We start from the raw sequence: 56,530 nt of genomic DNA, 5'->3' as shown, positions 1-56,530 counted from the left end.
ACTGCTCGGTGAGCGTCTGGCCCTGGCTCTGGTTCTCGAAGTCTCCGGAGAAGGCGCCCTCCTGGGCCTCCTTGTCCCACCCGAGCAGGTTGACGTCCGTGCCGTTGTCCTCGTTGAACTTGTCGACGCCGTCGGCGAAGCCGTCCATGAAGACCGAGACCGAGGGGATCTGCAGCCCGCCGAAGGTGGCGACGGTGCCGGACTCGGACATGCCCGCCGCGAGGTAGCCGGCGAGGTAGCTGGCCTCCGCGGTGTTGAAGAGGATCGGCTTGGCGTTGTCCAGCTCGACCGGGTTGAAGTCCGCGTCGCTGAAGGCCGAGTCGATGAGGGCGAAGTTGGTGTCGGGGTTCTCCTCGGCGGCCGCCTGGATGGCGTCCTCGAGCAGGAAGCCGACCCCGATGGTGATGTTGCAGCCCTGGGAGACGAGGTTGGAGACGTTGGTGGCGTAGTCGGTGTCCGCCTGGGACTCGACCTCGACCGGCTCGATACCCAGCTCCTCCGCGGCGGCGTCGAGGCCCTCCTTGCCGGACTGGTTGAACGACTGGTCGTCGAACCCGCCGGAGTCGGAGACCATGCAGGCCTTGAAGTCACCGGCGTCGCCGCCGGCGGCCTCGCCGTCCTCACTGCTCTCGGCGTTCTCGCCGCCACCGGCAGTGGTCTCTTCTTCGGAGGGGGCCTCACCGCACGCGGCAAGGACGAGGGTGGCCGCCGCACCGGCGGTGGCGAGCTTCAGGACCCGACGCACGGGATACTCCTTTGTCCTGTGGGTATGACGCGTCGATGGTAACCCTGGTGACTCACCGGTAGGTGCCTCGCCTCACGGGCGCGCGGCAAGACGTGACGAACTCGTGACCTGGGTCGTCACACCCGTCACACGCGTCCCCGCCCGGGTCCCCCGGACCGGGCCGGACCGGTCAGGGGTGCATCTCCCCCAGCGCGGTGAAGACCGCACCGGCCAGCAGCTTGGCGCCCACGAGCACCGAACGCTCGTCGACGACGAGGTCACCCTGGTGCAGCTCGTAGGTCGGACCGCCGGGTGCCCGGGTCCCGAGCCGGGCCATCGCCCCGGGCACCTGCTGGAGGTACCACCCGAGGTCCTCTCCCCCCATGGACTGCTTGGTGGCCTGCACCGACCCTGCCCCGAGCAGCATCATGCCGGCCTTGGAGAGCGCGACCACCGAGGCGTTCTCGTTGTCCACCGGGGGCACGCCCTTGGTGTACTCGACGGTCGCGGTCACGCCGTAGGGCGCCACCACCGCCTGGACGGTCTCGGTGAAGATGGGCTCGACGACGTCCCACAGCTCGGCGTCGAGCATGCGCAGCGTGCCGAGGGCCTCGCCACGCGCCGGGATGACGTTGGCCGCGGCCCCCGCACGCACCACGCCCCAGACGAGGATCGCGGCCGCCCGCGGGTCCAGCCGGCGGGTCAGCGCCGCGGGCACCTCGGTGACGACCTTGGCCAGGGCGTAGGTGATGTCCTGGGTCAGGTGGGGGCGGGAGGTGTGCCCGCCGCGACCGGTGATGACGACGCGGACCTCGTCCGACGCCGCGGTGATCGGCCCGACGCGCAGCCCGATGCGCCCGACGTCGACGGAGGGGTCGCAGTGGACCGCCAGCATCCGGTCGACGCCCTCGAGCCCGCCCTGTTCCATGACCTTGAGCGCGCCCCCGGGGTGGGTCTCCTCGGCCGGCTGGAAGACCAGCCGGACGGCCGCCTGCCGCGCCACCAGCTCCTCGGACAGCTCGTGCAGGGCCAACCCCGCCCCGACGAGCCCGACCGTGTGCACGTCGTGACCGCACGCGTGGCAGACGCCGGCGGTGGACGAGGCGAAGGGCAGACCGGTCACCTCGTCGATGGGCAGGGCGTCGAGGTCCGCGCGCAGGGCGATGCGGGTGCGCGGCTCGGGGTGCCCGATGTCGACCAGGGCGCCGGTGCCCGGCAGGGTGCGGACCTGCGCACCCGCCTGCGACAGCACGCCCGCGACGAGCTCGGTGGTCCGGTGCTCGGTCCAGCACACCTCCGGCTGCTGGTGGATCTGGCGCCGCCAGGCCAGCAGCTCCTCAGACCGGCCCTCGACGACGGCCTCGATCCGTCGCATCACCTCGGCGAGGGGGCGGGGGCCGCCACGCTCCCCCGAGCCGGGGTCGGGGGCGGCGGTCTCGCGCTGGGTGCGGGCGTCGGTGGTCAACGGCTCTCTCCGGACGGGGCTGGGGGTCAGCCTCGAGCATACGCGCGGCTCCCCCGCCATCCAGGACCCCCACCGGGCGCCGTGAATGGTTCCCCTCACCCCCACCGGACGCCGTGAATGGTTCCCCTCACCCCCACCGGGCGCCGTCCGGGCTCGTCGCGGCCACGGCGTCGGCGACGAGGGCGGGCCCGGCATACACGAGGCCGGTGTAGAGCTGGACGAGGTCGGCACCCGCGTCGACCAGCGCGGCGGCGTCCGCGCCGGTCAGGACGCCGCCCACGCCGATGACCGGCAGGTCGGTCAACCGGCGCACCCGGCCGACGACCTCCCTCGCCCGCAGCGTCAGCGGCGCCCCGGACAGCCCGCCGCTCTCGGCCGCCGCGCGGGCCGCGTCGACGTGTGCGACCCCCTCCCGGGAGAGGGTCGTGTTGGTGGCGATGAACCCCCGCGCACCGGCGTCCACGGCCACGCCGACCGCCTGCTCCAGCGCCGGCGCCGTGAGGTCGGGCGCCACCTTGACGAGCACCGGCACGTCGGCCGCCCGCACCACCGCGGTCAGCAATTCCGCGAGCGGGCCCGCGTCCTGCAGCGAGCGCAGGCCCGGGGTGTTGGGCGAGGACACGTTGACCGCGAGGTAGTCGGCGAGCCCGGTGAGCGCCCGCACCGAGGCGAGGTAGTCCTCCACCGCCTCCTCCACCGGCGTGACCTTGCTCTTGCCGATGCTCACCCCGACGGGCAGCCGTACGGACCCGGCCTCCCGCGCGGCACGGAGGCGGGCGGCGAGCGCCTCGACCCCCTCGTTGTTGAACCCCATCCGGTTGATGACGGCTCGGCTGGCCGGCAGCCGCACCAGGCGTGGACGGGGGTTGCCCGGTTGCGGCCGGGCGGTGACGGTGCCCAGCTCGACGTGCCCGAACCCGAGGGCCCCCCAGCCCGGCACGGCACGGCCGTCCTTGTCCATCCCGGCGGCCAGACCGACCCGGTGGGCGAAGCGCAGCCCCAGCACCTCCACCCCCGGACCTCGGGGGACCGTTGCGCCGCCCGCGGCGAGCAGCCCCCGGGTGAGCGGGCTCCGGCCCAGCGCGTCCACGCCGCGGACGGTGAGGTGGTGGGCCCGCTCGGCCTCCAGCCGCCACGCCACCGGCCGCAGCACCCCCCGGTAGCCGAGGCGCTGGGCCGCACCGAGGACCCGGCGCGGGGCACCGGCGGACGGCAGGGACGCTGGCATGGGAGCAACCCTAGACTGGCAGGGGTGAGCACCTCTCGCCGCGCCGCCGGCACCGCGGACGACGCCGTCGCCGACCTCACGGCCGTCGTCCCGGCCGGGGGCTCGGGCACCCGGCTCTGGCCGCTGTCGCGCAGCGCCGCCCCGAAGTTCCTCCAGGACCTCACCGGTTCGGGCCGCTCGATGCTCCAGGAGACGGTCGACCGGGTCGGTCGCCTGGTCGGCGGACGGGTGCTCGTCGTCACCGGTCAGGCCCACGCGGCGGCCGTGCGGCAGCAGCTGGATGGGCTGCCCGGGGACCGTCTGCTGCTCGAGCCCTCGCCGCGGGACTCGATGCCGGCGATCGGGTGGGCCGCGGCGGTGCTCGAGCGCAGCGACCCGGACGCGGTGCTCGGCTCGTTCGCGGCGGACCACGTCATCGACGACGAGGAGGCCTTCGCGGACTGCGTGCGCCAGGCGGTGGTCGCCGCCCGGTCCGGGTCCCTGGTCACCCTGGGCATCCAGCCCCGCTACCCCGCCACCGGGTTCGGCTACGTCGAGGTGGGTGAGCGACGGACCTACCCCGCCGCCCCGGACGTCCACCGGGTCGTCTCCTTCGTGGAGAAGCCGGACCGCGGCGTCGCCGAGCACTACCTCGAGGACGGACGGCACCTGTGGAACGCCGGCATCTTCGTCGTGCGGGCCGGTGTCCTCCTGGACCTCCTGGCCGTCCAGCACCCGGAGATGGTGCACCTCCTGAGGCTGCTCGCCCGGGACCCAGGACGGCTCGACGAGGTATGGAGCTCGCTGCCGGCGGTGGCCATCGACCGGGCCGTCGCCGAGCCGGCAGCTCGTGCCGGGATGGTGGAGGTCGTCCCCGCCGACCTGGGCTGGGACGACGTCGGCGACTTCGCCTCCCTCGCCACGCTGCTGCAGGAGCACCCTCGTCACCCCGGCGTGCGGGTGCTGGGCAGCCCCGATGACGTCCTCGCGCAGGACTCCACCGGGCTGGTCGCCGCCCGCGGAGGACGGACCGTGGTGACCCTGGGCGTGGAGGGGGTCGTCGTCGTCGACACCCCCGACGCCGTGCTCGTCACCACCCGCGAGCGCTGCCAGGACGTCCGCGCGCTGGTGGCCACCCTGCAGCAGCTCGGGCGGGAGGACCTGACGTGACGACGCGCCCGGGCACCCTGCGCTCTCCCCGACGCGCCCTGCGCGACGGCATCGGGCACCATCTGGTCACCCGCCGGCCACCCGACACACCCCCAGGGTCCGCCGACGACATACCCGACGCGCCGAGGATGGACCACGTGCGCGTCGCCATCGTCACCGAGTCCTTCCTCCCCGCCCTCAACGGCGTCACCACGAGCGTCTGCAAGGTGCTGGAGTGCCTGCGCGAGCAGGGGCACGAGGCGCTGGTCATCGCCCCCGGCACCAGCCCCTGGAGCCCGGTCATGACCCCGGAGCACTACGCCGGCTTCCCGGTCCACACCGTCACCAGCCTGCCCGTGCGCAAGTTCCGGGTCGGCCTGCCCTCCTACGAGCTCGAGACCGTCCTGCACCGCTTCCGGCCCGACGTGGTCCACGTCGCCTCGCCCTTCGTGCTCGGCGTCCGCGGCCTCGTCGCCGCGCGTGCGCTGGGGATCCCGTCGGTGGCGATCTACCAGACCGACATGCCCTCCTACATCCGCCAGCACGCCGGCCCCGCGGGCGACCTGACCGCGCGGGCCACCTGGCGCTGGATCCGGCGCATCCACGAGCAGGCCGACCTCACCCTGGCCCCCTCCACCTCCGCCCTGACCGACCTCGCCGCCCACCACGTCCCCCGGGTCGCGCTCTGGGGCCGCGGCGTCGACAGCGACCTGTTCCACCCCGACCACCGCCACGACCCCGCCGCGGACGCGCTGCACGCCACGCTGGCACCGCGCGGGGAGACCGTCCTGGGGTATGTCGGACGGCTCGCCCCGGAGAAGGAGCTGCACCGGCTGACCGAGCTCGCCTCGCTCCCGGGCACCCGGCTCGTCCTCGTGGGTGAGGGACCCAGCCGGGAGGTCCTGCAGGCCCAGCTGCCCGAGGCGGTCTTCCTGGGCCGTCGCGAGGGGGCCGACCTGGCGCGCGCCTACGCCGCCTTCGACGTCTTCGTGCACACGGGAACCCGCGAGACCTTCGGCCAGACGTTGCAGGAGGCGTCGGCCGCCGGGCTGCCGGTCGTCGCACCGGCCAGGGGCGGCCCCGTAGACCTCATCGAGCCCGGGGTGACCGGTGCGCTGTTCGACCCCGACGTGCGGGGTGCGCTGCGGGAGGCGGTCCTGCCGCTGGTCGGCGCCGGAGCGCAGGAGCAGGAGCTGCGCCGGCGGCTGGGCGCGGCAGGGCGCCGGCGGGTGGAGGAGCGGTCGTGGCCGGCGCTGGTGGACCAGCTGGTCGGGCACTACTCGCGGGTCGTGCACAAGGCCGCCTTCTCGGTGGCCTGAACGCCTCACGAGGGGGGACGGGCGGTGCCGAGTAGGGTGGGCCGATGACCATCGGCACCTCGTCCGACCCCGTGGTCGACCCGGCCGTGGTCGGCGTGGCCATCCCTGTCCCGGAGCCGTGGGGAGACCACCTCCAGCGCCTGCGGATCGGCTACGGCGAGGAGCGGGCGGCGCGGATCCCCACCCACATCACCCTGCTGCCGCCGACCGAGGTCGCGCCGGGCGTGGCCGACGACCTCGACGCGCACCTGAGCCGGGTGGCCGACTCGCACGCGGCCTTCGAGGTCCTGCTACGCGGCACCGGGACGTTCCGCCCCGTGTCCGACGTCGTCTTCGTCCAGGTGGCCAAGGGGGTCGCCTCCTGCGAGCTGCTCGAGCAGGAGGTGAGGTCGGGGCCGGTGCAGCGCCGGGTCGACTTCCCCTACCACCCGCACGTCACGCTGGCGCACGACCTTCCTGGCCCCGCCATGGACCGTGCGTTCAACGACCTCGCGGCGTTCAGCTGCACCTTCACCGCGGACGTCGTCCGGCTCTACGCCCACGACGGGGACGGGATGTGGCGCACGCGCACCGACCATCCGCTGACCGGCGGGTGACCCCGCCCGGGTCCTCGGTCAGCCCGCGTCGCGGGGCAGTCGGAAGACCTGGCCCGCGAAGATCAGCTCCGGGTCCGGGATGCCGTTGAGGCGGACGATGCCGTCCTCGTCGACGCCGTGCCGGGCCGCGAGGTCGGCCAAGGTGTCGCCGGGCTGCACCGTGGCCGTGGGATGACGTCCGGCGGAGTGCGCCGCCCCGTCCGGCTCGGCCGCGGGTGCGGCGTGCCGGTGGGTGGCCGCCGGGGCGGCGTCGTCGGGGGTGGCCGCCGGGTGCTGGCGCTCGGGCTCGGCCTCACGGCCTGCGACGGCGCCGGACGCGCCGGGGCGCCGGCCGCGCAACGCCCCTCTGATCCGGTCGATGAGTCCCATGGTCCACTCCGTTCCTGCGGCCGGGCGGGGAGGGCGCCCCGCACGCGACGGCCGTCGTGCCCGCGCACCGTAGCCCACGACCGCTGCGCCCGGCCACTCGGACGCGGTGGCCTGCGCGCAGGGTGCTAGCGTCGCTCGCATCAGCCGTTCGGCGGCTCGGCGCTGCCCGGCACCGTGCGTGCACGGCGCCAGTCCATCTGCACCCGAAGGAAGGTCCCCGCTCGTGAACACTCCCGTCAAGGTCGCCGTCACCGGAGCTGCCGGTCAGATCGGCTACAGCCTGCTCTTCCGCATCGCCTCCGGCGAGCTGCTGGGCCCGGACACCCCCGTCGAGCTGCGGCTGCTCGAGATCACCCCGGCGCTGGGTGCCCTGGAGGGCGTCGTCATGGAGCTGGACGACTGCGCCTTCCCGCTGCTCACCGACGTCCAGACCGGTGACGACGCCGACGTCGTCTTCGACGGCGTCAACGTGGCGCTGCTCGTCGGCGCCCGCCCTCGCACCAAGGGGATGGAGCGCGGCGACCTGCTCGAGGCCAACGGCGCCATCTTCACCGCCCAGGGCAAGGCCCTCAACAGCCACGCCGCCGACGACGTGCGGATCACGGTCACCGGCAACCCGGCCAACACCAACGCCCTCATCGCGATGAGCAACGCCCCCGACATCCCGACCGAGCGCTTCTCCGCCCTGACCCGGCTGGACCACAACCGGGCGATCGCCCAGCTCGCGGCCAAGGTCGGCGCCCCCGTCACCGACGTCTCGCACATGACGATCTGGGGCAACCACAGCGCCACCCAGTACCCCGATCTCTTCCACGCCCAGGTCGGCGGCCGCAACGCCGCCGAGGCCGTGGGCGACCAGCAGTGGATCGAGGACACCTTCATCCCCACCGTCGCCAAGCGTGGCGCGGCCATCATCGAGGCCCGCGGCTCCTCCTCGGCCGCCTCCGCGGCGTCGGCCACCATCGACCACGCCCGGGACTGGCTGCGCGGCTCGCCGGAGGGCGACTGGGTGTCGATGGCCGTGCGCTCCGACGGCTCGTACGGCGTCGAGGAGGGTCTCATCAGCTCCTTCCCCGTGACGACCCGCGACGGGTCCTACGAAATCGTCCAGGGCCTGGACATCGACGAGTTCTCCCGGGGCCGCATCGACGCCACGGTGGCCGAGCTGTCCGAGGAGAAGGCTGCGGTCACCCAGCTCGGCCTCGTCTAGTCCTCACCGGCCCGGGCGCCACGGCATACCGGTATGCCGTGGCCGGAGCAGAGAACGGGACGCCGGCGGCCGTGGCTCAGCCCAGGCGCAGGGTCGCGGCGACGGTCACCGTCGCCGTGCCCAGCAGGAGCAGTGTCGCGACGTCGGTGAGCCGGCTGCGCACCTCCAGGCCGCCCGCCCGGCCGGGCGGCAGGAACGCCCGCAGCAGGGCGAGCACGCCCAGGGTGGCACCGAGGGCGTAGCCGTAGGCGCGCAGGTTCGACGAGGTCAGCAGCACGCCGGAGACCACCAGGCCGAGCACCCCGACCCACCAGGCACCCAGCGGCTGCGTCGCGGCGCCGGACTCCCGCCGCAGCTCCTCCCCCGGCGCGCTGCCCATCACGCCGCGTCGAGGGTGCGTTCCGCGGCCTCCACGACATTGCTCAGCAGCATCGCCCGCGTCATGGGGCCCACGCCGCCGGGGTTCGGGGTCAACCAGCCGGCCACCTCCGCGACGTCCCGGTGCACGTCGCCGGCGATCTTGCCGTCCCGACGGGCGACGCCCACGTCCATCACGGCCGCACCCGGCTTGACCATGTCCGGGGTGATCATGTCGGGCACGCCGGCCGCCGAGATGACGATGTCGGCCCTCCGCGTGTGTGCGGCGAGGTCCCGCGTGCCGGTATGGCATAGGGTCACCGTCGCGTTCTCGCTGCGCCGCGTGAGGATGAGGCCCAGGGGCCGTCCGACGGTGAGGCCACGCCCCACCACGACGACCTCGGCACCGGCGATCGGCACGTCGAAGCGACGCAGCAGCTCCACGCACCCCACGGGGGTGCACGGCAGCGGCGCCGGCTCGCCCAGCACGAGGGCTCCGAGGTTCTGCGGATGCAGCCCGTCGACGTCCTTGGCCGGGTCGACCCGGGAGAGGATGGCGAACTCGTCCAGGCCCGTGGGCTGCTGGACCAGGAAGGCGGTCACCGCGGGATCGGCGTTGAGCTCGTCGACGGTGGACAGGACGTCGGCGAGGCCGGAGCCGGCGGGCAGCTCGCGCCGCACCGAGGTGATGCCGATCGCGGCGCAGTCCTTGTGCTTGGCCCCGACGTACCAGCGGCTGGCCGGGTCCTCGCCCACGAGGACGGTGGCCAGGCCGGGCACGACCCCCCGCCGGGCCAGGGCCTCGACCCGGGTGCGCAGCTCGTCCTGGATCGTCGCGTGCACGGCCTTGCCGTCGAGGATCGTCGCGGTCATGGCGTCGAGTCTAGGGACGTGCGGGCGACGGGGCTCACTCCCACTCCGTCTGGTCCTCGGCGTCGAGGCTGATGTCCACGAGGAGCTCGGCGGCCAGCTCCTCCAGGGCCCGCCGCAGGGCCGACAGGTCGGTGTCGGCCGGCGCACGCAGGCGCACCTTGGCGGCGAAGAGGTCACCGCCGGCCTGCGGGGCCGGCACGACCTTCGTCTGGAGGTCCTCCACGGACACCTCGTGCTCCGCCAGGATGCCGGTGATCTCCTTGACGATGCCGGGGCGGTCGTTGCCCACCAGGTCCAGGTGCAGCAGGTCCCCCTCGGGGCCCGCCGGGGCGGTGGCGACTAACTCGTCCTCCCCCACGAGGTGCACGGTCGTCTCCAGCACCCCCCCGAGACCCCCCAGGGCCTCGGCCAGGGACCGGGACCGGCTGTCGGGGACGTCCACGGTGACGATGCCGGCGAACTTACCGGCGAGCTCGGCCAGCTGGCTGCGCTCCCAGCTCCCGCCGTGCTCGGCCACCACGTCGGCCAGCACGGCGACCAGGCCGGGGCGGTCGTCGCCGATGACCGTGATCACGAGAGTCGCCATGGCGGGGAGCCTACCGGTGCGCGACCACCGCGGGCGAGGACGCGCGCCGACGTCGGGCGGGTCGGGCAAGCGCGGCCCAGACCGAGGCCGTGAGCGCCAGGGCGACGCCGAGGAGCAGCTGGGGGCCGAGGGCCGCACGACCCACCGGGTCCAGGGCGTCGAGCAGCACGCCCACCAGCAGCTGGGTCGTGATCGTGACCAGGGCGAAGACGAGGACGGGCAGGTGCTGCACCGCGTAGGCCGCGAGGGCGATGAAGACGATGCCCATGACCCCTCCGGTCCACGCCCACCAGGGCAGCCCGGCGTCCACGGCACTCGGTCGCACCCCGCCGGCGAGCGAGGCCACCAGCCCGATGAGCACCAGGGTCAGCGTCCCGGTGAGGAAGTTGACCCACGCGGTCGCGACCGGCGCCCTGCTCACGGTGGTCACCACGCCGTTGAGCGCCTGCTGCACCGAGGTGAGCGCGCCGGCGGCGCAGACCAGGACGAGCGCCACAGCGAACCCCACGCCCGCACCGGCCGCGGCACCGTCCTCCTGCGGCCGGGCCGTGGCAGCGACCGCCACCCCGACCACGGCGAGCGCGGCCGCCCCCACCCGACCGGCCCGCCACGGCTGCGCGGGTCCCGGGCCGAGACCGGCGCGGTCCACGAGCAGCGCGCTGACCGACTGCCCGCCGATCACGGCGACGAGGAAGGCGGTCACCCCGACCAGCGGCACGGCATACGTCTGGCTGGCGACGAGCAGCGCACCCCCGACACCACCGACCACCTGCCAGCGCCGCAGCCCCCCGGACCGCACCGCCACCCACACGGCCGCGGCGCGCCGGCGCAACGGGGCGAGCGCCAGCAGCAGCGTGAGCACGACCAGCCCGCTGCCGAAGGACAGCGTGGCCGCCGGGAGCGCCCCCACCTGCTCCGAGAGCACCCCGTTGACCCGGGACTGCACCGGCAGCCCCGCCCCGCAGCCACCGGCCGCGAGCAGCGGCAGGAGGGTCGTCACCAGGGGGCCTGCCCCGGCCGAGGACTCCTCGGCGAGGTCAGTGGGCAAAGTGCCGGGTGCCGGTGAAGTACATCGTCACCCCCGCACGCCCGGCCGCGGCGACGACCTCCTCGTCCCGGATCGACCCACCCGGGGCGACCACTGCCCGCACCCCGGCGTCGAGCAGCACCTGGAGCCCGTCGGCGAAGGGGAAGAACGCGTCGGAGGACGCGACCGACCCGGCCGCCCGCTCCCCCGCGCGGCGCACCGCCAGCTGGCAGGAGTCCACCCGGTTGACCTGGCCCATGCCGACCCCGACCGACGCGCCGGCGTCGGCCAGCAGGATCGCGTTGGAGCGGGTGGCCCGTACCGCCCGCCAGGCGAACTGCAGGTCGGCGAGGGTCGCGTCGTCGGCGGGGTCGCCGGCCACCAGGCGCCAGCGGGCGGCGTCGTCACCACCATCGTCCACCTGCGCGTCCACGGCGTCGACCTCCTGCACGAGCAGCCCTCCGGAGATGGGGCGGGTCTCGGTCCCGCCGGTCCGCGGCGGCGCGACCCGGAGCAGCCGCAGGTTCTTCTTCGTGCGCAGCAGCTCCAGGGCCGCCGGCTCGAAGTCCGGCGCCACGACGACCTCGGTGAAGACGTCGGCGACCTGCCGGGCCATCTGCTGGCTCACCGGGCGGTTGGTCGCGACGATCCCGCCGAAGGCGGAGACCGGGTCGCAGGCGTGCGCCTTGGCGTGGGCGTCGGCGACATCGGTCCCGACGGCGATCCCGCACGGGTTCGCGTGCTTGATGATCGCCACGGTCGGCTGGTCGCCGTGGTCGTGCGCGGCGCGGCGGGCGGCGTCGGCGTCGACGTAGTTGTTGAAGGACATCTCCTTGCCGCCCAGCTGCTCGGCCTGGGCCAGGCCGGGTCCGGTCGCGTGGCCGTCGGCGTAGAGCGCGGCCCGCTGGTGCGGGTTCTCGCCGTAGCGCAGCACCGCCGCCCGGTCCCAGGTCGCTCCCATCCAGGCGGGGAAGCCGGTTCCGTCACCGCTGTCGGCGAGCGCGTTGCCCATCCACGACGCGACGTGCACGTCGTAGGTCGCCGTGTGCACGAAGGCGGCGGCGGCGAGCCGCCGGCGCTGCGCGAGGGTGAACCCGCCGGCGGCGAGCGCGCCCAGCACCTCCGGGTATGCCGTGGGGCTGGTGACGACGGCGACGCTGCGGTGGTTCTTGGCGGCGGCACGGACCATGGAGGGCCCGCCGATGTCGATCTGCTCGACGCAGGCCTCCTCGTCGGCCCCGGAGGCCACCGTGTCGGCGAACGGGTAGAGGTTGCCGACGACCAGGTCGAAGCCCTCGACGCCGAGCTCGTCCAGCTGCCGCACGTGCTCGGGGTTGGTCGTGTCCGCCAGCAGCCCGGCGTGCACCCGCGGGTGCAGGGTCTTGACCCGGCCGTCGAGGCACTCGGGGAAGCCGGTGAGCTCCTCCACGCGGGTGACCGGGAGGCCGAGGCTCTCGATGCGGGCGGCCGACCCGCCGGTGGAGACCAGGGCCACGCCGGCCTCGGCCAGGCCGGTGACGAGCTCGTCGAGGCCGGTCTTGTCGTAGACCGAGACGAGGGCGCGACGGACCGGCCGGCGCTCGTCGGGCGGGGTGTCGCTGGAGGGGGTCGGGGTGCTCACGCGGATCGCTCCTCTGGTGCGGGCCGGGCAGCCGGTTCCGGCGCCCGGACGGACGGTGCGGGCACCCAGGCGGGCGATACCCACGCGTGCACTCCCCGGTGGTGTCCCACCCGCGCCAGTCGTGTGGCCCCAGTCTAGCCGCGAGTGACCACGCCCCCGGGCGTAGGTTCGGGACGTGGACGCACAGGACGCACGGCACGCACGGCACTGGGACCGGCTCGCCGGCCGCTACGACGAGGTGTCGGCCGGCGTGGAACGCCGCTTCCTCGCGGCCAGCCGCCCCTGGGTGGCGGGGCGCGCCCACGGGCGCGTGCTCGAGGTCGGGGTGGGGACCGGGGCGAACCTGGCCTTCTACCCGGCCGGCGTCGACCTCGTGTGCCTCGAGCGCAGCGCCCCCATGCTCGAGCGGGCCCGGCGGCGGGCGGCCGAGGTCGGCCGGCCGGCGACCTTCGTGCTGGGCGACGCGGGCGCCCTCGCCGTCGACGACGCCTCCGTGGACACGGTCGTCTCGACCTTCACCCTGTGCTGCGTGCCCGACCTCGGGGCTGCCCTCGCGGAGATGGTCCGCGTGCTGGGACCCGGCGGGTCGCTGCTGCTGGCCGACCACGTGGCCTCCGACCGCTGGTGGGTGCGGGCGCCGCAGGCGCTGGTGGACGTGGCCACCGTGCCGCTGGCCGGCGAGCACCTGGGGCGACGCCCCGCGACCCGGCTGGCCGCCCTCGGCCTGCAGGTGGTGGAGTCGCAGCGGACGACGCTAGGCGTCATCGAGCGGGTGCACGCGCGCCAGCCCGGGTAGGGCCGCGACGAGCATCTCCCGCTCGGCGACCTTGATCCGCTCGTGCAGGCTCTCCTCGGTGTCGCCGGCCAGCACCGGCACGGCGCGCTGGTCGAGGATCCGGCCGGTGTCGACACCGGCGTCGACCTCGTGGAGGGTGCATCCGCTGACCCTGACGCCGTGGGCGAGGGCGTCCCGGACCGCGTGCGCCCCCGGGAACGAGGGCAGCAGCGCGGGGTGGGTGTTGACGACGCGGTGGGCGGCCAGCACGGCCGGGCCCAGGATCCGCATGAACCCCGCGCTGAGCACGAGGTCGGGGTGGTGGGCACCGATCCGACCGGCCAGCGCGACGTCCCACGCCTCCCGGTCCGGGTGGGCGCTCACCGGCTCGACGAAGGTCGGCAGACCGCGCCGGCGCGCCCGCGCCAACCCCTCGATCCCGTCCCGGTCGGCGCCCACGGCCACGACGTCCACGGCGTAGGCGGGGTCGGTGCACGCCTCGAGCACCGCCTCCAGGAGGGTGCCGCTGCCCGAGACGAGGGCCACCACGCGGGGTCGGGGCAGCCCGCTCACCGGTGACCGGCCGGGCTCACCGGCGGCTCCGCAGCCGGCGCCGGCTCAGGTGCAGCGCGGTGACGACCACCAGACCGCCCGTCGCCAGCTCGAGCAGCAGCATCCCGGACACCCGCCACGGCTCGACGCCGACCGTCCCCAGCAGACCCGGCGTGAGCCCACCTGTCGCCAGCCAGGACAGCACCAGGACGACACCCGCGACGGCCACGCAGGAGGCCAGCATGATCTGCGCCTTCGTCCACCAGGAGGCCAACCGGGAGGCCGAGCCGACGGCGCGGTAGCCGATCCAGCCCCCGGCGACCAGGGGGACCAGCGCCAGGGCCCACATCCCGGGCGGCATGGCCCCCGGCTCGGGCAGCGCGCCCAGCACCGGCAGCATGGGCAGGTCGCCCGCGGTGGTGTCGGTCCACCCCACGTGGACGGTGCCGACGGTGACCCCCGATCCGGTCATCCAGGCCAGTGCCCAGACCATGAGGTTGGGCAGCGCCAGGAGTTGGCCGACCGTGAGCAGCGACGTGCCGACCAGTCCGGCGTCCAACGAGCCGTAGAGGGTGACGATCCGCTCGCCGCGCAGCACCAGCAGCCCCAGCACGAGGAGCAGCGCGACGGTGACCAGCCCGACCAGGACCTCGGCGACCGGCGGGAGGGCGCGGCGCACCAGGACCGGCGTGCGCGCCTCGAGGAAGGCCAGCCCGGCCCCGACGGTGGGGTGCTCCTCCCGGCGGTGCTCGCCCAGCCACACCAGCCCGAGAGCCACCAGCGGCACGAGCACGGCGCCCGGGACGAGCGTGAGCAGCCGCACCGGCGCGAGCCCGAAGCTCGCGGTGTGGGCGACGAGCAGGCCGGTGAGGAGGTAGCCGACGACGAAGGCCGTGCCGTCGGAGCCGCCGAGCGCGCTCCACGCCGTCCGCCAGCCACCGATCCGCGGGACCCGCGCGGTGAGGTGGTGCCGGCTCAGGACGACCTGGCGTGCGGCATACCAGCAGAGCCCGAGGAAGAGCAGCGTGAGCAGCAGCGGCGCCAGGACCACCTCGGCCGCGGGGGTGCTGATGCTCGCGCGGTGCGCGAGCGCCCAGACGTCGACCCCCACCCCGACCGTCTGCCAGAACGTCGCCGTGCTGCGCTCCTCGACGACCCAGGCCAGCACGGTGGGCAGGACCACGACGAGCAGCCCCACGAGCACGCAGACGACCCCGGCCGTCGCGGCGCCGAGCAGCTCACCGAGCCGTCGGACGGTCAGGACGGGCCCCCGCCCGGGCACACCCTCGTGCGCCGCCTCCGGGGACCTTCTGCCGCTCGTCCGCTCCACCACAGTCATCCCCACCATGGTCGGGGACGGCAGGCAGCGGCGTGCGGAGGCGCGCCGGTCCGACGCGGGCAGTCCGGTCGGACCGGCGCTCGCCCGGGCTCAGCCCAGGCCCGCGACGATCTCCCGCATGAGCTCGGCGGTCTCGGACGGGGTCTTGCCGACCTTGACCCCGGCGGCCTCCAAGGCCTCCTTCTTGGCCGCGGCCGTGCCGGAGGACCCGCTGACGATGGCACCGGCGTGGCCCATGGTCTTGCCCTCCGGCGCGGTGAACCCGGCGACGTAGCCGACGACCGGCTTGGTGACGTGCTCCTTGATGTAGTCGGCGGCCCGCTCCTCGGCGTCTCCCCCGATCTCCCCGATCATGACGATCGCGTCGGTGTCCGGGTCGTCCTGGAAGGCCTGCAGGCAGTCGATGTGCGTGGTGCCGATGATGGGGTCGCCACCGATGCCGACGGCCGTGGAGAAACCGATCTCGCGCAGCTCGTACATCATCTGGTAGGTCAGGGTGCCCGACTTGGACACCAGGCCGATCCGGCCGGGGCCGGTGATGTCGGCCGGGATGATGCCGGCGTTGGACTGCTCAGGGCTGATGAGCCCGGGGCAGTTGGGGCCGATGATGCGGGTGGTGCCCTTGGCCTGCGCGTAGGCGAAGAACTCGGCCGTGTCCTGGACCGGTACGCCCTCGGTGATGACGACGGCCAGCGGCATGCCCGCGTCCACCGCCTCGACGACCGCGGCCTTGGTGAAGGCGGGCGGCACGAAGAGGACGGACACGTCCGCGCCGGTGGCCTCCATCGCCTCGGCGACGGAGCCGAAGACCGGCACCTGCACGCCGTCCTCGAAGTCGACGGTCTGCCCGGCCTTGCGCGGGTTGACGCCGCCGACGACCTGGGTGCCCGAGCGCAGCATGCGCTGCGTGTGCTTCATGCCCTCCGAGCCGGTCATGCCCTGGACGATGACGCTGGAGTCGTGGGTGAGGAAGATCGCCATGGTGGTCTCTAGATTCCTTCGGTATGTCGTGTCGTCAGGGTCAGTTCGCGGCCAGCTCGGCGGCCCGCCGGGCGGCGCCGTCCATGGTGTCCTCGATGGTCACCAGCGGGTGGTCGGCCCGGGCGAGGATGGCGCGCCCCTCCTCGACGTTGTTGCCGTCGAGCCGGACCACGAGCGGCTTGGTGGCCTCGTCCCCGAGGATCTCCAGCGCCGAGACGATGCCGGTGGCGACCGCGTCGCAGGCGGTGATGCCGCCGAAGACGTTGACGAAGACGGACCGCACCTGGTCGTCGCCCAGGATGACGTCCAGCCCGTTCGACATGACCTCGGCCGAGGCGCCGCCCCCGATGTCCAGGAAGTTGGCCGGCTTGGCGCGGCCGGCGGTGTGCTCCTCGCCGGCGTAGGCGACCACGTCGAGCGTGGACATGACCAGGCCCGCGCCGTTGCCGATGATGCCGACGTTGCCGTCCAGCTTGACGTAGTTGAGGCCCATCTCCTTGGCCTTGGCCTCCAGCGGGTCGGCGGCCGCCGTGTCCGCGAGCGCGGCGTGGTCCTCGTGCCGGAAGTCGGCGTTGTCGTCCAGGGTGACCTTGCCGTCGAGGGCCAGCACCTGGCCGTCCTCGGTCTTCACCATCGGGTTGACCTCGACCAGCGTGGCGTCCTCGCCCTGGTAGACGTCCCAGAGGCGGACCAGGGCGGGGGCGATGGCGTCCACGTCGGCGGTGTCGAAGCCGGCCTCCTCGAGGATGTGACGAGCCGTGGCGTCGTCGATGCCGGTCCGGGCGTCGACGGCCACCCGGGCCAGGGCCTCGGGCCGCTCCTCGGCGAGGGTCTCGATGTCGACCCCGCCCTCCTTGCTGCACATCGCGAGCAGGGAACGGTTGGTGCGGTCCAGGAGGAGGGAGAAGTAGTACTCCTCGGCGATCCTGGCCCCCTGGGCGATCATCACGGCACCGACGGTGTGGCCCTTGATGTCCATGCCGAGGATCTGCTCGGCGGCCTCCACGGCCTCCTGCGGGCTTCGGGCGAGCTTGACTCCACCGGCCTTGCCCCGCCCCCCGACCTTGACCTGGGCCTTGACGACCACGACCCCGCCGCTGTCGGCGCCGACGCGCTCGGCCGCCGGACCGGCGTCGGCCGCGTCGGTGACCACCTCGGCGGCGAGCACGGGCACCCCGTGCTTCTCGAAGAGGTCACGTGCCTGGTACTCGAACAGATCCACAGTTGCGGTTCCCGTCTGTCGATGAGGGCCGGAGGAGCTCCGGCCTGCCGGTGGTCACCGCACGACCGCACGCAAGGGGCACCGTCGGCGGCACTGCGAGGCAGACTATCGCAGGCCGTCTCAGAGCTTGACCAGCGGAGCCACCCGCACCAGCAGCCGCTTGAGTCCGGCCTCGCCGAAGTCCACGTGCGCCATCGCGTGCTTGCCGGTCCCCTCCACGAGCACCACCGTGCCCATGCCGAAGCTGTCGTGGCTCACCTTGTCGCCGGCGGCCAGGCCGGCCAGCTCGGTCTCCTGCTCCGGGGTGCGGTCGCGCCTCGGCACGCTGCCGCGCGGGTCGAGCCGGACCGCCGCCGGACGTCCGCCGGTCGGCCCTCCGCGGCCCCCGGCATACCCACCGGACCAGCTCAGGCCTATCCCCTCGGCGGCCGACCGACGACCGCCCATGCTCATCCGGTCGGCGTCGGTGCGCTCCCAGGTGACGAGGTCGTCGGGGATCTCGTCGAGGAAGCGGGAGGCGGGGAACCACTGCGGCGCGCCGAAGGCCGCCCGGCTGCCGGCCCGGGACAGGTGCAGCTGCTCTCGCGCCCGGGTGATCCCGACGTAGGCCAGCCGTCGCTCCTCCTCGAGCTCGTCCGGGTCGTCGAGGCTGCGCTGGTGGGGGAACGTGCCGTCCTCGAGGCCGGTGAGGAAGACCACCGGGAACTCCAGGCCCTTGGCGGTGTGCAGCGTCATCAGCGTGACGACGCCCTGGTCCTGCGCCCGGCCCGCCTCGCCCTCGGCCGAGCCCTCGGGGATCTCGTCGGCGTCGGCGACCAGCGAGACCTGCTCGAGGAAGTCGACCAGCCCCCCTTCCGGGTAGTTGTCGTCGAACTCGCGGGCGACGGTGACGAGCTCGGTGAGGTTCTCCACCCGCGTCTCGTCCTGGGGGTCGTGGCTCGCGCGGAGCTCGGCGAGGTACCCGGTGCGGTCCAGGATCGCCTCGAGCAGCGCACCGATCCCCGACCCCTCCTCGGCGGCGAGGTCGCCGAGCTCCTCGAGCAGCGCCGTGAACCCGGAGATCGCGACGACCGAGCGCGAGGCGATGCCCGGCGCGTCACCCGCCCGGCCCAGGGCGGCGACGAACGGTATGCGCTCGCGCTCGGCCAGCGCGGTGACGGCGGCCACCGCGCGGTCGCCGATGCCCCGCTTGGGGGTGTTGAGGATGCGCCTGAGGTTGACGTCGTCGGCGGGGTTGGCGAGGACCCGCAGGTAGGCCAGGGCGTCCTTGACCTCCCGGCGCTCGTAGAAGCGGGTGCCCCCGACGACCTTGTAGGGCAGCCCGGTGCGGACCAGCACCTCCTCCAGCGCGCGGGACTGGGCGTTGGTGCGGTAGAACACCGCGACGTCACCGGGTCGGACGCCCCGCTCGTCGGCGAGCTCGTCGATGCGGCGGGCCACGAAGGAGGCCTCGTCGTGCTCGCTGTCGGCGACGTAGCCGACGATCCGGTGGCCCTCCCCCTGGTCGGTCCACAGGCGCTTGTCGCGGCGCCGCGGGTTGCGGGCGATGACGGCGTTGGCCGCGGTGAGGATGGTGCTGGTGGAGCGGTAGTTCTGCTCGAGCAGGATGGTGCGGGCCTGCGGGTAGTCCTGCTCGAACTCGACGATGTTGCGGATGGTCGCGCCCCGGAAGGCGTAGATCGACTGGTCGGCGTCGCCGACGACGCACAGCTCGGCCGGCGGCAGCTCGCGGCTGCCCCCGTCGACGATGTCCCCGGCGAACCCGACGAGCTCGCGGACCAGGGCGTACTGGGCGTGGTTGGTGTCCTGGTACTCGTCGACCATGACGTGCCGGAACCGCCGCCGGTAGTGCTCGCGCACGGCCGGGAAGGCGCGCAGCAGGTGGACCGTGGTGGAGATGATGTCGTCGAAGTCCAGGGCGTTGGCCGCACGGAGCCGCCGCTGGTACATCGCGTAGGCCTCGGCCACCTTGGCCTCGTAGCTGTTGGCGCCGACGGTGGCGGCGAAGGCCTCCTCGTCGATGAGCTCGTTCTTGGCGTTCGAGACCTTGGCCAGGAAGGCCCGGGCCGGGTAGCGCTTCGGATCCAGGTCGAGGTCACGGATGACCATCCCCATCAGGCGCTGGCTGTCGGCCGCGTCGTAGATGGAGAACGAGCTGCGCAGCCCGGCGGTCTGGGCCTCCCGGCGCAGGATGCGTACGCACGCGGAGTGGAAGGTCGAGACCCACATCGCCTTGGCCCGGGGGCCGACGAGCGCCTCGACGCGCTCGCGCATCTCGGCCGCCGCCTTGTTGGTGAAGGTGATCGCGAGGATCTGCCCGGGGTGGACGTGCCGCTCGCCCAGCAGGTAGGCGATGCGGTGGGTGAGCACCCGGGTCTTGCCCGAGCCCGCGCCGGCCACGATGAGCAGCGGGCTCCCCTCGTGGCGCACCGCCTCCGCCTGGGGCTCGTTGAGCCCGGCGAGCAGCTCCTCGACGGTGGGCCCGGAGGGGCCGCGGCCCGGTCCCGGCCCGGCGGGCGGCGCGTCGCCGGACACCGCCCAGGCGGGCACACCGCGGTCGTCGACGGACCCGTCGCCCCGGTGCGTGTCCGCGTGCCCGCTGGCCGCGGCCGCGCTCATCGAGGGGACCGGGTCGTCGAAGGGGAGGTGGTCGAAGAGGCCGCTCATCGCCGCCCATCCTAGGCAGCCGCACCGACGTCCCCACCCAGGTCGTCCACAACCCTGAGCCCTACCCTGGTGGCGTGACCTCCCGTCGACCGTGCTGCCGGTGCCTGTCGTGACGACCGGCTCCTCGGCCTACCTCGACCCCCCGACCCTCGCCGTGCTGGTGGGAGGCCTGGTCATCGCCGTCGTCTGCCTCCTCGCCGGGCTGAACGGCAGGTCCCCCGGACGGGTGACCGTCGGGCTCACCCTGCTGCTCCAGGCCGGGGTGGTCGCCTACTGCGCGAGCTACCTCGGTCGCCAGCTGGGCGGGGCGGACCCGGTCGGGCCCGGCTGGGAGCTCTGGGCCTACCTGGTGACCATCCTCATGCTGCCCGCCCTCGCGCTGGTGTGGGCCCAGCAGGAGCCCACCCGGTGGAGCACCTTCGTGCTCGCGGTCGCCGCCTTCACCGTCGCCGTGATGGCCGCGCGCAGCGCGCAGATCTGGTATGGCGTGGGGATGGCCGCATGAGCCGCGTCACGGCCGACGCGGGAGACCGCCGTCACGGCCCGGGCCGCGTCATCCTCGCGCTCTACCTCGTCTTCGTCATCGGGACGGTCTCCCGCTCGGCGGCCCAGATCTCCACCCGGTTCGAGCAGGCCCCCCTCGCCTACTCGCTGTCCGCGGTCGCCGCGGCCGTCTACGTCGTGGCGCTGGTCTCCCTCTCCCTGCGCGGACGCGCCGCGTGGTGGGTGAGCCTGGTGGCGCTGAGCGTGGAGCTGGCCGGGGTCCTCGCGGTCGGGACCTGGAGCTATCTCGCCCCCTCGATGTTCCCGGACCAGACGGTGTGGAGCCACTACGGGCAGGGCTACCTCTTCATCCCGCTCGTGCTGCCGGCGGCCGGCCTGTGGTGGCTGCTGTCGGCACGGGGGGCCCGTGCCGTGTCGCACCCGGCGCCGGACGGGGAGTCTGCCAGCATGGAGGGCATGACCCGGGGACAGTCGTGAGCGCGCAGGAAGGCGAACCCGCGCTGCGGCGACTGACCTGGAAGGACGCGGCTGCCTCGGTGCTCGGCACCACGGTGGCCGTGCTGCTCATCGCCGTCGGGCTGCCCTCCTTCCTCGACACCTCGTGGGCGCAGATCGGCGCCCAGCTCGGGCGCATCTGCCCGGGCACCGCGGTCGTCATGGCCGGGCTGCTCCTGGCTGGCCTGTTCAGCTACACCTGGGTGCTCATGGGGTCGTTGCCCGGCCTGGGCCACCTGCAGGCGCTCAAGGTCAACGCCGTGTCCGCCACCGCCGCCAACCTGCTGCCCCTCGGCGGCGCGCTCGGGGTGGGGCTCATGGTCCTCATGCTCCGCTCCTGGGGCTTCGCCCGGCGGGCCCTCTCCTCCAGCGTCGCCGTCGTGAGCCTCTGGAACATCCTCGCGCGGGTCGCGCTCCCGGTCATCGGGTGCCTGGTCCTCGTCGCCGGCCCCATCGACGCCCCGGACGTCGTCGTCCGCGGTGGCTGGGTGGCGGTCGCCGTGGGCACCGCCCTGGTCCTGCTCTCGAGCCTGGTCGTCCTCTCCGACCGGGTGGCGGACGCCCTGGCCGCCCTCGGCCGCCCCCTGCTGGCCAGGGTCCTGCCTGCGCGCCCGGGCCGCCCGCCGCTGGACCTGCTGCTGACCGACCAGCGCCGGCGGGTCGCCGGCGTGGTGCGCACCAGCGGCGTGACCATGACCCTGGGGATGGCCGGCCAGTTCGTGCTCCTCTTCGGGCTCTACTGGTATGCCGCCCGCGTGGTCGGTCTGGACCTCCCGCTGGCCGAGCTGGTCTGCGCCTACACCTTCCGCCAGTTCCTCACCGTGGTGGCCGTCACGCCGGGAGGCCTCGGGGTCACCGAGGTCGGGACGGCGGGGCTGCTCGTGCTGCTCGGGGGTGACCCCGGCGCCGCCTCCGCGACCGCCCTGCTCTACGCGATCTACGCGCACGTGGTCATCGTGCCCTTCGGCCTGGCCGCGGTGGCCGCGTGGTGGCTCTCCCCCGCCCGCACCGGCCGTCGAGGCGGCGGACTCCCCGCTCAGGAGCCGAGCAGCCTGCGCACCTGAGCCCGGTGGGCACGGTCGGCCACGGTGTCGTCGACCTCCGCCGGGAACCACCCGCCGGTGGCCCGTCGGGCGGCGACCTCCAGCAGCCCGTCCGCCAGGGCCGGGTTGGCCGGCAGGACCGGGCCGTGCAGGTAGGACCCGACGACGTTGCCGGTCCGGGCTCCCTCGTGACCGTCGGAGCCGTTGTTGCCGCGGCCGTGGCGGACCCTCCCGAACGGCTGCTGCCCCTCCCCCAGCACCGTGGACCCGGAATGGTTCTCGTAGCCCACGACCGAGCCGAAGTCGGTGTCGAGCACCACCGGACCGATCATCCGGGTGGCGTTGCCGCGGGTGGTGACGTCCAGGATGCCCAGTCCCGGCAGCCGCTGCCCCTCCACGGTGATGAAGGCCTCGCCGAAGAGCTGGTACATCCCGCAGATCATGAGCATGGGCAGGCCGTCGAGGGCGAGCTCGCGCAGCCGGTCCGCGTGGCGCGCCAGGTCCTCGGTCACCCGGACCTGTCCGCTGTCCTGTCCGCCGCCGCCGAGGATGATGTCGGCGCGCTCGGGCCACGGCGCCCCGGGGTGGTGGTCGTGCACCACCGGGCGGTAGCCGTGCCAGCGCAGGCGGGCGGCCAGACACCGGGTGTTGCCGAGGTCGCCGTAGATGCTCATCTCGCGCGGGTAGAGGTGGACGACGTGCACCTCGCCCTTGTCAGCCGGCACGTCGGCCAGCGCGGCGACGTCGTCCGGCAGGGCCTGCGCCACTCCCCGGTCCTCGCTCATGCGTCGGGGTCCTCTCCGAAGCGCGCCAGCGCGAACCGGTCGGCCAGCCGGCGCCGCAGGTGCATCATGGCGGTGTAGGTGCAGAAGATGCGCATCGGCCGGCCCCGGTGGTCCCCGAGGAACCGGTCCAGGGCCACGTCGAGGTCCTGCTCGACGTGGTCCACCTCGACCCCGTCGTAGCGCAGCCGCAGGGCCATGTCCCACGCGCGCACCCCGGAGGTGAGCGCCACCCCCCGCTCGCGCAGGGAGTCGAAGGACACGTCGTACAGCCAGGACACGTCGCGCCCGTCGGCGTAGTTGTCGTTGATGGCGACCATCGTCGCGACCGGCTCGGTGCCGTAGGTGCCGAGCGCCACGGTGAACCCGGCCGGGTTCTTCACCAGGACCAGCTCCAGGGGTGCGCCGTCGACGTCGATCACCTCGCCCCGGCCGAACGGCGGGGCGACGGCTTCCAGGGCGCGGGCGGCGGTCGGTGCGGAGAAGGACGGACCGAGCAGGTGGCGGGCGGTGGCCGTGGCGGCGGTGGCGTTGATCATCGCGGCCAGCCCCCGCTGGCGCAGCGTCAGCGGACCGACGTCCGCATCCGGGTCGCCCACGAACCGGACGGTGAAGGCCCGACCGTCCTCCTCGGGCAGCAGCAGCCCGTCGCCGGGACCCGGCTCCCGGGCCTGCTCGGCGTCCTCGTAGCGGACGTCGGCCTCCTGCAGCTCGGGCAGCCGCTCCGCGATGCTGGGGTCGACCCCGAACCACCGCACCTGCACCCCGTCGCCGACGTGCCCGCGGATCCTGGAGACGAAGGAGTCGTCGGCGTTGAGGACGACCCCGCCGGTCGTCTGCTCCGCCAGCGTGGTGAGCAGCCGCGCGGTGTGGTCGATCTCGGCGAACCGGTCGAGCTGGTCCCGGGCGACGTTGAGCAGCAGCGAGTGGGCCGGCGGCACCTGGGCGCTGAAGTGCAGGGCGTGCGCCTCGTCCAGCTCCACCACCGCCACGTCGGCGTCCAGACGGCCGGAGAGCCCCACCTCGCCCAGGAGGGAGGAGATGACCCCGCGGGTGAAGTTGGAGCCGGTGGGGTTGGTGAAGACCCGCAGGCCGTGCGCCCGGAGCAGGGCCACGAGCATCTTGGTGGTCGTCGTCTTGCCGTTGGTGCCGCTCACCACGACCACGCCCCGCGGCAGCGCCCCGAGGGTATGCCGCAGCACGGCCGGGTCGAGGCGCTCGGTCACGAGACCCGGCAGCGCCGACCCCCCGCCCCGCAGCCGGGAGAGGGCACGGGTCCCCTTGCCGGCCGCCAGGGCCAGGCTGGTCCTCACTCCCACTCGATCGTCCCGGGAGGCTTGCTCGTCACGTCCAGGGTGACCCGGTTGATCTCCTCCACCTCGTTGGTGATGCGTGAGGAGATGCGGGCGAGGACGTCGTAGGGCAGGCGGGTCCAGTCGGCCGTCATGGCGTCCTCGGAGGACACCGGGCGCAGCACCACCGGGTGTCCGTAGGTCCGCCCGTCACCCTGGACCCCCACCGACCTCACGTCGGCCAGCAGCACCACTGGGCACTGCCAGATGTCGCGGTCCAGCCCGGCGGCGCTGAGCTCCTCCCGGGCGATGGCGTCGGCACGACGCAGGATCGCGAGCCGGTCGGCGGTCACCTCGCCGATGATGCGGATCCCCAGGCCCGGCCCGGGGAAGGGCTGCCGCCAGACGATGCCCTCCGGCACCCCCAGCTCCAGGCCGACCTGACGCACCTCGTCTTTGAAGAGCGTGCGTAGCGGCTCCACGAGGGAGAACTGCAGGTCCTCCGGCAGGCCGCCGACGTTGTGGTGGCTCTTGATGTTGGCGGCGCCGGTGCCGCCGCCGGACTCGACGACATCGGGGTAGAGCGTGCCCTGCACGAGCCAGCGCACCGGGTGCTCACCCTCCGTGTCGTCGGCGTCGTCGCCGGCGCCGCTCTGGTGGGACCGGACCACGTCGCGGGCGGCCTGCTCGAACACCCGGATGAACTCCCGGCCGATGACCTTGCGCTTGGTCTCGGGGTCGGTCACCCCGGCCAGGGCGTCGAGGAAGCGCTGCCGGGCGTCGACGACGACGAGGTCCACGCCGGTCGCCGCCACGAAGTCGGTCTCGACCTGCTCTGCCTCTCCCTCGCGCAGCAGCCCGTGGTCCACGAAGACGCAGGTCAGCTGGTCGCCGACGGCCCGCTGGACGAGGGCGGCGGCGACCGAGGAGTCGACACCCCCGGAGAGCCCGCAGATGACGCGGTCGGGTCCGATCTGCTCCCGCACCTGCTCGACGAGCTGGTCGGCGACGTTCCCGCTGGTCCAGGAGGGCGTGATCCCCGCGCCCCGGGTGAGGAAGTTGCGCAGCACCTGCTGTCCGTAGGTGGAGTGCAGCACCTCGGGGTGCCACTGGACGCCGTAGAGCCGACGCTCGTCGTCCTCGAAGGCAGCCACCGGCGCGCCCGAGGTCCGGGCGGTGACCGCGCACCCCTGGGGGGCCGCCGTCACGGCGTCCCCGTGCGACATCCAGACGACCTGCTGGTCGGGCTGGTCGGCGAAGAGCGTGCTCGGGGGTCCGGCGACCGTCGCGTCGCTCTGGCCGTACTCGCGTCGCCCGGTGCGCTCCACCGTGCCGCCCAGGGCCTGGGCCATCGCCTGGAAGCCGTAGCAGATGCCCAGCACGGGCACCCCGGCCGTCACCACCGCGGTCTCCAGCGCGGGGGCGCCGTCGGCATACACCGACGCGGGTCCACCGGAGAGGATGATGGCCGCCGGGTCCCGGGCGAGCATCTGCTCGGCCGGCATGGTGTGCGGCACGATCTCGCTGTAGCAGTCGGCCTCGCGCACCCGTCGGGCGATGAGCTGGGCGTACTGCGCGCCGAAGTCGACGACGAGCACCGGGCGGGCGTCCAGGAGGGGGGCCGAGGTCACGCCGTCACCCTACCGGCGGCGGCCCCGGTGGCCTCGTCGCCCTCGATCTGCACCCGTGCCTGCCGGGCCACGCGGTGCTCCACCCAGAAGGACAGGAAGGGCACGCAGCCGGCGAGCATCACCCCCACCATCCTGCCCAGGCCCCAGCGCAGCTGGAACCCGAGCAGCGCCGTCGCCACGAGGTAGACCATGTAGACCCAGCCGTGCGGGGAGGGCCACCAGGCCAGCGCGTGGTTGCCGAAGCCGTAGCGGAGCACCATGTGCAGGACCAGCAGGAGCAGTCCCACGCCGACGACGAAGGCCATCACGCGGAAGAACAGCAGCTTGGCGCGAGGGGTCATGGACGGAGCTCCTTCACGGGCGGGGCGGGGGACGAGGGTGCGGGTGCGGGTGCGGGTGCGGCGTCCGGCGGGGCGGGCGGCCGCCGGGACGCGTCGAGCAGGAAGCGGAGGTACATGTAGACCGCGAAGCCGGCGAAGACGAACCACTGCAGGCCGTAGCCGACGTTGCGCCAGAGGACCCCGGACTCGCCGAAGGTCGGCGGGGGGACCGGCTCGACGGCCGCGCCGGTGAGGGCCGGCTGCTCCTGCACGAGGAACACGAAGGCGTCGTAGATCGGTGCGTCCCAGTCGTTGACGAGCTCGGCGGTGTCGATGGATCCGCGCTGGCCCTCGGGCAGTCCCCCCGGGCCCGGGGCCTCGCCGGGCGCCAGCGTGCCGGTGACCTCGACGGGGGTGCCCGCGGGCCGGTCCGCCTGCTGCGGGTCGGTGACGAAGCCGCGCACGACCGGCAGCAGCGCCCCGCTGTCCGCGACCTCCACCGGCGTGACCACCCAGTAGCCCTCCTCGCCCTCCAGCAGCCGCTGCGGGACGAGGAACTGCAGCTCCGGCAGGTAGCTGCCGGCCACCAGGACCGAGCGCCCGGCGCCGTCGTCGGGGAAGGTGGCCTGGGGACGGAGCGCCTCCGAGAGCGGCACCGTCGGCCGGGCCGCCTGCTCGGCCGCGAACTCCCGGGAGGCGGCGCTCGAGCTCACCCCGAGCTGCCACATACCGAGCTGGTAGAAGGTGACCACGACCACCACGAGCAGCGCGAGCAGCGCCAGCCAGGCTGGTCTGAGGGCGGTGCGGATCACCCCACCAGGGTAGGTGGTGCTCCTGGGTGTCAGAGCAGGCTGTCCTGGTCGTCGAAGACGTAGATCGACCCGCCGTAGCACGCCACCCAGACGGTGTGGGTGACCGGGTCGTAGTCGATGCCGATCGGGTTGGCGTCCACGCCGACGGTGTCGATGACCTCCATGTCCGAGGTCCGGACCTTGGACACGCTCGCCTCGTCGTAGTTGACGACGTAGAGCGCCTTCTCGTCCGGGCTCAGGACGACGCTGCGGGGCTCCGCCCCCGGCGCGGCCTCGTCGACGACCTCGTCGGTGGCGGTGTCGATCTTGAGGACGGCGTTGCCGCCGCTCGTCGTGAGGTAGAGGGTCCGCCCCTCGTCGGCGAGGTTGAGGTGCCGGGGCCGGGGCGGGGTCTGCATGACCACCTCCGCGGTGCCCTCGGCCAGGTCCACCTTGTAGAGCTCGTCGGCATACATCGCCACGGCGTAGACCGTGCGGTTGTCCGGCATGATCGCCAGTCCGCGCGGAGCGGCGGCCAGCTCGACGGTCCCGGTCTCCTCACCCTTCTCGGTGTCGACGACGCTGAGCGTGGCGTCGCACCAGTTGCTGACGAGCAGGGTCTGCTGGTCCGGGCTGAGCGCGAGGTACTTCGGGACCGCCCCCACCTGGAAGACCTGGTCCCACGCCATCTCCTCGGCGTCGAAGCGGTAGACGAAGGAGGCGCCGACGCCGCTGTCCCGGGTGCAGGCGTCGAAGCCCTCGACGCCGAAGTTCTGCCCGTACATCGTGTACTGGGAGACGTAGGCGTAGCGGCCGTCCTCGGTCCACACCGCCTCGACCGGGGAGCCCTGGGAGACGCCGGGGTGCCCCTCGATCCCGAAGGCCGCGAGCTCGACGCTGTCCTCCAGCACCTCGACCTGCTCCCGGGTCGTGCTGTCGAAGACGGTCGAGGTGTGCGAGTACATCATGTTGTTGGCGATCATCAGGCCGTGCCCGGACGCCATGACTGACTTGGGCGTGAGCCCACCGGTGAGGTAGTCGACCTGCTCCAGCGCCGTGGTGTCGCTCGGGTGCTCGGCCGGGGCGGGCTCGCGCTGCCACACCTGGTCGGCCTCGTCCCGCGCACCCGCCGGGTCGGTGGTGTCCTCACCGGACGTCTCCCCGGACGTCTCGCGGTCCGCGGCAGGCTCCTCCTGCGCCGCCCCCGCGGCGTCGGCGCCCGAGCCCTCCCCGTCCGCCGCGCCCTGCTGCGGCGCGGTGGCCTCCGTGGGCCCGGCCACGCTCTCGCCGTCACCGGCCGAGGAGCCGTTGCCGCCGAACACCTGGCCCATGCCCCAGCCGCCGAGGAGGACGGCTCCCAGCAGGGCGCCGGCGGCCAGCCGCCGGCGCCGCACGTGCACCGGGTCCCTGCTGACGCTCACCTCGGGCACCCCGGCCGGACGCGCGCGTCCGTCGGTCCCCTGCCGCGGGTCATCGCTCGCCATACGGCGCCACCACCACATCCACGCGCTGGAACTCCTTGAGCTCGGTATAACCGGTCGTCGCCATGGCGCGCCGCAGGGCGCCCATCATGTTGGTCGTGCCGTCCGCGGTCCGGGCCGGTCCCACGAGGATCTCCTCCAGGGTGCCGACCGTCCCGACGTGCACCTTCTCGCCCCGCGGCAGCTCCGGGTGGTGCGCCTCGCTGCCCCAGTGGTAACCCGCCCCGGGTGCCTCCTGCGCCCTCGCCAGCGCCGCCCCGAGCATGACGGCATCCGCACCGCAGGCCACCGCCTTGACGATCTCGCCGGACACGCTGGTCCCCCCGTCGGAGATGACGTGGACGTAGCGGCCGCCGGACTCGTCGAGGTAGTCGCGGCGGGCGGCCGCGACGTCGGCGATGGCCGTCGCCGAGGGCGCGTGGATGCCGAGGGCGGTGCGCGTCCGGTGGGTCGACCCGCCACCGAAGCCGACGAGCACGCCGGCCGCGCCGGTGCGCATCAGGTGCAGCGCCGCGGTGTAGGTGCCCGCCCCGCCGACGATGACCGGGACGTCGAGCTCGTAGATGAACCGCTTGAGGTTGAGCGGCTCGGCCTGGCTGGACACGTGCTCGGCCGACACGGTCGTGCCGCGGATGACGAAGAGGTCGACACCTGCGTCCACGACCGCCTTCCAGAACTGCTGCGTGCGCTGCGGCGACAGGGCACCGGCGACGGTGACCCCGGCCTCCCGGACCTCCCGCAGCCGGGCGGTGATGAGCTCGGGGCGGATCGGTGCGGCATACAGCTCGCGCATCCGGGCCGTCGCCGCCTCGCCGTCGAGCCCGGCGATCTCGGCCAGCCGTGCCGAGGGGTCGTCGTAGCGGGTCCAGAGCCCCTCCAGGTCGAGCACGCCCAGGCCGCCCAGGCGACCCAGCGCGATCGCGGTCTCCGGCGAGACGACCGAGTCCATGGGGGCCGCGAGGATCGGGAGGTCGAAGTGGTAGGCGTCGATCTGCCAGGTGATCGACACGTCCTCGGGGTCCCGGGTGCGGCGGGAGGGGACGACGGCGACGTCGTCGAAGGAGTAGGCGCGGCGGCCCCGTTTGCCTCGTCCGATCTCGATCTCGCTCACCACGTCAGGCTACCGTCCGGGGCGGGTGCTCCCGTCCCGCGCCACGCGCCCCGCGTGCTGCTCAGCCGTAGTTCGGTGCCTGCGCGGTCATCTCGATGTCGTGCGGGTGCGACTCCTGCAGGCTGGCCTGGGTGATCCGCACGAAGCGGCCTCGGGACCGCAGCTCGGGCACCGTGCGGGCGCCGACGTAGAACATCGCCTGGCGCAGCCCGCCGGCCATCTGGTGGACGACGGCGCTCGCTGCCCCGCGGTAGGCCACCTTGCCCTCGACGCCCTCGGGCACCAGCTGGTCGTCGCTGGCGACCTCGGCCTGGAAGTAGCGGTCCTTGGAGAAGGAGGTCTTGCCCCGCGAGCTCATCGCGGCCAGCGACCCCATCCCCCGGTAGCTCTTGAACTGCTTGCCGTTGACGAAGATCAGCTCTCCCGGGCTCTCCTCGCAGCCCGCGAGCATCGAGCCCATCATCACCGCCTCGGCGCCGGCCACCAGGGCCTTGGGGATGTCGCCGGAGTACTTCATGCCGCCGTCGGCGATGACGGGGACCCCGGCCGGCCCGCAGATCTGGGCCGCCTCGTGCACCGCGGAGAGCTGCGGCACCCCCACCCCGGTCACCACCCGGGTGGTGCAGATCGCCCCGGGGCCCACGCCCACCTTCACGGCGTCCGCCCCGGCGTCGACGAAGGCCTGGGCGCCGGCCCCGGTCGCGACGTTGCCGCCGACGACCTGGACGTGCCGGGTGGCCGGGTCCTGCTTCAGCCGGGCGACCATGTCCAGCAGCAGGCGCACGTGACCGTGCGCCGTGTCGGCGACGAGGACGTCGACCCCCGCCTCGACCAGGGTCGTGGCGCGCTCCCAGGAGTCCCCGAAGTAGCCGATGGCGGCTCCCACCAGCAACCGGCCGTCGCCGTCCTTGGAGGCGTGCGGGAACTGCTCGCTCTTGACGAAGTCCTTGACCGTGATGAGGCCCGACAGCCGACCCGTGTCGTCCACCAGCGGAAGTCGCTCGCGCTTGTGCGCGCGCAGGATCGCGGTGGCCTCCTCCCGCGACACGTCGGCCGGTGCGGTCACCAGCGGCATCGGGGTCATGACGTCGCTCACCAGGGTGCGGTCCCACTCGGCGACGGGCGTGAACCGGAGGTCCCGGTTGGTGCAGATGCCCATGAGGATGCCCCGCTCGTCGACGACCGGGAGCCCGGAGACGCGGTACTGCCCGCAGATCCGGTCCAGGTCCTCGAGCGTGGCCCCCGGGGCGATGGTGACCGGGTTGGTGATGCGCCCGGTCTGGGTGCGCTTGACCAGGTCGACCTGGAGGGCCTGGTCCTCGACCGACAGGTTGCGGTGCAGGATGCCGATCCCGCCCTGGCGCGCCATGGCGATCGCCATCCGCGCCTCGGTGACGGTGTCCATCGCCGCGGACACCAGGGGGAGGCGTAGCGAGATCTCCCTGGTCAGGCGGCTGCTCGTGTCGATCTGGTCCGGCGACATGTCGGTCTCGCCGGGTAGCAGCAGGACGTCGTCGTAGGTCAGCCCGAGCCGGGCGAACGGGTCGGCGGGGCCCTCGAGATCACCAGCGCTCATAGTGGCATTCTAGGCGGGCCCCCTGCGTGCCCCACCGCGCGGCACCCGCGGCTATGCCGCGCGCCGTGCACGACGTAGAGTGACGGGACGACGAGGTACTCGTCACGCCCGGACCCCTGGTGCTCTCGGCCCCTGACGGGGCGGGCTGGCGGGATCGGGCACCGCCCTCGAGAGGAGGAAACGCGTGGCCGAGGCCGCACATCAGCCCGGACCCGTGGCAGATCTGTGGGAGTGGCAGTTCGAGGGGGCCTGCCGCACCGCCAGTCCCGAGGTCTTCTTCCATCCCGAGGGGGAACGCGGCCCCGCTCGTCGCCGCCGCGACGAGCGCGCCAAGCAGGTCTGCGCGAGCTGTCCCGTCCTGGAGCAGTGCCGCGCCCACGCGCTCGCGGTGCGCGAGCCCTACGGCGTCTGGGGCGGCATGACCGAGGAGGAGCGGGCGGCCCACTACGAGCAGGTGGACGCCGCTCGCCCGCACCACCACTGAACCACCGGCCTCCACGCGTCCCGCGGCGGCCACCCCCGACACCGACGACCACGCCCCTCCGGGTGAACCCGGAGGGGCGTGGTCGTCTCGTGTCACGGGGAGGCCGGACGGGGCCCCCGCGCGCCGGACTCAGTGCGAGTGGCCGTGGCCCTCGTCGTCGTCCTCCGGCTTGTCCACGACCAGGGTGTCCGTGGTCAGGACCATGGAGGCGATGGAGGCGGCGTTGCGCAGGGCCGAGCGGGTGACCTTGACCGGGTCGATGACGCCGTCCGAGAACAGGTCGCCGTACGCACCCGTGGCCGCGTTGAGACCCTGGCCGGGGCTCATCTCCGCCACGCGCGTCGTGGCGACGTAGCCCTGCAGACCGGCGTTCTCGGCGATCCAGCGCAGCGGCTCCGCGGCGGACTTGCGCACGATGGCGGCACCGACCGCCTCGTCACCGGACAGGTCCAGGCCGTCGACCGCGGAGGCGGCGTGCACCAGGGCCGAGCCACCGCCGGCGACGATGCCCTCCTCGATGGCCGCCCGGGTCGCCGAGACGGCGTCCTCGATGCGGTGCTTCTTCTCCTTGAGCTCGACCTCGGTGTGGGCGCCGACCTTGATGACGCAGACGCCACCGGCGAGCTTGGCGATCCGCTCCTGGAGCTTCTCGCGGTCCCAGTCGGAGTCGGTCGCCGCGGCCTCGGCCTGCAGCTGCGCGACGCGGTCGGAGACCGCCTGCGCGTCGCCGTTGCCCTCGACGATGGTCGTGGTGTCCTTGGTCGCGACGACGCGGCGCGCGGCGCCCAGCACCTCCAGGCCGACGGAGTCCAGCGACAGGCCGACCTCCTCGGCCACGACCTGGCCACCGGTGAGGATCGCCATGTCCTGCAGCATCGCCTTGCGCCGGTCACCGAAGCCCGGAGCCTTGACGGCGACCGCGTTGAAGGTGCCGCGCACCTTGTTGACGACCAGGGTCGACAGCGCCTCGGCCTCGACGTCCTCGGCGATGATCATGAGCGGCTTGCTCTCGCCCACGACCTTCTCCAGCAGCGGCAGCAGGTCGGCGACCTTGGAGATCTTGCCCTGCACCAGCAGCACGTAGGCGTCCTCGAGGACGGCCTCCATCCGCTCGCTGTCGGTCACGAAGTACGGCGAGAGGTAGCCCTTGTCGAACTGCATCCCCTCGGTGAACTCGAGCTCCATCGCGGTGGTGGAGGACTCCTCGACCGTGATGACGCCGTCCTTGCCCACCTTGTCGAAGGCGTCGGCGATGAGCTCGCCGATCTGCGGGTCCTGGGCCGACAGCCCGGCGACCTGGGCGATCTCGTCGCGCCCCTCGAGCTCGCGGGCCGTCTCCAGGAGGCGGTCGTTGATGGCGGTCACCGCGGCGTCGATGCCCCGCTTGAGGCCGGAGGGGGCGGCGCCGGCGGCGACGTTGCGCAGGCCTTCCTTGACCATGGCCTGGGCGAGCACCGTGGCGGTCGTCGTGCCGTCACCGGCGATGTCGTTGGTCTTGGTCGCGACCTCCTTGGCGAGCTGGGCACCGAGGTTCTCGTAGGGGTCCTCCAGCTCCACCTCCCGGGCGATGGTCACGCCGTCGTTGGTGATGGTGGGGGCGCCCCACTTCTTGTCGAGGACGACGTTGCGGCCCTTGGGGCCCAGCGTCACCTTGACCGCGTTGGCCAGGGCGTCGACGCCCCGCTCCAACGCCTTGCGGGCGTCGTCGTTGAACTGCAGCTGCTTCGCCATGGGCAAAGAGCTCCTTTCTTGCAGGTATGCGGTGTGCGTCCGGATGCGCGTCGCCCCGGTCGCCCGAGGGGCGGCCGGGGCGACGCGTCGAGAGAGGTGGAGCGGTCGTCAGCCGACGATCGCGAGCACGTCGCGCGCCGAGAGGATGAGGTACTCCTCGCCGGAGTACTTCACCTCGGTGCCGCCGTACTTGCTGTAGATGACGCGGTCACCCACGGTGACGTCCATGGGGACCCGGTTGCCGTTGTCGTCGATGCGACCCGGACCGACCGCCAGGACCTCGCCCTCCTGGGGCTTCTCCTTGGCGGTGTCCGGGATGACCAGGCCGGAGGCCGTGGTCTGCTCGGCCTCGACGGCCTTGACGACGATGCGGTCCTCGAGCGGCTTGATGGAAACCGACACGGTTACCTTCCTTCTCGTTCAGGTGACGGGCCTGTGCAGCCCGCCAGGTGGTCTTGTGCTGGCCGTCACTCCCCCGCGATCACCCACCGCCGTCGCGGGGGTCGGTCGGCTCTCGCGGCTGGCACTGACGTGCCGAGAGTGCTAGGGACGAATCTAGGCACCGAGTTAGCACTCGGTCAAGCCGAGTGCCAACACGCCCGTGACCTGCGGCCGGCCCGGGTCGGTCACGCACCTGCTACAGCAGCACCTGCAGCGGCTGCAGCACCCGCTCGACGACCCGCGTCCCCACGCCCCGCTGGGCCCACGTCTCGAGGGTCAGCTCCTCGCACTGCTCGAGATCGGCGCGGAAGATGTCCTCCATGTGGGCGGCCTGGGCCTCGTCCACGATCTCCAGGTTGATCTCGTAGTTGCCCTGCATGGAGAGCCGGTCGATGTTGGCGGTGCCGATGGTGGCCCACCGGCCGTCCACGGTCATGGTCTTCGCGTGAACCATGACGTCCTGGTAGAGGAAGATCCGTACGCCACCCTCGAGCAAGGTCTCGTAGTAGGACTGGGCCACGACGTCGGCCAGGACGTGGTTGGAGGCCTCCGGCAGGACCACCCGCACGTCGACCCCCCGGGTGGCGGCGGTGAGCAGCCCGTGCAGGATCTCCCGGTCGGGGATGAAGTAGCCCTGGGTGATCCAGATGCGGTGGACCGCCCGGTCCATCCCCTCGAGGTAGAGGGCGCGCACCGGGTAGACCACCCGGCTGGGCTCGTTGCGCGCAGCCCGGATGGAGGTGTTCCAGTCCACCGTGCCGCTGTCCGGCAGCCTCGGGCGGCGGGACCCCTTGTGCCGGTTCCAGAAGTCGGCGAAGGCGTTCTGCAGCTCCCAGACGCTGTGCCCCTCCACCCGGACGTGCGTGTCCCGCCAGCTGGTGGCGTAGAGAGCACCGATGTTGTAGCCCCCGACGAAGCCCACGCGGCCGTCCACGACGAGGATCTTGCGGTGGTCCCGCCCGGAGGCGCGGACGTCCACGATGGGCAGGGCGGTGCGCAGCACCGGGAAGCGCAGCATGTGCACGCCGTCCGGGAAGCGGAGGAAGTCCCGCGGCACCACGAGGTTGGCGAACCCGTCGACGACGAGGCAGACGAGCACGCCCCGGTCCGCGGCCCGCACGACCGCCTCCTTGAACGCCTGCCCGACGTCGTCGGCCTTCCAGATGTAGGACGCGAGGTAGACGAAGTCCTGCGCCTGGTCGATCGCGGCGATCATGTCGTCGTAGAGGTACTGGCCGTAGGTGTACGTCGTCACCCGCGACCCCTGCACCGTGGTGCACACCGGGTCCTGGACGGGGGCGTCCCGGTCCACGTGGTCGCGTCGCTTGCGGACCGCGTCCACGGCCACCACCCCGGCGGCGAGCGTGAGCTGGCCGGCGAGGGCGACGCCGGCGGCGCCGACCGCCAACCGACGCCCACGACGCACCAGGCGGTGGACCTTGCGGCTGAAGACGCGGGGCATGCGCCCCAATCTACTGCCGCAGAATGGGGCGATGACCCCCGATCCCGCCGCCGACCTCCTGCGACGGCTCGCCGAGGGTCCGGGCGCCCGCCTGCTCGACGCCCTGCCGCCCTACGACGAGCAGGACGCGCTGGCGCTGCTGGCCCGGCTGCGCGCCGACGGGCACGACCCGGAGCTGGTCTCCGCCGCCCTGACCCAGTCCCGGCTGCGGACGCGCGGACGGCCGCGGCTCGGCCCGGGGGTGGAAGACCTGCTGCTCACCCAGGACGGGCTGGAGCAGGCCACCCGCCCGGCGGTGGCCACCCGACGGGCCGCGCGGCTGGCGCGGACCGGGGTCCGGCACGTGCTGGACCTCGGGTGCGGGCTGGGCCTCGACGCCATCGCCTTCGCGCGGGAGGGGCTGGAGGTGACGGCGGTCGAGCGGGACCCGGTGGTGGCCGCCGCGGCACGCGCCAACCTCGCCCCGTGGCCCGGGGCCCGGGTGCTCACCGGTGAGGCCCTCTCCCAGCCGGTCGAGGCCGGCGACGGGGCGTTCCTGGACCCGGCCCGTCGCGTCCCCGGGGTGGCGGACGTCCACGGCCGCACCCGGAGGGTGCGCGGGCTGGAGGGGCTGTCCCCCACCTTCGATCAGGTCCGGGACGTGGCGCGCCGGGCCCGCGCGACGGTCGCCAAGCTGGGCCCCTCCTTCGACCCGGACGACGTGCCGGCCGACGCCGACGCGGAGTGGGTGTCCCTGGACGGCGACCTGCTCGAGTGCGCCCTGTGGTGGGGCGCCGGGCCGCCCCGGCGCCGCGCGGTCGTCGGCCGCAGCCGGCCCGGGGTGGCAGCCGTCTGGGACGAGCTCGTCGAGGCCCCGGACCCGCCGGAGGCCCTGTCGGACGCCGCCGGGCTGCTCGGCCACCTGGCCGAGGTGGACGACGCGGTACGCGCGGCCGGCCTGACCGCCTCCCTGGCCTCCGCGGTCGACGGGCGGCAGACCGCGCCCGGGACCGGCTACGTCACCGCCGCCGCACCCGTCGACCACCCGGCGCTGCGCTGGTTCGTGGTCCGGGAGGTCCTTCCCCTGCGGGCCGCGGTGGTGCGGGCCTGGCTGCGGGAGCATCACGACCCGGCCGGCCCCGTCACCCTCAAGAAGAGCGGGGTCCGGCTCGACCCCGACGGCTTCCGCAGGGACCTGCGTCTGCCGAGGAGGGCGCGGGGCGGGGAGGAGGTCGTGCTCGTGCTGACGACCGTCGCCGGGTCCGCCCGCGCGCTCGTCGTGGAGCGGCTCGCGCCCTCGTCGCGGTCAGCGGTCGAGCACTGATCGGCGCTGCGGGGTCCGCGGGAGGGCGATGAAGCGCTCGACGTCGGCGATACGCCCGGAGACCACCAGCTCGTCGCCCTCCTCGACCAGGGTCTCGGGCACGGCATACGTGAACTCCTGCCCCGGCCGCTTGAGCCCGACCACGGTGATCGTGTGCCGGGTGCGGACCCCGGAGTCGGCCAGGGTCCGGCTCCACGTCTCGGCCGGTGCCGTGCAGCGGGCGATGGCGAACTCGTCGTCGAACTCCAGGTAGTCGGCCACCCCGTCGGTGACCATGTGGGCGACCCGCTGACCCATGACGTACTCCGGGTAGATGACGTGGTGCGCCCCGATGCTGGTCAGGATCTTGCCGTGCTTGCGGGTGATCGCCTTGGCGTAGATGCGCTCCACCCCCGCCTCGTGCAGCGTGATGACCGACAGGACGCTGGCCTCGATGTCGGACCCGATCGCGACGACCGCCCGGCGCACCGAGCCGACGTCGAGCTGGCGCATGGCCTCCCCGTCCGTCGCGTCGGCCACGACGGTGTGCGTCAGCTCGTCGGCGTACTTCTGCACCCGTCGCTCGTCGGTGTCGATCGCCAGCACCTCGACGCCCTGACGGACCAGCGACTCGCAGACCGCGGTGCCGAACCGGCCGAGGCCCACCACGAGGACGGTGTAGGCGCCGCTGTCGGCGGGACGCCTTCTCTTAGCCAACAATGGGTCTCTCCTCCGGGAGTCGGTAGTGACGGTGACGGGTGTTGAGCGCGAGGGCGGCGGCCACGGTGATGGGGCCGAGGCGGCCCAGGAACATCAGGGCCATGAGCACGAGCTGCGCGGCCGGGGGGAGGCTGGCCGTGATCCCCGTGGACAGGCCGACGGTCGCGAAGGCCGAGATGACCTCGAAACCCAGGTCGAGCGGCGGCAGGTCGGTGAGGATCATCAGGGTGATGGTGCTCACGATGACGAGCCCCACGGCGAGGAGCACCACGGAGAGCGCCTGCCGGACCACCGGCATCCCCACCCGGCGCCGACCGATGACCACGTCGGGCTCGCCGCGGACCTCCGACCAGATGACCGCGGCGAGGAGCAGGAAGGTGGTCACCTTGATGCCGCCGGCGGTCCCCGCGCTGCCCCCGCCGACGAACATCAGGGCCATGGTGATGGCCTCCGTCTCGTCGGTGATGGCCGCGTAGTCGACCGAGTTGAAGCCGGCCGTGCGGGGGAACAGCCCGCCCCCGAGCGCGCCGACGAGCTGCCCCCGCGGGCCCAGCTCGGCCAGGGTGCCCCCCGGCTGGGCCTCGAAGGCCCAGAACGCCGTCACCCCGAGGACCATGAGGACCGCCGAGCCCCAGACCGTGAGCCGGGTGTGGATGGTCCACGTCCCCGGCCGCCGACCGCGCAGGAGCTCGCGCAGGACGGGGAAGCCCAGGCCCCCGAGGACCAGCGCCGCGCAGATCGGTCCGATGATCCACAGGTCTCCCACGAAGCCGACGAGGCTGTCCTGGTAGAGCGCGAAGCCGGCGTTGTTGAACGCGGACACGGCGTGGAACAGGCCGTGCCAGAGGGCGGTGCCCCAGTCGTAGCCGTAGCCGAGGTGGAAGCGCAGCGTGAGCGCCGCCCAGGTCACCGCCTCGATGAGCAGCATGAGCTGCAGCATGCGGCGCAGGATGCCGCGGACGTCCCCCAGGGAGCGGCTGCGGGTGTCCGCCTGGGCCGCCAGCGAGGTGCTCAGCCGCAGCTTGCCCCGGACGACGAGGGCGATGAGGGTGGCGAGGGTCATCACCCCGAACCCCCCGATCTGGATGAGCACGAGCAGGACCACCTGGCCGAAGGGCGACCAGTAGCTCGCGGTGTCCACGGTGATGAGGCCGGTGACGCAGGTGGCGGACACGGTGGTGAAGGCCGCGACCATGAGGTCGGCCTCCGCACCCGGGCCGCGGGACACGGGGAGCATGAGCAGCGTCGTCCCCGCGAGGACCACCAGGACGAAAGCGAGGGTCACCGAGCGGGCCGGGTGGGCCCAGAAGACGCGCACGAGGGTCCATGGTGCGCCTCGACCCCGCGCCGGGCAAGTCGTCCGGGCTGCCGGCGGGTCGCGCCGGGGCCCGTCGGCTCAGGCCCGGACCTGCTCGACCGGCTGGGAGGAGTCGGCCGGCAGGTCGAGCCGGGACTCCGGGCGGCCCTTCATCACCATCTGCGCGCCGAGCGCCGCCACCATGGCCCCGTTGTCGGTGCACAACCCGGGCCGCGGCACGCGCAGCCGGATGCCGGCGGCGTCGCACCGCTCCTGGGCCAGCGCGCGCAGGCGGCTGTTGGCGGCCACGCCGCCACCGATGAGGAGGTCCCCGACCCCGTGCTCCGCGCACGCCAGCACGGCCTTGCGGGTGAGGACGTCCACGACGGCCTCCTGGAAGCTGGCCGCGACGTCCGCGACCGGCACCGGCTGACCCGTCGCCTCACGCGCCTGCACCCACCGGGCCACCGCGGTCTTGAGACCGGAGAAGGAGTAGTCGAACCGGTGCCGCTGCAGGTCCCGGCCGGAGGTGAGCCCGCGCGGGAAGTCGATGGCGACCTGGTCGCCGTCGCGGGCCACCCGGTCGATGTGCGGGCCGCCCGGGAAGGGCAGCCCCAGGACCCGGGCCACCTTGTCGAAGGCCTCGCCGGCCGCGTCGTCGATGGTGGCGCCGAGGGAGCGGATGTCGTCGGTGACGTCCGGCACGAGGAGGAGGTTGGAGTGCCCCCCGCTGACGAGCAGTCCCATGGTCGGCTCGGGCAGCGGGCCGTGCTCGACGACGTCGACCGCCACGTGCGCGGCCAGGTGGTTGACCCCGTAGAGCGGCACGCCGAGAGCGAGCGCCAGGGCCTTGGCGGAGGCCACCCCGACCAGCAGGGCACCGGCCAGACCGGGCCCGGCCGTGACCGACACGGCGTCGACGTCGGCCAGGCGCACCCCGGCCTCGCGGCAGGCGCGCTCGACGGTGGGGACCATGGCCTCCAGGTGGGCGCGGCTGGCCACCTCGGGGACCACTCCGCCGAACCGCGCGTGCTCCTCCACGCTGCTCGCGATGGCGTCGAAGAGCAGCGTCCGGCCGCGGACGATGCCCACGCCCGTCTCGTCGCAGCTCGTCTCGATGCCCAGGACGAGAGGTCCGCTCATGCGTCGAGCTCCTTCCTCAGGACGAGGGCGTCCTCGCCGGACCGGTAGTACCGTTCCCGGGTCCGCACCAGCTCGTAGCCGCGGGCGGCGTAGAGACGGCGCGCGACCTCGTTGCCGCTACGGACCTCGAGCAGGACGCTCGTGGCCCCGGCGTCCCGGGCCAGCTCGTGCAGGCGCCCCAGGAGCAGGGCCCCCAGGCCACGCCCGCGGGACCGGGGGTGGACGGCGAGGGTCATGACGTCGGCGACGTCGCCGGCCACGTCCAGACCGGCATACCCGTCGAGACCGTCGTGACCCTCACGGGCGGCGACGACGTAGGCGCGCCGCGGCCGGGACGCCAGCTCGGCCCACAGGCCCGCCTCGTCCCAGGGCTCGTCCGGGAAGGCCGCGCGCTCCACCGCCAGCATCGCGGGGATGTCGCGCCACGTGGCGGGGCGCATCAGCTCCGGCGCGACATCCTCGCTCATCGCGCCCTCGTCTCCACCGCGTCCGGCCGGCGCAGGTAGAGCGGCTCGGGCGGCAGCAGACCGGTGGCGCTGTCCGGGTGCGTCCCCTCGCGCAGGCGGACGGCGAGGTCGGCCAGGATCCCGGGAGAGACGTCCAGGGGGGCGCTCTCGAGCTGCCCGGTGAGGGACTCCGGGTAGAGCAGCCCGCCGCGCCCCACGGCGGGGAGCCTGCGGACCTCCTCGGGCAGCGACGAGGCGGGACCGACTCCCGGCCCTCCCACCCGGCGGGCCCCGGACGGGGTCATCTCGTAGCGCGCCCAGTAGACCTCGCGCCGCCGGGCGTCCGTCGCCACCAGCAGCTCAGGACCGGGTATGCCTGGTGCGCCGGCTGCTCCGAGGTGCGCCGCGTGGGCGAGGGCGTCGAGCGAGCACACACCCTGGGGCGCGGGAAGCCCGCGTCCCAGGGCCAGGACGAGGGCGGTGACCACGCCGACCCGCAGACCGGTGAACGGGCCGGGCCCTACCCCGCAGACGACCGCGGTGACCTCGCTCATCCGCAGACCCGCCTCGTCGAGCGCGTCGCTCACCGCCGGGGCGAGCAGCTCCCCGTGGCGGCGGACGTCCTGCCGGAAGACCTCGGCGCGGACCACGTCACCGTCGTGCAGGGCGGCGCCCACGGACCCCGTGGCGGTGTCGATCGCGAGCAGCACCCGCTCAGGCTAACGTGGTGGGTGTTGGAGTCCCCCGCCCGACCTACTGAAAAGGATGGCCGATGTTCACCAGGTTCTTCGCCCCCACCATCGAGGTCAGCGCCCACTGCGACCTGCCGTGCGGCGTCTACGACCCCGCCCAGGCGCGGATCGAGGCCGAGTCCGTCAAGAAGATCTGCGAGAAGGTCGCGGACAACGACGACGCGGACTTCCGCATGCGCGCCATGATCATCAAGGAGCAGCGCTCCGAGCTCGTCAAGCACCACCTCTGGGTGCTGTGGACCGACTACTTCAAGCCGCCGCACTTCGAGCAGTTCCCCGAGCTCCACGTCCTCGTCAACGAGGCCACCAAGCTCGCCGGCGCCTCGGGCACCAAGGGCAGCTTCGACGTGGCCACCGCGGACGAGCTGCTCGGCAAGATCGAGCGCATCGCGGAGATCTACGCCGAGACCAAGAAGGGCTGACCTCCCGCACCGACGAGGACCGACCTGCCGCTCCGGCGGGTCGGTCCTCGTCGTACGTGTGCGGTCAGCGGCTCAGCGACCCCGCCTGCCCGGTGGACAACGATCCCCGGCGCTCCAGCTGGTGGACGAGGACACGGACGACCTCGGGGTCGTACTCGTGCGGGGTGCTGCGCAGGAGCCGCTCGAGGGCCTCGACGGGGGCGCTGCTGCCGGCCAGCCTCGTGCCCCGGCCGGTGAGGTCGTCGTAGGCCGAGGCCACCCGGACGATGCGGGAGGCGAGCGCCACGTCGCCGCGCTCGACGGCGCGGTGGTGGGCGAGCCCGACGTCCGCGACCACGGACGCCAACCGGGACAGCTCGGCGGTGCGCCCGAGGATCGAGGAGCCGGTCGAGGCGATCTGGCGCTGGTCGCGGGCCGAGAGCTCCACCGTGGCGCCGCCGGGGACCGGCCGGCTCAGACCTACCTGGCCGATGTCGTGCAGCAGCGCAGCCGCCTCCACGTCACGCAGGTCGGCAGCCTCCACCCCCATGTCGCGGGCGATGGGCACGGCCAGCTCGGCCACCCGGGCGGCGTGGCCCGTCATCGCCAGCCCGGCCTCCTCCGGCAGGCGCGCGAGCGCGAAGATGGTCTGCCGCTGGGCCCGGCGGATCCGTCGCTGGCGGTTGACCGCGGGCTGGAGTACCAGGAGGGGCACCAGGAACAGCACCAGGCTCAGCGGGCCCAGCTCGGTCAGCGCCAGGGCCATGACGACCGCCGTGGAGGCCCCGGCGAGCGAGACGGGGCCCTGCCGCTCGAACTCCCCGCTCAGGGTGGCCCAGGCCATGCTCCGGCTGCGTACCGACGCGCGGACCCCGCGCCAGATGAGCGGGGCGGCGGCGGCGAGGACGGCGACCAGCAGCAGCAGGATCGCGATGAGCACGGGGGCGTCCTGGGCGTGCCAGACGCTCTCGAGCAGGGTGTCCCCGCCGGGCCCGGGGATGCGCACGAGCACCCCTGCCACGACCACGGAGGTCGCCAGCCGCATGAGCTCGCGCTGCGTGGAGCGCAGACGTCGACGCCACCCGGCGACGAGGAGCATGGCACCCGTCGCCAGCAGCAGGGGGCCGAGCATCCCGAGCAGGTGCCCGGGCTCGCCGGAGGCGACGGGCCAGGCCGTCGCCATGGCCAGGGCCATGGCCGTCGCCTGCGAGAGGGGGGCGTCGCGCGCCGGCCCGGAGGAGGTCTGGCGCCACACCTCGCTGAGGACCATGACCGTCACGCCCACGAGGGCGGTCCCCCAGGTGAGGATCACCGCGCCTCACCCGCGCCCGGGAAGAGGAGGTCGGCCGACTCGGGCTGCCAGTCGGCGAAGGCGTCGCTGATGCTGGGGTGGTCGTGGTCCGGCAGGAGCCGTCCGGTGCCGCCGACTGCCGACCGCCGCCCCCCGAGCCACGGGCTGCCCGGCCGGGCCAGCACCCCGGCGAGCGCCTCGACGACCTGCGGGTCGAGGTGGCTCCCGGCCCGCAGACGCAGCTCCTGGAGCGCCTCGGGGGCGCTGACCACCTCACCCTCCGGCGCGCCCGTCAGGGCGTCGAAGGAGTCGGCCACGGCGATGATGCGCGCGGCCAGCGGGATCTCCTCGGCGCGCAGGCCGGCGGGGTAGCCGCGGCCGTCCCAGCGCTCGTGGTGGTGGGCGATGGCGGGCAACGAGTCCTCCAGGAAGTCGAGTCCCTCGAGGACGTTGACCCCCGCCAGGGGGTGGGCGCTGAGCGCGCTGAGATAGGCGATCTCGTCCTGAGGGTCGGTCGGCAGGTCGGCGCGGACCACCATGATGCCGATGTCGTGCAGCAGCGCGGCGTAGCGCAGGTCCTCGGCCTCCGGGGCCCCGACGCCGAGCTGCTCGGCGAGGGCCTCCGCCAGGTCCGCCACGCGGGCGCTGTGGCCGACGGACGACGGGTCCGCCTCCTCCAGCGCGGCGACGAAGGTGGTGACGGTCTCCTGGTGCTCGCGACGGGCCAAAGCGTCCCGGCCGATGGCCCAGTGCGCGATGAGCAGCGGGCCGAGCACGAAGAGCGCCGACCCCGGCCCCAGGCCGACCGGCCCCCAGAGCACCACGAAGAGGAAGCCGATGGCGGCGTGCGAGAGGTACCCCCAGCCCAGGCTGCGCAGGACGGACTCCGCCACGGGCAGCACCCGGGTCCCCCTGCTCACCGCCGACACCAGGCCGATGCACAGGACGTTGACCGCGATCATCGCCACGTAGGCGACCAGCAGCGGGGCCCCCACCCGCAGCAGCAACGCCCCCGGGCCGGCCGGGATCTCGTCGACGAGCACCCCCCCGGTCGCCAGGTAGACGAGGGATCCGGCGGCGCCCATGGTCGCCGTCATACCGCAGTTGAAGAAGCGGGTGCGCCAGTTGCGGCTGCGGAAGTCCGTGAGGTACGGCAGGCCCGCGGCCACGGTCGTCCCCACCGGACCAGCGATGGGGATGGCGGCGGCCAGGACGACCGTGGAGACGGACACGCTCCAGTGGCTCATCCCCCGTTCGTGGATCTGGACCCCCAGGGTGACCAGGCCCATGAGGAGGAGGGTCACGCCCACACCGGCACCCAGGTCTGGCGCCCGGAGCAACCCCCCGAGGCCGGCCAGCGCTGCTGCGAGGGCGATGAGGGAGCCCGCCAGCAGCGTCACGGGCATGAACGAGGGGCGCGGATCGTTGCGATCCGCGCCCCTCGTTGAGTGAGTGGGTCGGCTCAGCCGTTCCACTGCACGACGTCGATGAAGCTGAACAGGGCGCTGAAGGCGCCCGAGGTGACGAAGTCGGTGATGAGCTGCAACATGATGGTGTCCTTCCGTAGAGACGCCCCCGACGGGTAGGAGCGACAGCCGGTGAGACCTCCGGCGTCCTTCTAATATGCCACACGCGTCACAGAGCAGTCCTCCCGAAGACGACCGCGACGGACAAAATTGAACAAACCTTTACCATACCCGTGACGACAGTCACAAGGACCTGGTCACGGAACGCCTGTGGGACACTGGGACCGTCACCGATCGTTGGGAGGACCCACATGAGCAAGCGAGCCCGCAAGCGCCGCGACCGCAAGAAGAAGGCGGCCAACCACGGCCGCAAGCCGAACGCCTGAGCGCCAGCATGACCGAGGGCCGCCCCGACCGGGGCGGCCCTCGTCGCGTCGCGTCCCAGCTCGGGACCTCGGGGCTACGTCTCGGTGCGACGGACGACGGTGACCTGGGTGCTGGTGATCCGGGTGAGGATCTGGCTGCGCAGCTCCGGGGGTGCGCTCTGACGTGCGCACGCCCGCCGGACCAGTGCCTTGAGCAGCAGGTCACGGTCGTACTCCGCCAGGCAGGATCCGCAGTCGTCCAGGTGCGCCTGGATCCGTGCGCGGTCCACCGGTCCGGTCTCGTTGTCCACGAACTCGAAGAGCCGCAGGAGCACGCCGGCGCAGTCGACCGCGTCCTCGCCACCCTGGGGGCGCTCGGCCATCACGACCCCTCCCCTGCTCGCGTGATGCCGCGCTCCGCGGCGTAGTCGGCCAGCAGCTCGCGCAGCTGCTTGCGACCCCGGTGCAACCGGGACATGACGGTGCCGATGGGGGTGTCCATGATGTCGGCGATCTCCTTGTAGGAGAAGCCCTCGACGTCGGCCAGGTACACCGCCATCCGGAAGTCCTCGCCGATGCTGGCGAGGGCCCTCGTGACGTCGCTGTCCGGCAGGTGGTCCAGCGCCTCCGCCTCCGCCGAGCGCAGCCCCGAGGACGTGTGGGAGGCCGCCCGCGCCAGCTGGTAGTCCTCGACCTCGGCCGCGTCCGACTGCAACGGCTGGCGCTGCTTCTTGCGGTAGCTGTTGATGTAGGAGTTGGTGAGGATGCGGTACATCCAGGCGCGCAGGTTCGTCCCGGGCCGGTACTGGTGGAAGGCCGCGAACGCCTTGGCGTAGGTCTCCTGCACCAGGTCCTCGGCGTCGGTCGGGTTCCTGGTGGTCCGCAGGGCCGCGCTGTACATCTGGTCCAGCAACGGCATGGCCTCGCGCTCGAAGCGCGCTGAACGCTCCTGCGGGCTCTCGGTCGCGACGTCGACGGTCGCGTCTGCCGCTGCCTGGGCGTCGATCTCCTCGACGGCCGGCTGGTCAGTACTCATCGCCGTCCAGCCTAGCCCGTGCGGGCTCGCCAGGGCGAAGTCGCCAGCCGCCTCACCGGGAGCGGTGGTGGTCCTCAGCACTCTCGTCTCCTCCGCAGTGTCGTCGCAACTGGGGGGTCAACGTGGGGATCGGGCGCGCGCATTCCCGGCCGCCGGTCCCGGGTGGGGAGGATGGGACGATGAGGGGGTGAACCCGAGCGCCCGTCCCGACCGACTCCGCCCGCTGACCCAGCCGGCGAAGCTGCAGAACGTCCTCTACGAGATCCGCGGACCGGTGGCGGCCCGGGCCGCGGCCCTGGAGGCCGAGGGGCACCGCATCCTCAAGCTCAACATCGGCAACCCCGCGCCGTTCGGCTTCGAGGCGCCTGACATCATCCTGCAGGACATGATCGCGGCCCTGCCCGGGGCGCAGGGGTACTCGGAGTCCAAGGGCATCCTGCCCGCCCGGCGCGCCGTCGTCTCGCGCTACCAGGACGAGCCCGACTTCCCCCCGCTCGACGTCGACCACGTCTACCTCGGCAACGGCGTCTCCGAGCTCATCATGATGACGCTCAACGCCCTGCTCGACCCCGGGGACGAGGTGCTGGTCCCGGCGCCGGACTACCCCCTGTGGACCGCGGCGACCAGCCTGGCCGGCGGCACACCGCGCCACTACCTGTGCGACGAGGCGGACGGCTGGAACCCGCAGGTGGAGGACATCCGGGCCAAGATCACGCCCCGCACCAAGGCCCTGGTCGTCATCAACCCGAACAACCCCACCGGGGCGGTCTACTCCCGCGAGGTGCTCGAGCAGGTCGTTGAGCTGGCCCGCGAGCACTCCCTGCTGCTGCTCGCCGACGAGATCTACGACCGCATCGTCTACGACGACGCCCGGCACGTGTCGATCGCCTCGCTGGCGCCCGATCTCCTGTGCCTCACCTTCAACGGCCTGTCCAAGACCTACCGGGTCGCCGGCTACCGCGCCGGGTGGGTCGCCATCACCGGACCCACCGCGCACGCGCGGGGTTTCCTCGAGGGCATCGAGCTGCTCGCGTCCACCCGGTTGTGCCCCAACGTGCCCGCCCAGCACGCGATCCAGGTGGCCGTGTCCGGTCACCAGAGCATCGAGGAGCTGATCGCGCCGGGGGGGCGCCTCGCCGAGCAGCGCGACCTCGCGACCGGCATGCTGAACGCCATGGAGGGGGTGAGCTGCGTCGAGCCGAGGGGCGCCCTCTACGTCTTCCCCCGCCTCGACCCGGAGGTGCACGAGATCCACGACGACGTCCAGCTGTGCCTCGACCTCCTGGAGCGGGAGAAGATCCTCGTCGTGCACGGCACCGGCTTCAACTGGCCCACCCCCGACCACCTGCGCGTCGTGACCCTCCCCTGGGGCGCGGACCTGAGGGCGGCACTGGAGCGGATGGGCAACTTCCTGTCCGCCTACCGCCAGTGAGAGCAGGGAGCTGCTGATGTGCGGACGGTATGCCGCGAGCGCCCACCCGGACGAGCTCGTCGAGGCCTACGACGTCGAGCTCGACGCCACCGGGGAGCGGTCGCTCAGCCTGTTGAAGAACCCCCAGACGCCACCGCCGGGTGAGGCCGACTACAACGTGGCCCCCAGCAAGCAGGCCCCCGTGGTGCTGACCCGCGCGCCCCGGACCGCGTCGGACGACACGCCCCGGACCGGCGCCGACCCGGCGCCGGTCCGCCAGCTGCGGCTGCTCACGTGGGGGCTCGTGCCGTCCTGGGCCAAGGACCCCTCGGTCGGGGCGCGCATGATCAACGCCCGCCAGGAGACCCTGCTCGAGAAGCCGGCCTTCGCCCGCGCCGCGCTGGCCCGGCGCGCCCTGGTGCCGATCAGCGGCTGGTACGAGTGGCAGGCCAGCCCGGTCGCGACCGACACCAGGGGCCGGCCCCGCAAGCAGCCCTTCTACGTCACCCGCGCCGACGACCGGCCGCTGGCACTGGCCGGCCTCTACGAGTTCTGGCGCAACCCGCAGGCCGGCCCCGACGGCGAGGACGCCTGGCTGGTGACCTACGCCGTCCTCACCACGGCCGCGGAGCCGGGTCTGGACCGGATCCATGAGAGGCAGCCCCTCGCCCTGGAGCCGGAGCAGTGGCACGACTGGCTGGACCCCGACCTCACCGACGCCGGCGACGTCCGGTCGATGGTCGACGCCGCGCAGGTGCCAGGACGCTTCACGGCCTGGCCGGTGAGCCGTGCCGTCGGCAACGCCGGGAGCAACGGCGCGGGTCTCGTGGAGCCCCTCCCGAGGACCGAGCTGGTCGGGGTGGTCGATCCTGCCAGCGGAGAGGTGATCGGCGGGTGACCCCACGATGAGGGTGGTGGTGGTCGCCATCGGCAGCAGAGGTGACGTCCTCCCCTTCACCCACCTGGCCCGGCGGTTCGCGACGGAGGGGCACGAGGTCACCCTCGTCACCCACGGGACGCTGGTCGACGGGGCCCACCCCGGCCTGCGGGTGGCGGAGGTGTCCAGCGATCCGGAGGAGCTGCTGGCCGGACCCGCGGCACGGGCCGTGAGCCGCGGGAGCCCACGGCAGCTGAGCCGCACCCGGCAGCTCTTCGCGGACTTCATCGACTCCGCGCACCAACCCGCGCTGGAGGCCCTGGACGGCGCGGACGTGCTCGTCGCGTCGACCTTCGCCATCGCCGCGGTGCACGAGGCCCTCGACCGGTCCGTGCCGGTGGTGCGGGCACACATGTGGCCGGAGTATGCCGACCTCCAGGGGCCCATGCCCCTGCTCCCCTACTCGTGGCTGCTTCCCGGGCCGCTGCGGCGCCTGGCCCGACACGGACTCCGCCGGGTCGAGCGCTACCTGGGTGGCGTGGACGGTGGGTGGCGTCGTGGTCGGCTCCACCTGGTCGCCCGCCACCCGGTGACGCTCACCACGTCCACGCACGGCTCCCTCTTCGCCTTCAGTCGCGAGCTCGTCCCCGACAGTCCGGCGCACGGCGTCGTGACCGGCTGGTGGACGGCGCCGGAGCGCTCGCGACCGGTCTCGGCACCGGTGGCCAGGGCCTTGGACGACGGTCACGAGTGGATCTACGTCGGCTTCGGATCGATGCACCAGCGCGACCCGGACGCCCTGCTGGAACGTCTGGAGGAGGTCTGCGCCCGGCTCGGGGTCCATGCCCTCGTCCAGGTGGCGGGAGCGGACACCAGCGACCACCCGCACCTGCTGGCCGTCACCGAGGAACCCCACGACGAGCTGTTCCGACGGGTGCGGGCCGTCGTGCACCACGGCGGGGCGGGCACCACGGGCGCCGCCGTCCGGGCGGGCACCCCGTCGGTCGTCGTGCCGCACCTCGCCGACCAGTTCTACTGGGGCCGGCGGCTGCACCTCCTGGGGGTGGCGCCACGCCCGGTCCCCCGGACGACGGCCTCCACCAGGATGCTGACGCAGGCGCTGGACGAGGCCATGTCGGCGCCCCTGCACCACCGTGCCGCGGTCCTGGCCCGTCGGGTCGGGGGCCAGGACGGGTGCGGGGCCGCCGTCCGGCAGGTCGAGGAGTGGCTGGCCCACGCGGAGCGCCGGTGAGGTCGAGGGCTGCGGCCCACGCCGACCCCAGCCCGCTCCGGGTGGCGGCGCCGCCCATGCTGGCGGTGGCCCTGGTGCTGCTCGCCGTCGCACCCCGCTACGGGCCGCACTGGGACGAGCTGTACTTCGGCATGCTGCCGCCCCGGTGGTGGTACGAGGACCAGCCCCCGCTGACCGTCTGGGTCACGTGGGCCCTGGGCAGGGTCAGCGACCACCTGTGGGTGCAGCGTCTGCCCGGGGTCGCGGCCGCGGTGACGGGGGCCTTCGTGGCGACCCTCTACCCCCGCGCCCTGGGGGCCTCCCCGCGGGTGCAGCGCCTGGCGGGCTGGGCACACGCCTTCACCGTCTACCCGCTCATCATGGGCCACCTGTTCACCACGTCGAGCCTCGACCTGCTGGCCTGGCAGGTGATCATCCTGTTCGTCCTGCGCGCGACCCTGGGCCACCCGCACGGGCTGCTCTGGGCCGGCACGGTCGCCGGGCTGGCCTGCTGGAACAAGCTGCTCGTCGTCGTCCTCGCGGCGGCCCTCCTCGTCGGGCTGCTGCTGACCCGGCGCAGCATCCTGCTCACCCGGGACGCCCTCCTGGGCTCCCTGGTCTTCGTGGCGCTCGGCGCCCCCCAGATCCTGCTGCAGCTCGGCCACGGCATACCGATGACCCAGGTCTCCAGCGGTCTCGTCGACCAGCAGGGGGACCTGGTCCGCCTCGCCCTGCTGCCCGCGCTGGCGTTGTTCGTCGGACCCCCGCTGCTGCTCGTCTGGGGCGGTGCGCTGCTCGCGCCGTGGCGTGCGGACCGCCCCGGTCGCTTCCTGCTGCCGACCTTCGTCGTCGTGCTCCTCTGGACCCTCGCCAACCCCTCGCAGCCCTACTACCCGGTCGGGGTCCTCCTCCCGGCCCTGGCCGTGGGGTGGGTGACCTCGGGGGCGGCACGACGGTGGAGCCCGCGCAAGAGCTCCCTGGTGGTCGCCGCCAACGGGCTGGTCGCCTGCCTGGTCTGCCTGCCGCTGCTGCCGCCGACCGAGCCCTGGCTCTCCGCGCTGTCGCGGCTCAACCCCACCATCCGTGACCAGGTGGGGTGGCCCGGGTATGCCCAGCAGATCACCTCCCTGCGCAGGGCCGGCGAGGACGTCGTGGTCGACACCTACGCCCTGGCGGGCGCCGTGCACCGCTACGGCACGGCTCAGGACCGGGCGGCCGTGCACTCCGGGCACAACGCGCTCTTCGACCTCGGTCCTCCCACGAGCGACCTGGTGCTGCTCGTCGGCGAGGACGCGGTGCAGCAGCGCGACGCCTTCGACACCTGCCGGTCGGCGGGGGCCCTGAGGACGGGCCCGGTCGTCCACCCCCAGCTCGTGCACGTGCCGGTGCTGCACTGCGAGGGGCCGGTCACGGACTGGGAGACCCTGTGGCCGCGCTTCCGCCGGCTGACCGGCTGACCGGCTGACCGGCCGAGCCGGATCGTGAGACCAGGACGCGCACCGACTCCACGAGCAGGGCGAGGAGCAGGCAGGAGACGATGACGATCTGCCCCGTGCCCTCCTGGACCAGGGCCGGGGGTATGCGGTTCTCCGCGCAGAAGAGCAGCGCCACCGTGGCCAGCGTGCCCCGGGCCCGGCGTCCGCGCCCCAGCCAGGGCGTCTCCGGACGCACCGCCGACAGGAGCAGCCCGCCGGCCGGCACCACCAGGGCCAGGATCACGCCCGCCAGGTGCACGGCCCCGGTGTCCCCGGCGGGAAAGACGGCAGCGACGACCAGACCCAGTCCCATGACCGAGACGCTGCCGGCCAACCAGCGGCCCCACCGAGCCGACAGGCAGAGCGCGGCGACGCCGAGCAGCACCCCGCTCAGCAGCAGCCCGAGGTTGAACGCCGCCGCGCCGGGCGAGCAGATCCATCGCCCGTCCCGAGGACGGCACGCCCCGTCGCCCAGGTCGCTGATCATGTTCACCGACCAGACGAAGGTCGTCCCGCTCGTGTGGATCGCGGCCCCCACCGTGGCGGCGAACAGCAGCATCGCGCCCAGCACGCCCGCCGCACCGAGGACGGACCGACGGTTCGGCACCGGGGAGCGAGTCATCTCGGGCAGTCCTTCGGCCTCGGGCGGCCAGGTGTGCGTCGGGCAGGTCCGCCGGCCGGGACGGACCGGGCCTGCTCGACCTGGACCAGGAGGAGCGGGACGGCACCCACCGACCGACGCGGGAACGGTAGCACCGCAGATCCGGCACGACGGCGGAGGCGCTAGGTTTGACCGGGACCGAGACAGAGACAGAGACCATGCCGAGGAGCCACCTGCGATGACCGACGCGCCGACCTGGGCCGCGCCCTGCGCCGACGGCCCGATCGACGCCCGGGTGCGGGTGCCGGGGAGCAAGTCGCTCACCAACCGCTGGCTGGTCCTCGCGCTGCTGGCCGACGGCCCGAGCACCCTGCGTCACCCGCTGCGCTCCGAGGACACCCTGCGCATGGTGGGGGCACTGCGGGCCCTCGGCGCGGACGTGGACGACGAGGACGCGCAGGCCTGGGTGGTCCGGCCGCCGGAAGGCGGGCCTCGGGGTGGCGTGGACGTCGACTGCGGCCAGGCCGGCACGGTCATGCGGTTCGTGCCGCCGGTCGCGGCCCTGGCCGACGGCCCGGTGCGGTTCGACGGGCACCCGAGCGCCCGCGCCAGGCCCGTGGGGCCGGTGCTCCGGGCGCTCAACGACATCGGGGTCCGCGTCCGCGAGAACGCGACGGGGACCTTGCCCTTCGAGGTCGTCGGCCCGCCGCGCGACGCCGGGGGCAGCACCCCGCACGTGCGCATCGACGCCTCCGCCAGCTCGCAGTTCGTCTCCGCCCTGCTGCTGGCGGGAGCGGCATACCCGGCCGGCCTGCACGTGGAGCACACCGGGTCGGCGCTGCCGAGCCTGCCGCACATCGAGATGACCCTGGACGTCCTGGCCGCGGTCGGTGTCCACGTCGCACGTCCGGACCCGACGAGCTGGCTGGTCCCCCCCGGCCGGGTGCGTGCCTTCGACGTGGCCGTGGAGCCCGACCTGTCCTCCGCGGCCCCGTTCCTCGCCCTCGCGGCGGCCACGGGCGGGCGGGTCCTGGTGCCGGGCTGGCCGGAGCGGACCACCCAGCCCGGCGATCGGATGCGCGAGGTCCTGGCGTCCATGGGCGCGGGCACGGAGGCCACCGCGGAGGGGCTGCTCGCGACCGGCGCGGCGGGCGGGCGGCTGTCCGGCGTCGACCTCGACCTGGCCGAGGTCGGCGAGCTCACCCCGGTGGTCGCCGCCCTCTGCGCCCTGGCCGACTCCCCCAGCCGGCTGCGCGGGGTGGCGCACCTGCGGGGGCACGAGACCGACCGCCTCGCCGCGCTGGCTGCCGAGCTGGGCCGCCTGGGTGCCCGCGCGCAGGAGCTCCCGGACGGCCTGGCCATCGAACCCGGCGACCTGGTCGGCGCGCGGGTGCGCACCTACCACGACCACCGGATGGTGATGTTCGGCGCGGTCGTCGGGGCCGTGGTCCCCGGCGTGGTGCTGGAGGACCCGGGGGCCGCCGGCAAGACCTTCCCCGGCTTCGACCAGGCCTGGGAGCGGGCGGTGGGCACGACCGCCGACGTGGACGCGGGATGAGCCCGTCATGAGCGGTCGCTACGACCACCTCGACGAGTCGGACGTGCGCGTCCGCCCCTCGCGCAAGGGCTCACGGCCCCGGACCAAGGACCGCCCGGCCCACGACGACGCCGTCCTCGGGGTGGTCACCGCGGTGGACCGGGGACGCTACACCGTCCGGGTGGCGGACCGGACGGTGGTCGCGATGCGGGCCCGCGAGCTGGGCCGCAGCCGCATCGTGGTCGGTGACCGGGTGGGCATGGTGGGCGACACGTCCGGAGGACCCGACACGCTGGCCCGGATCGTCCGGGTCGAGGAGCGCCGCACGGTGCTGCGCCGCAGCGCCGACGACTCCGACACCGTGGAGCGCGTCATCGTCGCCAACGCCGACCAGCTGGTCGTCGTGACCGCCCTCGCCGACCCCGAGCCGCGCGAACGCATGGTGGACCGGTGCCTCGTCGCCGCCTACGACGCGGGTCTGGACCCGCTGCTGGTCCTCACCAAGGCCGACCTGGCCTCCCCGGAGGCCTTCCTGCGGCACTACGCGGCACTCGACGTGCCCTCCGTGGTGACGGGCACGGTGCCCGGCGAGGGTGGCGGCGCGGTCGACCCGACGGCCCTCGAGAGGGTGCGCGCGGCCCTGCTCGGCCGCACCAGCGTGCTCGTCGGGCACTCCGGGGTGGGCAAGTCGACCCTGGTCAACGCCCTGGTCCCGGACGCGGCCCGCTCGACGGGTGTCGTCAACGCCGTCACCGGACGGGGGCGGCACACCTCCACCTCTGCCGTCGCCCTGGAGCTGGCCGGAGGGGGGTGGGTGGTCGACACCCCGGGGGTGCGCTCCTTCGGCCTGGGGCACGTCGACCCGGCGAGCTTCGTGGAGCACTTCGACGACCTCGCCGCCGGGACCTCGGGCTGCCCGCGCGGCTGCGGCCACGACGAGCCGGACTGCGCCCTGGACGCCTGGGTGGAGGAGGGGCACGCGGGGCCGGCCGGTGCGGCGCGGCTGGAGTCGCTGCGCCGGTTGCTGCGCAGCCGCACCGGTGAGGACCACGGCTGAACGCTGACCAGCGGTTACGGTGAACGGGTGCCTGGCTTCGACGACGACCTGAGACTCGCCCACGTCCTCGCGGACGCGGTGGAGCGCACCTCCCTCGAGCTCTTCGGGGCGCTGCAGGAGGAGGTCGAGGTGGACCCGGACGGTGCGCTCACCACGCCGGCCGCCCGCCGGCTGGAGGAGCTGCTGCGCCACCAGCTGCACCGCACCCGGCCCCGCGACCGGGTCGAGGGGCGCACCCTGGACCCGACCGGGCACGGCGCGCGTCGGTGGGTGGTCGACGCCATCGACGGCTCGGCCAACTACGTCCGGGGCGTGCCGGTCTGGGCGACGCTCATCAGTCTCGTCGTGGAGGACGAGCCGGTGCTCGGCCTCGTCGCCGCCCCGCTGCTGGCCCGGCGCTGGTGGGCCGGCGTCGGTTCGGGTGCCTGGACCGGCCGCACGCTCTCCCGGGCGCGACGCATCGAGGTGTCCGGGACCGAGGTGCTGGCCCACGCCTCGCTGTCGACCGACGACGTGGCCGGATGGCTGCACGGCGACCACGGCGGCGGGTTCGCGACCCTGACCGACCGGGTATGGCGCACCCGCGCCTACGGCGAGTTCTGGAGCCACGCCCTGGTGGCCGAGGGGGCGGTGGACCTGGGGCTGGCCGCCTGGGCCGACGGCTACCAGCTCGCGACGCTCGCACCGCTGCTGCGCGAGGCGGGGGGCACCGTCACCGACCTGGCCGGCGCCCCGGCGGCCTCCCCGCTGAGCTCGACGGCGCAGGCCCACCCGGTGGTGTCCACCAACGGGCGGATGCACGAGGAGGTCCTCATGATGCTGGGCCCTGGGGGCGGGGCCGAGGGCTGACCTCCGGCGGTCCGGCCGTCCGCACGGGTCCCAGACCGGCCTGCCCCACCGGGGCGATGGCGTCGGGGTCTCCGACGACGACCACGGTCCAACCCGGCCCGGACCGCACCTCCTCCCAGGCCTGCGCCGCCCGGCCCGTCGTGAGGTCGTGCACCTCACGCAACGTCCTGGTCACCGCCTCCGGGCCGAGCCCGTCGCCCACCAGCGAGACGAGCTCGTCGGCGACGCTGTCCGCGGTGAGGTAGCGCGCGGGCGCGGTCATCGCGACGAAGTCCGCCGCCGCACGGACCTCGTGCTCCTCCAGCGACTCCCCCGGGGCGCCGAGGATGCGCAGGGTCTCCTCGAGGGCGGGCAGCGTCGCGTCCGCGCGGACCGAGCCTCCGACCACGCACTGTCCCCCGACCCGCCGCGGCCGGAAGCCGAGGCGCATCCCGTAGGTCCAGCCGTGCTGCTCGCGGAGCACGCGGTCCAGGCGGGCGTGCGGAGCGCCGCCGAACATCATCGAGAGGGCCTGGTAGGTCCCCCACCCGTGCGGCGTCCGCCGGTCCGGGCCGGGGCGCGCGAGCAGCAGCTCGGTCTGGGCGGCGCCCGGCCGGGGAACGAGCACGACCTGGTCGGCGTCCGGCACCCGCTCCGCCCGGCGCGGCCCGCCGGGAGCGTCCTGCGCGGACGGCTCCCACGACCCCAGGGTGCTGGACAGCAGCCGGACCGGGTCCTGGACGGCCGAGAGGTCACCGGCCAGCACCACCAGCCCACCGCGCGGCCCCAGCACCCCGTGGCGCGCCCGGAGGACGTCGGGGGTGAGGGCGCCGACGGAGGGGGCCGTCCCACCGACGGGCACCCTGGCCCGGTCCCCGGCCGCGTAGTAGGCCTGGCGCAGCTCGTGGTGCGCCCGACCCGTCGGGTCCGCCAGCTCGTGCGCGATGTCGGTCAGGCGGTGTCGCACCTGCCGCGCCACCTCGGCCTCGGGGAAGGTCGGCTCGTCGAGACACTCGACGAGCAGGCCCAGGGCGGTGCCGAGGTGGCGCCCGGTCACCTCGACACCGAGATGGACGCCGTGCTCCCCGGCCCCGGCGCCCAGCGCGATGCCGTGGCGCTCGGCGAGCTCGGCGAGCTCGGTGGCCGAGCGCGAGCCCGTCCCCTCGTCGAGGCAGCGGGCCATCATGAGGGTGGAGCCCTCACGTCCCGGTCGCTCCTGGCTGATCGGCGCGGGGAGGGCGACGCGCAGCGAGAGCACGTGCTGGCCGGGCAGGTCGACGACCAGGAGGTCCAACCCGTTCGGCAGTCGGGTCTGCACCGGCTCGGGGAAGCGCCAGAGCGCCGGCTCACCCACCGCCGGGCGCCGGCGGACCCGGGCGGGGCGCGTCATACCTCCTCCTCCCAGCGGTAGACCAACGTGGCCATGGCCTCGGGCACCAGGTGCTGCGCGGCGGCGCGGCCCACCTGCTCCGGTGTCGCGGCCAGCACCTCGTCGACGTAGCGGTCGACCTGGCCGGGGTCGTCGAAGAGGAGGGTCGCCCGGCTGAGCAGGTCGGCGCGCTCGTCGTGACCGGACAGGGCCTCCAGCCACGACCGCTCCGTGTCCGCCGCCGACGCCTCCATCTCCACGGGCCTCGGGCCACGCTCGGCGAAGTCCTCCAGGATCCCGGCGAGCTGCTCCTCGACCGACCGGGGGTCCACGCCCTCGGTTACGTCCACGACGACGAGGCCGAGGGAGGTGCCGTCCCGCAGACCCAGCGCGCTCGCCGACGCCCCGCTGACGACCTCGGCTCCGCGGACCAGCCGCTGGTGGACCCGGGAGATGGACGAGGCGGCCAGCGCGTCCAGGGCCATGGCGCAGGGCAGGAAGTCCGGCTGGGTGACCCCGGGAAGGCGGGCCGCGAGGAAGATCCGCTCGGAGGGCAGCTCCTGACCGCCCACCACCACCTCGCGCGCCGGTGCGGGCAGCGGCGGGAGCGGAGGGCTCGACGGCGGCCGTGGCCTCGTGGCGTCCTGGAGGTGGCCGAAGTACGTCTCGGCGAGGTCGAAGCCTTCCTCGGCACCGACATCGCCGACGAGCGAGAGGACGCTGGTGCGCGGACCGTAGTGCGCCCGGTAGAACGCACGGACG

Annotated in this window: 55 protein-coding genes (2 of these 55 only partly in view); 18 read left to right on the top strand and 37 right to left on the bottom strand. The window is 73.8% G+C overall.

All coding sequences use genetic code 11. The annotated features are described in order from the left end of the window. The 3 genes from Q0795_RS13545 to Q0795_RS13535 form a co-directional block, all read right to left on the bottom strand. Positions 1-745 carry the 5' portion of a BMP family ABC transporter substrate-binding protein gene (locus Q0795_RS13545; protein WP_298890453.1) on the bottom strand. 425 nt of this gene lie to the left of the window's left edge, so 745 of the gene's 1,170 nt are visible here — the first part of the coding sequence; its start codon is at positions 743-745; its stop codon lies beyond the left edge, outside the window. A gap of 169 nt (positions 746-914) precedes the next feature. After that, positions 915-2,189, bottom strand: a complete 1,275-nt coding sequence (locus tag Q0795_RS13540; RefSeq protein ID WP_298890451.1) for an amidohydrolase — start codon at positions 2,187-2,189, stop codon at positions 915-917. Between the two features lie 127 nt (positions 2,190-2,316). Continuing rightward, positions 2,317-3,417 (bottom strand): quinone-dependent dihydroorotate dehydrogenase, encoded by a 1,101-nt coding sequence (locus Q0795_RS13535; protein WP_298890449.1) that lies wholly within the window; start codon positions 3,415-3,417, stop codon positions 2,317-2,319. Positions 3,418-3,441: 24 nt separating this feature from the next. Between Q0795_RS13535 and Q0795_RS13530 the strand changes: the two genes are divergently transcribed. Genes Q0795_RS13530 through Q0795_RS13520 form a run of 3 tightly spaced genes read left to right on the top strand, consistent with a single transcriptional unit; the run spans position 3,442 to position 6,460 of the window. Beyond that, positions 3,442-4,566: a mannose-1-phosphate guanylyltransferase gene (locus tag Q0795_RS13530; RefSeq protein ID WP_298890447.1), complete on the top strand. Its 1,125-nt coding sequence runs from the start codon at positions 3,442-3,444 to the stop codon at positions 4,564-4,566. Continuing rightward, entirely contained in the window at positions 4,563-5,864 is a 1,302-nt protein-coding gene (locus Q0795_RS13525) for a glycosyltransferase family 1 protein (protein ID WP_366942469.1), read from the top strand. The genes Q0795_RS13530 and Q0795_RS13525 overlap by 4 nt, the downstream gene beginning before the upstream one ends. A 44-nt stretch (positions 5,865-5,908) precedes the next feature. Continuing rightward, positions 5,909-6,460, top strand: coding sequence for a 2'-5' RNA ligase family protein (locus Q0795_RS13520; protein ID WP_298890445.1), 552 nt, complete (start codon positions 5,909-5,911; stop codon positions 6,458-6,460). Between the two features lie 18 nt (positions 6,461-6,478). Here the strand turns inward: Q0795_RS13520 and Q0795_RS13515 are convergent, their stop codons facing one another. Next, positions 6,479-6,829, bottom strand: a complete 351-nt coding sequence (locus tag Q0795_RS13515; protein ID WP_298890444.1) for a LysM domain-containing protein — start codon at positions 6,827-6,829, stop codon at positions 6,479-6,481. A gap of 223 nt (positions 6,830-7,052) precedes the next feature. Between Q0795_RS13515 and Q0795_RS13510 the strand changes: the two genes are divergently transcribed. Next, positions 7,053-8,039 carry a malate dehydrogenase gene (locus Q0795_RS13510; RefSeq protein WP_298890443.1) on the top strand — a complete coding sequence of 329 codons (987 nt, stop codon included), beginning with the start codon at positions 7,053-7,055 and terminating at the stop codon, positions 8,037-8,039. A 76-nt stretch (positions 8,040-8,115) separates the two neighbouring features. Here the strand turns inward: Q0795_RS13510 and Q0795_RS13505 are convergent, their stop codons facing one another. Genes Q0795_RS13505 through purH form a run of 5 tightly spaced genes read right to left on the bottom strand, consistent with a single transcriptional unit; the run spans position 8,116 to position 12,503 of the window. Beyond that, on the bottom strand, positions 8,116-8,418 hold the full coding sequence (locus Q0795_RS13505) for a DUF3017 domain-containing protein (RefSeq protein WP_298890608.1): 303 nt from the start codon (positions 8,416-8,418) through the stop codon (positions 8,116-8,118). Further along, the gene (locus Q0795_RS13500) at positions 8,418-9,269 is read right to left on the bottom strand and encodes a bifunctional methylenetetrahydrofolate dehydrogenase/methenyltetrahydrofolate cyclohydrolase (RefSeq protein WP_298890441.1); all 852 of its coding nucleotides are present in this window, start codon (positions 9,267-9,269) and stop codon (positions 8,418-8,420) included. Before Q0795_RS13500 ends, Q0795_RS13505 begins: the two co-directional genes overlap by 1 nt. Before the next feature lie 34 nt (positions 9,270-9,303). Next, positions 9,304-9,855 carry an ACT domain-containing protein gene (locus tag Q0795_RS13495; protein ID WP_298890440.1) on the bottom strand — a complete coding sequence of 184 codons (552 nt, stop codon included), beginning with the start codon at positions 9,853-9,855 and terminating at the stop codon, positions 9,304-9,306. 10 nt (positions 9,856-9,865) lie between these two features. Further along, a complete protein-coding gene (locus Q0795_RS13490) occupies positions 9,866-10,855 on the bottom strand; it encodes a DMT family transporter (RefSeq protein ID WP_298890439.1) in 990 nt (329 codons plus the stop codon). A 37-nt stretch (positions 10,856-10,892) separates the two neighbouring features. Continuing rightward, positions 10,893-12,503, bottom strand: coding sequence for a bifunctional phosphoribosylaminoimidazolecarboxamide formyltransferase/IMP cyclohydrolase (gene purH, locus Q0795_RS13485; RefSeq protein ID WP_298890438.1), 1,611 nt, complete (start codon positions 12,501-12,503; stop codon positions 10,893-10,895). A 175-nt stretch (positions 12,504-12,678) separates the two neighbouring features. Here purH and Q0795_RS13480 point away from each other — a divergent pair, with 175 nt between their 5' ends. Then, positions 12,679-13,299, top strand: a complete 621-nt coding sequence (locus tag Q0795_RS13480; RefSeq protein WP_298890437.1) for a methyltransferase domain-containing protein — start codon at positions 12,679-12,681, stop codon at positions 13,297-13,299. Here Q0795_RS13480 and purN read toward each other — a convergent pair. The 5 genes from purN to pcrA form a co-directional block, all read right to left on the bottom strand. After that, a complete protein-coding gene (gene purN / locus Q0795_RS13475) occupies positions 13,258-13,842 on the bottom strand; it encodes a phosphoribosylglycinamide formyltransferase (RefSeq protein ID WP_298890606.1) in 585 nt (194 codons plus the stop codon). The genes Q0795_RS13480 and purN overlap by 42 nt on opposite strands. Positions 13,843-13,867: 25 nt before the next feature. Continuing rightward, positions 13,868-15,169 carry a DUF6350 family protein gene (locus tag Q0795_RS13470; protein WP_298890436.1) on the bottom strand — a complete coding sequence of 434 codons (1,302 nt, stop codon included), beginning with the start codon at positions 15,167-15,169 and terminating at the stop codon, positions 13,868-13,870. A gap of 90 nt (positions 15,170-15,259) precedes the next feature. Beyond that, positions 15,260-16,150 (bottom strand): succinate--CoA ligase subunit alpha, encoded by an 891-nt coding sequence (sucD, locus tag Q0795_RS13465; protein ID WP_298890435.1) that lies wholly within the window; start codon positions 16,148-16,150, stop codon positions 15,260-15,262. Between the two features lie 40 nt (positions 16,151-16,190). After that, complete coding sequence (sucC, locus tag Q0795_RS13460) at positions 16,191-17,372, bottom strand: ADP-forming succinate--CoA ligase subunit beta (RefSeq protein ID WP_298890433.1); 1,182 nt, start codon at positions 17,370-17,372, stop codon at positions 16,191-16,193. A 120-nt stretch (positions 17,373-17,492) separates the two neighbouring features. Next, complete coding sequence (pcrA, locus tag Q0795_RS13455) at positions 17,493-20,039, bottom strand: DNA helicase PcrA (protein WP_298890431.1); 2,547 nt, start codon at positions 20,037-20,039, stop codon at positions 17,493-17,495. Between the two features lie 100 nt (positions 20,040-20,139). Here pcrA and Q0795_RS13450 point away from each other — a divergent pair, with 100 nt between their 5' ends. From Q0795_RS13450 to Q0795_RS13440, 3 genes are read left to right on the top strand one after another with little or no spacing between them, the layout of a single operon-like run. After that, positions 20,140-20,544, top strand: coding sequence for a hypothetical protein (locus Q0795_RS13450; protein ID WP_298890429.1), 405 nt, complete (start codon positions 20,140-20,142; stop codon positions 20,542-20,544). Further along, positions 20,541-21,020 (top strand): hypothetical protein, encoded by a 480-nt coding sequence (locus tag Q0795_RS13445; protein ID WP_298890427.1) that lies wholly within the window; start codon positions 20,541-20,543, stop codon positions 21,018-21,020. Before Q0795_RS13450 ends, Q0795_RS13445 begins: the two co-directional genes overlap by 4 nt. Then, positions 21,017-22,102, top strand: coding sequence for a lysylphosphatidylglycerol synthase transmembrane domain-containing protein (locus Q0795_RS13440; protein ID WP_298890425.1), 1,086 nt, complete (start codon positions 21,017-21,019; stop codon positions 22,100-22,102). Before Q0795_RS13445 ends, Q0795_RS13440 begins: the two co-directional genes overlap by 4 nt. Here the strand turns inward: Q0795_RS13440 and Q0795_RS13435 are convergent. The 8 genes from Q0795_RS13435 to guaB are packed head-to-tail and all read right to left on the bottom strand — an operon-like array spanning position 22,075 to position 31,065. Then, positions 22,075-22,866, bottom strand: coding sequence for a cobalamin biosynthesis protein CobB (locus Q0795_RS13435; protein ID WP_298890423.1), 792 nt, complete (start codon positions 22,864-22,866; stop codon positions 22,075-22,077). The genes Q0795_RS13440 and Q0795_RS13435 overlap by 28 nt on opposite strands. After that, positions 22,863-24,176 carry a Mur ligase family protein gene (locus Q0795_RS13430; protein ID WP_298890421.1) on the bottom strand — a complete coding sequence of 438 codons (1,314 nt, stop codon included), beginning with the start codon at positions 24,174-24,176 and terminating at the stop codon, positions 22,863-22,865. The genes Q0795_RS13435 and Q0795_RS13430 overlap by 4 nt, the downstream gene beginning before the upstream one ends. Next, positions 24,173-25,786 carry a glutamine-hydrolyzing GMP synthase gene (gene guaA, locus Q0795_RS13425; RefSeq protein ID WP_298890419.1) on the bottom strand — a complete coding sequence of 538 codons (1,614 nt, stop codon included), beginning with the start codon at positions 25,784-25,786 and terminating at the stop codon, positions 24,173-24,175. Before guaA ends, Q0795_RS13430 begins: the two co-directional genes overlap by 4 nt. Further along, positions 25,783-26,127, bottom strand: coding sequence for a DUF3817 domain-containing protein (locus Q0795_RS13420; protein WP_298890417.1), 345 nt, complete (start codon positions 26,125-26,127; stop codon positions 25,783-25,785). The genes guaA and Q0795_RS13420 overlap by 4 nt, the downstream gene beginning before the upstream one ends. Continuing rightward, positions 26,124-26,918 carry an SURF1 family protein gene (locus Q0795_RS13415; RefSeq protein ID WP_298890415.1) on the bottom strand — a complete coding sequence of 265 codons (795 nt, stop codon included), beginning with the start codon at positions 26,916-26,918 and terminating at the stop codon, positions 26,124-26,126. Before Q0795_RS13415 ends, Q0795_RS13420 begins: the two co-directional genes overlap by 4 nt. A 29-nt stretch (positions 26,919-26,947) precedes the next feature. Beyond that, positions 26,948-28,381 carry a YncE family protein gene (locus Q0795_RS13410; protein WP_298890412.1) on the bottom strand — a complete coding sequence of 478 codons (1,434 nt, stop codon included), beginning with the start codon at positions 28,379-28,381 and terminating at the stop codon, positions 26,948-26,950. Continuing rightward, positions 28,368-29,492 carry a GuaB3 family IMP dehydrogenase-related protein gene (locus Q0795_RS13405; protein ID WP_298890410.1) on the bottom strand — a complete coding sequence of 375 codons (1,125 nt, stop codon included), beginning with the start codon at positions 29,490-29,492 and terminating at the stop codon, positions 28,368-28,370. The genes Q0795_RS13410 and Q0795_RS13405 overlap by 14 nt, the downstream gene beginning before the upstream one ends. Before the next feature lie 58 nt (positions 29,493-29,550). After that, the gene (guaB, locus tag Q0795_RS13400; RefSeq protein WP_298890408.1) at positions 29,551-31,065 is read right to left on the bottom strand and encodes an IMP dehydrogenase; all 1,515 of its coding nucleotides are present in this window, start codon (positions 31,063-31,065) and stop codon (positions 29,551-29,553) included. A gap of 184 nt (positions 31,066-31,249) precedes the next feature. On the opposite strand from guaB, the gene Q0795_RS13395 reads away from it, so the two are divergent. Then, positions 31,250-31,549 (top strand): WhiB family transcriptional regulator, encoded by a 300-nt coding sequence (locus Q0795_RS13395; protein WP_298890406.1) that lies wholly within the window; start codon positions 31,250-31,252, stop codon positions 31,547-31,549. Positions 31,550-31,678: 129 nt separating this feature from the next. On the opposite strand, the gene groL is transcribed toward Q0795_RS13395, so the two are convergent. From groL to Q0795_RS13380, 3 genes are all read right to left on the bottom strand, one after another. Beyond that, positions 31,679-33,280, bottom strand: coding sequence for a chaperonin GroEL (gene groL, locus Q0795_RS13390; protein WP_298890404.1), 1,602 nt, complete (start codon positions 33,278-33,280; stop codon positions 31,679-31,681). 108 nt (positions 33,281-33,388) lie between these two features. Next, positions 33,389-33,682: a co-chaperone GroES gene (gene groES / locus Q0795_RS13385; RefSeq protein ID WP_058889829.1), complete on the bottom strand. Its 294-nt coding sequence runs from the start codon at positions 33,680-33,682 to the stop codon at positions 33,389-33,391. Positions 33,683-33,917: 235 nt separating this feature from the next. Further along, entirely contained in the window at positions 33,918-35,183 is a 1,266-nt protein-coding gene (locus Q0795_RS13380; RefSeq protein ID WP_298890402.1) for a phosphatidylserine/phosphatidylglycerophosphate/cardiolipin synthase family protein, read from the bottom strand. Positions 35,184-35,214: 31 nt separating this feature from the next. Between Q0795_RS13380 and Q0795_RS13375 the strand changes: the two genes are divergently transcribed. After that, positions 35,215-36,486: a class I SAM-dependent methyltransferase gene (locus tag Q0795_RS13375; protein ID WP_298890400.1), complete on the top strand. Its 1,272-nt coding sequence runs from the start codon at positions 35,215-35,217 to the stop codon at positions 36,484-36,486. On the opposite strand, the gene Q0795_RS13370 is transcribed toward Q0795_RS13375, so the two are convergent. The 5 genes from Q0795_RS13370 to tsaB form a co-directional block, all read right to left on the bottom strand. Further along, the gene (locus Q0795_RS13370) at positions 36,469-37,182 is read right to left on the bottom strand and encodes a TrkA family potassium uptake protein (protein ID WP_298890398.1); all 714 of its coding nucleotides are present in this window, start codon (positions 37,180-37,182) and stop codon (positions 36,469-36,471) included. The two genes, Q0795_RS13375 and Q0795_RS13370, sit on opposite strands and share 18 nt — an antisense overlap. Next, complete coding sequence (locus tag Q0795_RS13365; protein ID WP_298890396.1) at positions 37,175-38,503, bottom strand: potassium transporter TrkG; 1,329 nt, start codon at positions 38,501-38,503, stop codon at positions 37,175-37,177. Before Q0795_RS13365 ends, Q0795_RS13370 begins: the two co-directional genes overlap by 8 nt. 78 nt (positions 38,504-38,581) lie before the next feature. After that, positions 38,582-39,625, bottom strand: a complete 1,044-nt coding sequence (gene tsaD / locus Q0795_RS13360; protein WP_298890394.1) for a tRNA (adenosine(37)-N6)-threonylcarbamoyltransferase complex transferase subunit TsaD — start codon at positions 39,623-39,625, stop codon at positions 38,582-38,584. Continuing rightward, positions 39,622-40,092, bottom strand: coding sequence for a ribosomal protein S18-alanine N-acetyltransferase (gene rimI / locus Q0795_RS13355; protein ID WP_298890392.1), 471 nt, complete (start codon positions 40,090-40,092; stop codon positions 39,622-39,624). The genes tsaD and rimI overlap by 4 nt, the downstream gene beginning before the upstream one ends. Further along, entirely contained in the window at positions 40,089-40,781 is a 693-nt protein-coding gene (gene tsaB / locus Q0795_RS13350) for a tRNA (adenosine(37)-N6)-threonylcarbamoyltransferase complex dimerization subunit type 1 TsaB (protein ID WP_298890389.1), read from the bottom strand. The genes rimI and tsaB overlap by 4 nt, the downstream gene beginning before the upstream one ends. Before the next feature lie 62 nt (positions 40,782-40,843). Here tsaB and sodN point away from each other — a divergent pair, with 62 nt between their 5' ends. Beyond that, positions 40,844-41,245: a superoxide dismutase, Ni gene (gene sodN / locus Q0795_RS13345; protein ID WP_058889836.1), complete on the top strand. Its 402-nt coding sequence runs from the start codon at positions 40,844-40,846 to the stop codon at positions 41,243-41,245. A 64-nt stretch (positions 41,246-41,309) separates the two neighbouring features. Here sodN and Q0795_RS13340 read toward each other — a convergent pair whose 3' ends face one another. From Q0795_RS13340 to Q0795_RS13325, 4 genes are all read right to left on the bottom strand, one after another. Continuing rightward, positions 41,310-42,536: an HD domain-containing phosphohydrolase gene (locus Q0795_RS13340; RefSeq protein WP_298890386.1), complete on the bottom strand. Its 1,227-nt coding sequence runs from the start codon at positions 42,534-42,536 to the stop codon at positions 41,310-41,312. After that, entirely contained in the window at positions 42,533-43,915 is a 1,383-nt protein-coding gene (locus Q0795_RS13335; RefSeq protein WP_298890384.1) for an HD domain-containing phosphohydrolase, read from the bottom strand. Before Q0795_RS13335 ends, Q0795_RS13340 begins: the two co-directional genes overlap by 4 nt. Before the next feature lie 526 nt (positions 43,916-44,441). Next, positions 44,442-44,729, bottom strand: a complete 288-nt coding sequence (gene rsrA / locus Q0795_RS13330) for a mycothiol system anti-sigma-R factor (RefSeq protein WP_298890382.1) — start codon at positions 44,727-44,729, stop codon at positions 44,442-44,444. Beyond that, complete coding sequence (locus Q0795_RS13325; RefSeq protein ID WP_298890380.1) at positions 44,729-45,382, bottom strand: sigma-70 family RNA polymerase sigma factor; 654 nt, start codon at positions 45,380-45,382, stop codon at positions 44,729-44,731. The genes rsrA and Q0795_RS13325 overlap by 1 nt, the downstream gene beginning before the upstream one ends. A 187-nt stretch (positions 45,383-45,569) precedes the next feature. Here Q0795_RS13325 and Q0795_RS13320 point away from each other — a divergent pair, with 187 nt between their 5' ends. Genes Q0795_RS13320 through Q0795_RS13305 form a run of 4 tightly spaced genes read left to right on the top strand, consistent with a single transcriptional unit; the run spans position 45,570 to position 50,358 of the window. Then, positions 45,570-46,814: a pyridoxal phosphate-dependent aminotransferase gene (locus tag Q0795_RS13320; RefSeq protein ID WP_298890378.1), complete on the top strand. Its 1,245-nt coding sequence runs from the start codon at positions 45,570-45,572 to the stop codon at positions 46,812-46,814. 16 nt (positions 46,815-46,830) lie between these two features. Continuing rightward, entirely contained in the window at positions 46,831-47,691 is an 861-nt protein-coding gene (locus Q0795_RS13315) for an SOS response-associated peptidase (protein ID WP_298890376.1), read from the top strand. A 16-nt stretch (positions 47,692-47,707) separates the two neighbouring features. After that, entirely contained in the window at positions 47,708-48,922 is a 1,215-nt protein-coding gene (locus Q0795_RS13310) for a glycosyltransferase (protein ID WP_298890374.1), read from the top strand. After that, a complete protein-coding gene (locus Q0795_RS13305) occupies positions 48,919-50,358 on the top strand; it encodes a glycosyltransferase family 39 protein (RefSeq protein ID WP_298890372.1) in 1,440 nt (479 codons plus the stop codon). Before Q0795_RS13310 ends, Q0795_RS13305 begins: the two co-directional genes overlap by 4 nt. Here Q0795_RS13305 and Q0795_RS13300 read toward each other — a convergent pair. Beyond that, positions 50,309-50,998, bottom strand: a complete 690-nt coding sequence (locus Q0795_RS13300) for a hypothetical protein (RefSeq protein ID WP_298890370.1) — start codon at positions 50,996-50,998, stop codon at positions 50,309-50,311. The two genes, Q0795_RS13305 and Q0795_RS13300, sit on opposite strands and share 50 nt — an antisense overlap. A gap of 217 nt (positions 50,999-51,215) precedes the next feature. Between Q0795_RS13300 and aroA the strand changes: the two genes are divergently transcribed. Genes aroA through Q0795_RS13285 form a run of 3 tightly spaced genes read left to right on the top strand, consistent with a single transcriptional unit; the run spans position 51,216 to position 54,420 of the window. Beyond that, positions 51,216-52,535, top strand: a complete 1,320-nt coding sequence (aroA, locus tag Q0795_RS13295) for a 3-phosphoshikimate 1-carboxyvinyltransferase (protein ID WP_298890368.1) — start codon at positions 51,216-51,218, stop codon at positions 52,533-52,535. Positions 52,536-52,542: 7 nt separating this feature from the next. Beyond that, positions 52,543-53,571, top strand: a complete 1,029-nt coding sequence (gene rsgA, locus Q0795_RS13290; RefSeq protein WP_298890366.1) for a ribosome small subunit-dependent GTPase A — start codon at positions 52,543-52,545, stop codon at positions 53,569-53,571. 27 nt (positions 53,572-53,598) lie between these two features. Next, positions 53,599-54,420, top strand: a complete 822-nt coding sequence (locus Q0795_RS13285; protein WP_298890364.1) for an inositol monophosphatase family protein — start codon at positions 53,599-53,601, stop codon at positions 54,418-54,420. On the opposite strand, the gene Q0795_RS13280 is transcribed toward Q0795_RS13285, so the two are convergent. Together Q0795_RS13280 and Q0795_RS13275 are read right to left on the bottom strand one after the other, a co-directional pair. Beyond that, on the bottom strand, positions 54,383-55,789 hold the full coding sequence (locus tag Q0795_RS13280) for an insulinase family protein (protein WP_298890362.1): 1,407 nt from the start codon (positions 55,787-55,789) through the stop codon (positions 54,383-54,385). The two genes, Q0795_RS13285 and Q0795_RS13280, sit on opposite strands and share 38 nt — an antisense overlap. Beyond that, positions 55,786-56,530, bottom strand: the 3' portion of a protein-coding gene (locus Q0795_RS13275; protein WP_298890360.1) for a pitrilysin family protein. The gene runs 536 nt beyond the window's last position; 745 of the gene's 1,281 nt are visible here — the last part of the coding sequence; the start codon falls outside the window, past its right edge; its stop codon occupies positions 55,786-55,788. The genes Q0795_RS13280 and Q0795_RS13275 overlap by 4 nt, the downstream gene beginning before the upstream one ends.

The organism is uncultured Serinicoccus sp., assembly GCF_947487915.1.
Classification (GTDB): domain Bacteria; phylum Actinomycetota; class Actinomycetes; order Actinomycetales; family Dermatophilaceae; genus Ornithinicoccus.
Note: the sequence above shows the minus strand (reverse complement) of the source record. Positions and strands in the feature narration are given on the sequence as shown.

Coding starts and splice junctions, on each gene's coding strand:
- Q0795_RS13535 (WP_298890449.1), bottom strand. CDS start 3,417: ATGCCAGCGTCCCTGCCGTCCGCCGGTGCCCCGCGCCGGGTCCTCGGT.
- Q0795_RS13520 (WP_298890445.1), top strand. CDS start 5,909: ATGACCATCGGCACCTCGTCCGACCCCGTGGTCGACCCGGCCGTGGTC.
- Q0795_RS13515 (WP_298890444.1), bottom strand. CDS start 6,829: ATGGGACTCATCGACCGGATCAGAGGGGCGTTGCGCGGCCGGCGCCCC.
- Q0795_RS13505 (WP_298890608.1), bottom strand. CDS start 8,418: ATGGGCAGCGCGCCGGGGGAGGAGCTGCGGCGGGAGTCCGGCGCCGCG.
- Q0795_RS13500 (WP_298890441.1), bottom strand. CDS start 9,269: ATGACCGCGACGATCCTCGACGGCAAGGCCGTGCACGCGACGATCCAG.
- Q0795_RS13495 (WP_298890440.1), bottom strand. CDS start 9,855: ATGGCGACTCTCGTGATCACGGTCATCGGCGACGACCGCCCCGGCCTG.
- Q0795_RS13470 (WP_298890436.1), bottom strand. CDS start 15,169: ATGACTGTGGTGGAGCGGACGAGCGGCAGAAGGTCCCCGGAGGCGGCG.
- sucD (WP_298890435.1), bottom strand. CDS start 16,150: ATGGCGATCTTCCTCACCCACGACTCCAGCGTCATCGTCCAGGGCATG.
- pcrA (WP_298890431.1), bottom strand. CDS start 20,039: ATGAGCGGCCTCTTCGACCACCTCCCCTTCGACGACCCGGTCCCCTCG.
- Q0795_RS13445 (WP_298890427.1), top strand. CDS start 20,541: ATGAGCCGCGTCACGGCCGACGCGGGAGACCGCCGTCACGGCCCGGGC.
- Q0795_RS13435 (WP_298890423.1), bottom strand. CDS start 22,866: ATGAGCGAGGACCGGGGAGTGGCGCAGGCCCTGCCGGACGACGTCGCC.
- Q0795_RS13420 (WP_298890417.1), bottom strand. CDS start 26,127: ATGACCCCTCGCGCCAAGCTGCTGTTCTTCCGCGTGATGGCCTTCGTC.
- Q0795_RS13410 (WP_298890412.1), bottom strand. CDS start 28,381: ATGGCGAGCGATGACCCGCGGCAGGGGACCGACGGACGCGCGCGTCCG.
- guaB (WP_298890408.1), bottom strand. CDS start 31,065: ATGAGCGCTGGTGATCTCGAGGGCCCCGCCGACCCGTTCGCCCGGCTC.
- groL (WP_298890404.1), bottom strand. CDS start 33,280: ATGGCGAAGCAGCTGCAGTTCAACGACGACGCCCGCAAGGCGTTGGAG.
- Q0795_RS13380 (WP_298890402.1), bottom strand. CDS start 35,183: ATGCCCCGCGTCTTCAGCCGCAAGGTCCACCGCCTGGTGCGTCGTGGG.
- Q0795_RS13375 (WP_298890400.1), top strand. CDS start 35,215: ATGACCCCCGATCCCGCCGCCGACCTCCTGCGACGGCTCGCCGAGGGT.
- tsaD (WP_298890394.1), bottom strand. CDS start 39,625: ATGAGCGGACCTCTCGTCCTGGGCATCGAGACGAGCTGCGACGAGACG.
- rimI (WP_298890392.1), bottom strand. CDS start 40,092: ATGAGCGAGGATGTCGCGCCGGAGCTGATGCGCCCCGCCACGTGGCGC.
- sodN (WP_058889836.1), top strand. CDS start 40,844: ATGTTCACCAGGTTCTTCGCCCCCACCATCGAGGTCAGCGCCCACTGC.
- rsrA (WP_298890382.1), bottom strand. CDS start 44,729: ATGGCCGAGCGCCCCCAGGGTGGCGAGGACGCGGTCGACTGCGCCGGC.
- Q0795_RS13325 (WP_298890380.1), bottom strand. CDS start 45,382: ATGAGTACTGACCAGCCGGCCGTCGAGGAGATCGACGCCCAGGCAGCG.
- Q0795_RS13315 (WP_298890376.1), top strand. CDS start 46,831: ATGTGCGGACGGTATGCCGCGAGCGCCCACCCGGACGAGCTCGTCGAG.
- Q0795_RS13300 (WP_298890370.1), bottom strand. CDS start 50,998: ATGACTCGCTCCCCGGTGCCGAACCGTCGGTCCGTCCTCGGTGCGGCG.
- aroA (WP_298890368.1), top strand. CDS start 51,216: ATGACCGACGCGCCGACCTGGGCCGCGCCCTGCGCCGACGGCCCGATC.
- rsgA (WP_298890366.1), top strand. CDS start 52,543: ATGAGCGGTCGCTACGACCACCTCGACGAGTCGGACGTGCGCGTCCGC.
- Q0795_RS13280 (WP_298890362.1), bottom strand. CDS start 55,789: ATGACGCGCCCCGCCCGGGTCCGCCGGCGCCCGGCGGTGGGTGAGCCG.